The 57,671-nt window shown below is 54.4% G+C and carries 36 protein-coding genes, 7 tRNA genes, 6 rRNA genes and 1 riboswitch (2 of these 50 cut by a window edge); of the genes, 9 read left to right on the plus strand and 40 right to left on the minus strand.

The window, feature by feature from the left end; genetic code table 11:
* Positions 1-3,490: the 5' portion of a methionine synthase gene (metH, locus tag PU624_RS21320; protein WP_502921585.1), read on the minus strand. It extends 146 nt beyond the left edge of the window; 3,490 of the gene's 3,636 nt are visible here — the first part of the coding sequence; the start codon lies at positions 3,488-3,490; the stop codon falls past the left edge of the window.
* A gap of 242 nt (positions 3,491-3,732) precedes the next feature.
* Here metH and iclR point away from each other — a divergent pair, with 242 nt between their 5' ends.
* A complete protein-coding gene (iclR, locus tag PU624_RS21325; RefSeq protein WP_090963637.1) occupies positions 3,733-4,560 on the plus strand; it encodes a glyoxylate bypass operon transcriptional repressor IclR in 828 nt (275 codons plus the stop codon).
* Here iclR and aceK read toward each other — a convergent pair.
* The 8 genes from aceK to PU624_RS21365 form a co-directional block, all read right to left on the minus strand.
* Positions 4,535-6,283 carry a bifunctional isocitrate dehydrogenase kinase/phosphatase gene (gene aceK / locus PU624_RS21330; protein WP_283546540.1) on the minus strand — a complete coding sequence of 583 codons (1,749 nt, stop codon included), beginning with the start codon at positions 6,281-6,283 and terminating at the stop codon, positions 4,535-4,537. The two genes, iclR and aceK, sit on opposite strands and share 26 nt — an antisense overlap.
* A 62-nt stretch (positions 6,284-6,345) precedes the next feature.
* Positions 6,346-7,647, minus strand: coding sequence for an isocitrate lyase (aceA, locus tag PU624_RS21335; protein WP_283546541.1), 1,302 nt, complete (start codon positions 7,645-7,647; stop codon positions 6,346-6,348).
* A gap of 17 nt (positions 7,648-7,664) precedes the next feature.
* Positions 7,665-9,263 (minus strand): malate synthase A, encoded by a 1,599-nt coding sequence (gene aceB, locus PU624_RS21340; RefSeq protein WP_283546542.1) that lies wholly within the window; start codon positions 9,261-9,263, stop codon positions 7,665-7,667.
* A gap of 262 nt (positions 9,264-9,525) precedes the next feature.
* Positions 9,526-10,455: a homoserine O-acetyltransferase MetA gene (metA, locus tag PU624_RS21345; protein WP_283546543.1), complete on the minus strand. Its 930-nt coding sequence runs from the start codon at positions 10,453-10,455 to the stop codon at positions 9,526-9,528.
* A gap of 179 nt (positions 10,456-10,634) precedes the next feature.
* Positions 10,635-10,750 (minus strand): 5S ribosomal RNA (gene rrf, locus PU624_RS21350).
* Positions 10,751-10,960: 210 nt separating this feature from the next.
* A 23S ribosomal RNA gene (locus tag PU624_RS21355) occupies positions 10,961-13,871 on the minus strand.
* A 212-nt stretch (positions 13,872-14,083) separates the two neighbouring features.
* Positions 14,084-14,159, minus strand: a tRNA-Glu gene (locus tag PU624_RS21360).
* Between the two features lie 86 nt (positions 14,160-14,245).
* Positions 14,246-15,786, minus strand: a 16S ribosomal RNA gene (locus PU624_RS21365).
* Together the 16S, 23S and 5S rRNA genes with 1 tRNA gene alongside form the textbook arrangement of a ribosomal RNA operon.
* A gap of 632 nt (positions 15,787-16,418) precedes the next feature.
* Between PU624_RS21365 and purH the strand changes: the two genes are divergently transcribed.
* Entirely contained in the window at positions 16,419-18,008 is a 1,590-nt protein-coding gene (purH, locus tag PU624_RS21370) for a bifunctional phosphoribosylaminoimidazolecarboxamide formyltransferase/IMP cyclohydrolase (RefSeq protein ID WP_283546544.1), read from the plus strand.
* 19 nt (positions 18,009-18,027) lie between these two features.
* A complete protein-coding gene (gene purD / locus PU624_RS21375; RefSeq protein WP_283546545.1) occupies positions 18,028-19,308 on the plus strand; it encodes a phosphoribosylamine--glycine ligase in 1,281 nt (426 codons plus the stop codon).
* Between the two features lie 32 nt (positions 19,309-19,340).
* On the opposite strand, the gene PU624_RS21380 is transcribed toward purD, so the two are convergent.
* From PU624_RS21380 to nudC, 6 genes are all read right to left on the minus strand, one after another.
* A complete protein-coding gene (locus PU624_RS21380) occupies positions 19,341-20,003 on the minus strand; it encodes a DUF1481 domain-containing protein (RefSeq protein WP_283546546.1) in 663 nt (220 codons plus the stop codon).
* Positions 20,004-20,072: 69 nt separating this feature from the next.
* Positions 20,073-20,345 (minus strand): nucleoid-associated protein HU-alpha, encoded by a 273-nt coding sequence (gene hupA / locus PU624_RS21385; RefSeq protein ID WP_003850136.1) that lies wholly within the window; start codon positions 20,343-20,345, stop codon positions 20,073-20,075.
* Between the two features lie 188 nt (positions 20,346-20,533).
* Complete coding sequence (locus PU624_RS21390; RefSeq protein WP_090967274.1) at positions 20,534-21,124, minus strand: YjaG family protein; 591 nt, start codon at positions 21,122-21,124, stop codon at positions 20,534-20,536.
* A 63-nt stretch (positions 21,125-21,187) separates the two neighbouring features.
* The gene (gene nfi, locus PU624_RS21395; protein WP_283546547.1) at positions 21,188-21,856 is read right to left on the minus strand and encodes a deoxyribonuclease V; all 669 of its coding nucleotides are present in this window, start codon (positions 21,854-21,856) and stop codon (positions 21,188-21,190) included.
* A gap of 2 nt (positions 21,857-21,858) precedes the next feature.
* On the minus strand, positions 21,859-22,926 hold the full coding sequence (gene hemE, locus PU624_RS21400) for a uroporphyrinogen decarboxylase (protein ID WP_283546548.1): 1,068 nt from the start codon (positions 22,924-22,926) through the stop codon (positions 21,859-21,861).
* Positions 22,927-22,966: 40 nt separating this feature from the next.
* A complete protein-coding gene (gene nudC, locus PU624_RS21405; RefSeq protein WP_283546549.1) occupies positions 22,967-23,737 on the minus strand; it encodes an NAD(+) diphosphatase in 771 nt (256 codons plus the stop codon).
* An 89-nt stretch (positions 23,738-23,826) separates the two neighbouring features.
* Here nudC and rsd point away from each other — a divergent pair, with 89 nt between their 5' ends.
* From rsd to thiE, 3 genes are all read left to right on the plus strand, one after another.
* Positions 23,827-24,333 (plus strand): sigma D regulator, encoded by a 507-nt coding sequence (rsd, locus tag PU624_RS21410; protein ID WP_283546550.1) that lies wholly within the window; start codon positions 23,827-23,829, stop codon positions 24,331-24,333.
* Positions 24,334-24,485: 152 nt separating this feature from the next.
* Positions 24,486-24,586: riboswitch (TPP riboswitch) on the plus strand.
* Positions 24,587-24,673: 87 nt separating this feature from the next.
* Entirely contained in the window at positions 24,674-26,596 is a 1,923-nt protein-coding gene (thiC, locus tag PU624_RS21415) for a phosphomethylpyrimidine synthase ThiC (protein WP_283546551.1), read from the plus strand.
* A gap of 2 nt (positions 26,597-26,598) precedes the next feature.
* On the plus strand, positions 26,599-27,225 hold the full coding sequence (gene thiE / locus PU624_RS21420; protein WP_283546552.1) for a thiamine phosphate synthase: 627 nt from the start codon (positions 26,599-26,601) through the stop codon (positions 27,223-27,225).
* Between the two features lie 194 nt (positions 27,226-27,419).
* On the opposite strand, the gene PU624_RS21425 is transcribed toward thiE, so the two are convergent.
* Entirely contained in the window at positions 27,420-28,874 is a 1,455-nt protein-coding gene (locus tag PU624_RS21425; RefSeq protein WP_283546553.1) for an aminotransferase-like domain-containing protein, read from the minus strand.
* Positions 28,875-29,048: 174 nt separating this feature from the next.
* Between PU624_RS21425 and PU624_RS21430 the strand changes: the two genes are divergently transcribed.
* Positions 29,049-29,231 (plus strand): DUF1127 domain-containing protein, encoded by a 183-nt coding sequence (locus PU624_RS21430; RefSeq protein WP_283546554.1) that lies wholly within the window; start codon positions 29,049-29,051, stop codon positions 29,229-29,231.
* A 55-nt stretch (positions 29,232-29,286) separates the two neighbouring features.
* Here PU624_RS21430 and rpoC read toward each other — a convergent pair whose 3' ends face one another.
* From rpoC to PU624_RS21495, 13 genes are all read right to left on the minus strand, one after another.
* Complete coding sequence (gene rpoC / locus PU624_RS21435; protein ID WP_283546555.1) at positions 29,287-33,510, minus strand: DNA-directed RNA polymerase subunit beta'; 4,224 nt, start codon at positions 33,508-33,510, stop codon at positions 29,287-29,289.
* Positions 33,511-33,638: 128 nt separating this feature from the next.
* Positions 33,639-37,667 (minus strand): DNA-directed RNA polymerase subunit beta, encoded by a 4,029-nt coding sequence (gene rpoB, locus PU624_RS21440; protein ID WP_008927143.1) that lies wholly within the window; start codon positions 37,665-37,667, stop codon positions 33,639-33,641.
* Positions 37,668-37,996: 329 nt separating this feature from the next.
* On the minus strand, positions 37,997-38,359 hold the full coding sequence (rplL, locus tag PU624_RS21445; protein WP_008927142.1) for a 50S ribosomal protein L7/L12: 363 nt from the start codon (positions 38,357-38,359) through the stop codon (positions 37,997-37,999).
* A 65-nt stretch (positions 38,360-38,424) separates the two neighbouring features.
* A complete protein-coding gene (gene rplJ / locus PU624_RS21450) occupies positions 38,425-38,922 on the minus strand; it encodes a 50S ribosomal protein L10 (protein ID WP_003848098.1) in 498 nt (165 codons plus the stop codon).
* Positions 38,923-39,287: 365 nt separating this feature from the next.
* Positions 39,288-39,992: a 50S ribosomal protein L1 gene (gene rplA, locus PU624_RS21455; protein ID WP_010261038.1), complete on the minus strand. Its 705-nt coding sequence runs from the start codon at positions 39,990-39,992 to the stop codon at positions 39,288-39,290.
* Between the two features lie 3 nt (positions 39,993-39,995).
* A complete protein-coding gene (gene rplK / locus PU624_RS21460) occupies positions 39,996-40,424 on the minus strand; it encodes a 50S ribosomal protein L11 (RefSeq protein ID WP_006121495.1) in 429 nt (142 codons plus the stop codon).
* A gap of 147 nt (positions 40,425-40,571) precedes the next feature.
* Positions 40,572-41,117, minus strand: coding sequence for a transcription termination/antitermination protein NusG (gene nusG / locus PU624_RS21465; RefSeq protein WP_013359732.1), 546 nt, complete (start codon positions 41,115-41,117; stop codon positions 40,572-40,574).
* A gap of 1 nt (position 41,118) precedes the next feature.
* Positions 41,119-41,502, minus strand: coding sequence for a preprotein translocase subunit SecE (gene secE / locus PU624_RS21470; RefSeq protein ID WP_008927141.1), 384 nt, complete (start codon positions 41,500-41,502; stop codon positions 41,119-41,121).
* A gap of 231 nt (positions 41,503-41,733) precedes the next feature.
* Positions 41,734-42,918 carry an elongation factor Tu gene (tuf, locus tag PU624_RS21475; RefSeq protein ID WP_283546556.1) on the minus strand — a complete coding sequence of 395 codons (1,185 nt, stop codon included), beginning with the start codon at positions 42,916-42,918 and terminating at the stop codon, positions 41,734-41,736.
* Between the two features lie 108 nt (positions 42,919-43,026).
* A tRNA-Thr gene (locus PU624_RS21480) sits at positions 43,027-43,102 on the minus strand.
* Positions 43,103-43,107: 5 nt separating this feature from the next.
* Positions 43,108-43,182 (minus strand) — tRNA-Gly (locus tag PU624_RS21485).
* 190 nt (positions 43,183-43,372) lie between these two features.
* Positions 43,373-43,457: transfer RNA gene (locus PU624_RS21490), tRNA-Tyr, on the minus strand.
* Between the two features lie 7 nt (positions 43,458-43,464).
* Positions 43,465-43,540, minus strand: a tRNA-Thr gene (locus tag PU624_RS21495).
* Positions 43,541-44,318: 778 nt separating this feature from the next.
* On the opposite strand from PU624_RS21495, the gene coaA reads away from it, so the two are divergent.
* Positions 44,319-45,266: a type I pantothenate kinase gene (coaA, locus tag PU624_RS21500; RefSeq protein WP_283546557.1), complete on the plus strand. Its 948-nt coding sequence runs from the start codon at positions 44,319-44,321 to the stop codon at positions 45,264-45,266.
* Positions 45,267-45,308: 42 nt separating this feature from the next.
* Here the strand turns inward: coaA and birA are convergent, their stop codons facing one another.
* The 11 genes from birA to pepQ form a co-directional block, all read right to left on the minus strand.
* Entirely contained in the window at positions 45,309-46,268 is a 960-nt protein-coding gene (gene birA, locus PU624_RS21505; protein ID WP_283546558.1) for a bifunctional biotin--[acetyl-CoA-carboxylase] ligase/biotin operon repressor BirA, read from the minus strand.
* On the minus strand, positions 46,265-47,302 hold the full coding sequence (murB, locus tag PU624_RS21510) for a UDP-N-acetylmuramate dehydrogenase (protein WP_283546559.1): 1,038 nt from the start codon (positions 47,300-47,302) through the stop codon (positions 46,265-46,267). Before murB ends, birA begins: the two co-directional genes overlap by 4 nt.
* 150 nt (positions 47,303-47,452) lie before the next feature.
* Positions 47,453-47,568: ribosomal RNA gene (gene rrf / locus PU624_RS21515) — 5S ribosomal RNA — on the minus strand.
* 211 nt (positions 47,569-47,779) lie between these two features.
* Positions 47,780-50,690: ribosomal RNA gene (locus PU624_RS21520) — 23S ribosomal RNA — on the minus strand.
* Positions 50,691-50,897: 207 nt separating this feature from the next.
* A tRNA-Ala gene (locus PU624_RS21525) sits at positions 50,898-50,973 on the minus strand.
* A 142-nt stretch (positions 50,974-51,115) separates the two neighbouring features.
* Positions 51,116-51,192, minus strand: a tRNA-Ile gene (locus tag PU624_RS21530).
* A gap of 73 nt (positions 51,193-51,265) precedes the next feature.
* Positions 51,266-52,806, minus strand: a 16S ribosomal RNA gene (locus PU624_RS21535).
* Between the two features lie 411 nt (positions 52,807-53,217).
* Positions 53,218-53,751, minus strand: coding sequence for a menaquinone-dependent protoporphyrinogen IX dehydrogenase (hemG, locus tag PU624_RS21540; RefSeq protein ID WP_283546560.1), 534 nt, complete (start codon positions 53,749-53,751; stop codon positions 53,218-53,220).
* Between the two features lie 17 nt (positions 53,752-53,768).
* Positions 53,769-55,220: a Trk system potassium transporter TrkH gene (gene trkH, locus PU624_RS21545; RefSeq protein WP_004571219.1), complete on the minus strand. Its 1,452-nt coding sequence runs from the start codon at positions 55,218-55,220 to the stop codon at positions 53,769-53,771.
* Positions 55,221-55,252: 32 nt separating this feature from the next.
* Positions 55,253-55,870, minus strand: a complete 618-nt coding sequence (locus tag PU624_RS21550) for an IMPACT family protein (protein WP_283546561.1) — start codon at positions 55,868-55,870, stop codon at positions 55,253-55,255.
* Complete coding sequence (gene pepQ / locus PU624_RS21555) at positions 55,870-57,201, minus strand: Xaa-Pro dipeptidase (protein WP_283546562.1); 1,332 nt, start codon at positions 57,199-57,201, stop codon at positions 55,870-55,872. Before pepQ ends, PU624_RS21550 begins: the two co-directional genes overlap by 1 nt.
* A gap of 187 nt (positions 57,202-57,388) precedes the next feature.
* Here pepQ and fadB point away from each other — a divergent pair, with 187 nt between their 5' ends.
* Positions 57,389-57,671, plus strand: partial view of a fatty acid oxidation complex subunit alpha FadB gene (gene fadB / locus PU624_RS21560; protein ID WP_283546563.1) — the 5' end (the start) only. 1,901 nt of this gene lie beyond the right edge of the window; 283 of the gene's 2,184 nt are visible here — the first part of the coding sequence; it begins with the start codon at positions 57,389-57,391; its stop codon lies beyond the right edge, outside the window.

The following is a 57,671-nucleotide window of genomic DNA, read 5'->3' on the forward strand; positions in this document are numbered from 1 at the left end:
AGCCAGACACCGCCGCACCTGGCCACATCGCAAAGGACTCGGTGAGTTTCATGCCGGTCTGCTCTTCCACTGCCAGCAGACGCCAGATAGCGGCTTTTTCAGTATGCTCCGGGCAGGCCGGATAGCCTGGCGCCGGACGTATTCCCTGATAATTTTCCCGAATCAGCTCTTCATTGCTCAGATTTTCGTTGGGCGCAAAGCCCCAGATCACCTTACGCACCCGCTCGTGCAGGTATTCGGCAAAGGCTTCTGCCAGACGGTCAGCCAGCGCTTTCACCATGATCTTGTTGTAGTCATCGTGCTGACGATCGTACGCCTCCGCCAGCGCATCCTCCTCCAGTCCGCCTGTCACCGCGAACGCGCCGAGATAATCCGCTTTTCCGGAGGTTTTTGGTGCGACAAAATCCGCCAGACAGTAGTTAGCGAAGTCGGTCTTTTCTGTCTGCTGACGTAAGTGATGACTCACACACAAAACCTCATCGCGCCGCTCATCACTGTAGATATGGATATCATCACCGACCCGGTTAGCCGGGAAAATACCGACCACCCCACGCGGCTTCAGCAGCGACGCCTCACTTAATCTGTCGAGCATCACATTGGCATCGGCAAACAGACGCTGTGCCTCTTCACCGACCACTTCATCTTCCAGAATGCGGGGATATTTACCCGCCAGCGACCAGGTCATAAAGAACGGCGTCCAGTCGATGTAGTGGCGCAGCGTCGCAATGCTGGCCTCCACCTGACTGACACCAGGGCGATGCGGCACAGGCGGCGTGTAGCTCTCCCAGTCAATTGAGGTGGCGTTATCGCGCGCCACCTGGAGCGGGACCGGCGGCGTGCGCGGCTTTTTACGCGCATGCTGGATGCGCACGGTTTCGTACTCTTTGCGCGTCCGGGCGACGAAATCCTCTTTTAACGTGGCGGAGAGCAGCGACGACACCACACCGACGGTGCGTGAGGCGTTCTGCACGTAGATCGTCGGGCCGCTGTAGTGCTGCTCAATTTTGACGGCGGTATGCGCTTTCGAGGTGGTCGCGCCGCCAATCAGCAGCGGTAAGGTAAAGCCCTGCCGCTCCATCTCTTTCGCCATATTGACCATCTCATCCAGCGACGGCGTAATCAGGCCTGACAGGCCGATGATGTCCGCCTTCACTTCGCGCGCCGTTTTGAGGATTTTCTCGCCCGGCACCATCACGCCGAGATCGATAATTTCGTAGTTATTACACTGCAGCACCACGCCGACGATATTCTTGCCGATGTCATGCACGTCGCCTTTGACCGTGGCCAGCACGATTTTACCGTTGCTGCGCCCCGCCTCTTTGCTCGCTTCGATAAAGGGCTCCAGATATGCCACCGCCTGCTTCATCACGCGCGCCGATTTCACCACCTGCGGCAGGAACATTTTGCCCTCGCCGAACAGGTCGCCTACCACGTTCATGCCGGACATCAGCGGGCCTTCAATCACCTCTATCGGACGTGGCACCTGCTGGCGCGCCTCTTCGGTATCCTGCTCGATAAACTCTGTGATGCCTTTGACCAGCGAATACTCCAGCCGCTTCACCACGTCCCAGCTGCGCCATTCGGCGAGCTGCTTTTCCTGCGCGCCATCGCTTTTGCCGCCACGGTATTTCTCCGCCAGCGCCAGCAGCCGCTCGGTGCCATCATCCCGGCGGTTAAGAATCACATCCTCTACCGCGTCGCGCAGTTCTGCCGGCAGATCGTCATAGATGGCCAGCTGGCCTGCGTTGACGATGCCCATATCCATGCCGTTTCGGATGGCGTAGTAGAGGAACACCGCGTGTATCGCTTCCCGCACCGGGTCGTTGCCACGGAAGGAAAACGAGACGTTGGAGACGCCGCCGGAGATCATCGCATGGGGCAGTTCACGTTTGATGTCTTCACAGGCACCGATGAAATCCATGGCGTAGTTGTTGTGCTCGTCAATGCCGGTGGCGACCGCAAAGATGTTGGGGTCGAAGATGATATCTTCCGGCGGGAAACCGACCTGTTCGGTCAGAATCTGGTAAGCGCGGCGGCAGATCTCAATTTTACGGGCGCGCGTATCCGCCTGACCTGCTTCATCAAACGCCATGACCACCATTGCCGCGCCGTAACGCCGGACCTGGCGCGCATGGTGGATAAAGGCCGCTTCACCCTCTTTCATCGAAATTGAGTTCACGATCCCTTTGCCCTGAATGCACTGTAACCCTTTCTCAATCACCTCCCATTTCGAGGAGTCGATCATGATCGGTACGCGGGCGATATCGGGTTCGCCCGCAATCAGATTCAGAAAGCGCACCATCGCCGCTTCGGCGTCGAGCATCCCTTCATCCATGTTGATGTCGATGATCTGCGCGCCGCTCTGCACCTGCTGCAGCGCCACTTCCAGCGCTTCGTTGTACTTCTCTTCTTTAATCAGCCGCTTAAATTTTGCTGAGCCGGTCACGTTGGTGCGCTCACCGACGTTAACAAACAGTGACTCTGCGGTGATGTTCAGCGGCTCCAGGCCGGAGAGGCGACAGGCCACCGGAATTACCGGCAAGGGACGCGGTGCGATGCCTTCAACCGCCGCGACCATGGCCGCAATATGTTGCGGCGTGGTGCCACAGCAGCCGCCAATAATGTTCAGGAAGCCCGAGGTAGCCCATTCACCAATCTGCTCCGCCATCAGCTCTGCATCGAGATCGTATTCACCAAAGGCATTGGGCAGACCGGCATTAGGATGGGCAGTCACGTAGCCTTCGGCGATGCGCGACAGCTCCGCCACATACTGACGCAGCTCATCCGGTCCCAGCGCGCAGTTCAGGCCAAAAGAGAGCGGTTCGGCGTGACGCAGGGAGTTGTAAAAGGCTTCGGTGGTCTGGCCGGAGAGCGTCCGGCCGGAGGCGTCGGTGATGGTGCCGGAGATCATCAGCGGCAGTTTCACACCCAGCGCTTCCATCTCGGTCTGCACCGCGTAGATGGCCGCTTTGGCATTCAGCGTATCGAACACCGTTTCGATCATGATGAGGTCGGACCCGCCCTCCATCAGCGCGCGGGTCGATTCACGGTAGGCTTCCACCAGCTGATTAAAGGTGACGTTTCGGTAGGCGGGATCGTTGACGTCGGGTGAGATCGAGCAGGTGCGGTTGGTCGGGCCGAGCACACCCGCGACGTAACGCGGACGATCCGGCGTTTTCGCCGTCCACGCATCGGCGCAGGCACGCGCCAGTCGGGCCGCTTCGAAATTGATCTCCGCCGATAAACGTTCCATCTGGTAATCCGCCATCGCAATCGACGTGGCGTTGAAGGTGTTGGTTTCCAGGATATCCGCACCGGCGGCCAGATAGGCATCGTGGATCTCGCGGATCACCTCAGGTTTACTCAGCACCAGAAGATCGTTGTTGCCTTTGAGATCGCAGGGCCAGTCAGCAAAACGGCTGCCGCGATAATCCTCTTCCTCCAGCCGGTAGCTCTGGATCATGGTGCCCATGCCACCATCCAACACCATAATGCGTCGTGCGAGCTGCTGATGTAGCGCGTCGATTTTATTGCTCACTGTTGCCCCATTCACGTCAGTCTGCTGGCGGAAAAGCCTGTTTTTCATTCTGGCACAAGCTTGTCAGGCGACAAAGTGACCTCGTCGGAGAGATTTTCAGGTCACTGCCTCACAGGTCTGACCAGAAAACCAGCGTTTGCAAACTGCGCGATTAAAACGAAAATGATTTCCACAATGTAAAAGGAGAAAAAACGATGGCAACGCCCGTTCCCGTTAAGCGCGGCAAGAAACCCCGCGGTACCCCTGTTGCCGCGCCTGCGGGTGGTCAGGTCCAGTCACTGACGCGCGGCCTGACGCTGCTGGAGCTGATTGCTGATTCACATGGCAGCGTGGCGCTGACCGAGCTGGCGCAGCAGGCGGGATTGCCTAACTCCACCACGCATCGTCTGCTCAGCACCATGCAGCAGCAGGGTTTTGTCCGCCAGGTCGGCGATCTCGGGCTGTGGACAATCGGCGCACACGCCTTTGTAGTGGGCAGCAGTTTCCTGCAAAGCCGTAATCTGCTGGCGCTGGTTCACCCGGTGTTGCGCAGCCTGATGGAGCAGTCCGGTGAGACGGTGAATCTGGCGGTGCTGGATCTCAGTGATTACCAGGCGGTGATCATTGATCAGGTGCAATGTACCCAGCTGATGCGGATGTCCGCGCCGATTGGCGGCAAGCTGCCGATGCATGCGTCAGGCGCAGGCAAAGCGTTTCTGGCGCATCTGGGTGATGAACAGGTCACCGCCCTGCTGCATCAGAAAGGATTGCACTACTACACGCCGAAAACCCTGATGTCGCCGCAAAGCCTGAAAGAGAATCTGGCGCAGGTGCGCAAAGCGGGCTTTTCGCTGGATGATGAAGAGCATGCCCTCGGACTGCGCTGTGTCGCCGCACCCATCTATGATGAACATGGCGAAGCGTTTGCCGCGCTCTCCATCTCCGGCCCCATCGCCCGCATGACGGACGATCGCATTACAGAGTTAGGTGCGCTGGTCATCCGGGAAGCGCGTCAGGTTACGCTGGCGTACAGCGGTCGTTAACGGTATCTGCCGCGTAGCAGACGCTGAAACGCTGCGTCTGCCGCCAGGCGATTACCTCTTCCACATGCCCCTGGGCGATGCGCTGCTGCTGCGCGCGCCACCAGCGGGCGTCGAATATCTCCGGATGCAGTTGCAGCAGCAAGGCGCCGGTCGCGGCTTCACTGCATAACGCATAGCGGAAGGTTTCCGGGAAGACATCGTCCGGCCCGACGCTGTACCACGGTTCGGCGCTGAGTTCATCTTCCTCATAGCGCGCCGCGGGCACCTCCCGGAAGTTCAGCTCCTGCATCGGGCGAATCTCATCGTAATCGTAAAAAATCACCCGGCCATGGCGGGTTATCCCGAAGTTTTTAAACAGCATATCGCCCGGAAAGATATTGGCGGCCGCCAGCTGCCGGATGGCGTTACCATACTCCTCAATCGCATGACGTCGCTCTGCCGCACTGGCCTGCGCCAGGTAGATATTAAGCGGCTGCATCCGGCGCTCCAGCCACAGATGACGAATGATCAGGCGATCGCCATCGATACAGAGCTTCTCTGCCACGCAGGCGTGAAGTTCCGTCAGCAGGGCCGGTGAGATGCGCGACAGCGGCAGCGCAAACTGCTCGAACTCCTGCGTATCCGCCATCCGTCCCACGCGATCGTGTTCTTTGACCTGCTGATAACAGGCGCGGACCTGCGCTTCCGTTACCTCTTTTTGCGGCGCGAAGCGATCTTTGATGACCTTGAACACCCAGTCAAAGCCCGGCAGCGTAAACACCAGCATCACCATGCCGCGCACGCCGGGCGCGATCTCAAAAGCGGTATCACTCTCTGCTAGCGCATGAAGATATTCGCGATAGCTTTCGGTTTTACCGTGCTTCTGGCAGCCAATCGCCATGTAGCGTTCCGCCAGGGTTTTGCCGGGCAGAATCGGTTGCAGCCAGGCAACCAGCGCCGCAGGCACCGGGGCATAAACCATGAAATAGGCGCGGGCAAAACCAAACACAATGCTGGCGTCATTCACATCGGTCAGGCAGGTGTCGATCCACAGTTCGCCGGCTTCCGTGCGCTGAATCGGCAGCAGACAGGGAAAAATGCCCTCCGGCAGATGCAGGCGCGCCACCAGCCAGGCGGTTTTGTTGCGATAGAAGAGTTCACTATTGACCTCAAGCCAGCCCTGGTCCAGCCCGGGGAAATGCGATGCCAGGTGGCGGACAATCCAGCCGACATCGCGCGCGCGGTGCTGCCACGGCAGCGTCAGAGGCAAATCCCCCAGCACCTGATCCACCAATGCCCGCCAGCCCCGCTCCGGCTGATAACGACGTGATAAGGGCCGCAAAGGTGTGACCGGTGCGGTCAGGGACTGAGAGCTGAAGATGAACAGCCGGTCCGGCTGCAGGTCGGCATGTCCATGTAACCGGCAGTAGACGGAGTTAAAGAAGCTTTCGGCAATCTCATGCCGTGGATAGCCGGGCAGCAGGCTTTGGTAGTGATCCTTGACCCGCAACCAGAAAATCTCATCCCAGCTGGCCGCGCCGTTCAGCACCCGCAGCTGATCGGCGACCAGGCTGACGTGATGATCATAGAGATGGATACGGGCCTTCATGGCGTGCTGCACCGCCTGCCATTCGGCCTGCTCAAACCGCTGTTGCGCCCCGGCAGTAATATCCAGAAAGCGGCCATACTGAGCATCAAAGCCCTGCAGAATAGTGTGGGCGATCAGGGATTCACGTGGCGGCATAGTCAGCTCCGGTCAATGCCCGCCCGCGTGGTGCGGGCGGGGAATCCGTCAGAGGAGAAGCGTCAGAACTGATGCTCTTCGGTCGAACCGGTGAGCGCAGTAACCGAAGACTTACCGCCCTGAATGATGTTGGTCACCTGATCGAAATAGCCGGTGCCGACTTCCTGCTGATGTGACGAGAAGCTGTAACCACGATCGCGGGCAGCGAACTCAGGCTGCTGAACCTTTTCCACGTAGTGACGCATGCCTTCGCCCTGAGCATAAGCATGGGCCAGATCGAACATGTTGAACCACATGCTGTGGATGCCGGCCAGCGTGATGAACTGGAAGCGATAGCCCATGTCGCTGAGCGACTGCTGAAACTTCGCGATAGTGCGATCGTCGAGGTTCTTCTTCCAGTTGAAGGAGGGCGAACAGTTGTAGGCCAGCAGCTTGCCGGGGAAGCGTGCATGAATGGCGTCGGCAAAGCGCTGCGCCATCGCCAGATCCGGCGTCGAGGTTTCACACCACAGGATGTCAGCATAAGGGGCATAGGCCAGCCCGCGACTGATTGCCTGTTCAATACCGGCATGGGTGCGGAAGAAGCCTTCTGCTGTCCGGTCGCCACGGATAAAGGGACGATCGTATTCATCGCAGTCTGAGGTAATCAGGTCAGCGGCGTCGGCATCGGTTCGGGCCAGCAGCACCGTTGGCACACCCATGACATCCGCAGCCAGCCGCGCCGCGACCAGTTTCTGAATCGCTTCCTGAGTCGGCACCAGCACTTTTCCGCCCATGTGACCGCATTTTTTTACCGCCGCCAGCTGATCTTCGAAGTGGACCGCAGCCGCGCCCGCCTGAATCATCGCCTTCATCAGCTCATACGCATTGAGCACGCCGCCAAAACCCGCTTCCGCATCGGCAACAATCGGCAGGAAAAAATCGGTGTACCGGCTATCGCCCGCTTCAATGCCGCTGGACCACTGAATCTGGTCGGCCCGCTGGAAGGTCTGATTAATGCGGGTCACCACTTCCGGCACCGAGTTCACCGGGTAGAGCGACTGATCGGGATACATCTGCCCTGCCACGTTGGCATCCGCCGCGACCTGCCAGCCAGAAAGGTAGATCGCTTCGATGCCCGCCTTAGCCTGCTGCAGGGCCTGCCCGCCGCTGAGTGCACCCAGACTGTTGATGTACCCTTTCTTCGCCTCGCCGTTCAGCAGCGCCCATAATTTTTCCGCACCACGCTCTGCCAGCGTACAGGCGGGCAGGACCGAGCCGCGCAGATTGACGACCTCTGCTGCGCTGTAAGGACGGGTAATGCCCTCCCAGCGTGCGGTCTGCCAGAATTGTTCCAGTTGATCTGTCTGTTGAGTACGTGTCATGGCAATAGCTCCTCTGTTCAGGGGATCAGGCGGTAGCCTGGCAGGGTAAGAAAGGAAACCAGCTCGCGTTCGGTGGTGATCTGCGCCATCAGCTGTGCCGCGTCGTCATAGCGACCGGCGCTGAATTGGGCTTCGCCCAGCGCGTTTTGCAGCAGATGCAGCTCTTCGTTCAGCCAGCGCAGAAACAGTTCGGCCGTGACCTGCTGGCCGCTGTTCAGCACCTGATGATGACGAATCCATTGCCAGATTGAGGTGCGTGCAATCTCTGCGGTGGCGGCATCCTCCATCAGCCCGTCAATCGGCACACAGCCGTTACCGCTGATCCAGGCCTCAAGGTATTGCAGCGCGACGCGGATGTTGGCGCGCATTCCCGCTTCGGTCCGCTCACCCTGACAGGGTGCGAGTAACTGCTCCGCCGTGATTGGGGCATCCTCTTCCCGCATGACATGCAGCTGATTGGGTCGGTTACCCAGCGCGGCATTGAAGACCGCCATTGCGGTGTCCGCCAGGCCCGGATGCGCAATCCAGGTGCCGTCATGCCCGTTGCCCGCCTCCCGCTGCTTATCTTCCGTCACGCGCTGCAGTACCCAGGCATTGCGCGTCGGATCTTTAGCCGGGATCAGGGCTGACATTCCGCCCATCGCGAATGCTCCCCGGCGATGACAGGTTTTAATCAGCAGGCGCGAGTAAGCCTCCAGGAACGGCTGAGACATGGTGACAGACTGGCGATCCGGCAGAACGCGATCCGGATGCTGTTTCAGGGTTTTGATGTAGCTGAAGATGTAATCCCAGCGGCCGCAGTTGAGACCGACAATGTGATCGCGCAGATTCCACAGGATCTCATCCATCTGAAACACGGCGGGTAACGTTTCAATCAGGACGGTGGCCTTGATCGTACCGCGTGGCAGATCGAATTGATCCTCGCTGAAACTGAAGATCTCACGCCACCAGGCGATCTCCTGCCAGCTCTCTGTTTTCGGCAGATAGAAGTAAGGCCCGCTGCCTTTGGCCAGTAAGGGCCGGACGTTGTGGAAGAAATAGAGCGCGAAATCAAACAGTCCGCCCGGAATCGCCTCACCCTGGCAGCTGACATGTTTTTCTGACAGATGCAGGCCGCGAACCCGGCACATCAGCACCGCGGGGTTCGCGCCGAGCTGATAAATTTTCCCCTTGTCGCTGGTGTAACTGAGGGTGCCCTGCACCGCCTCACGCAGTGTCAACTGCCCTTCCATCAGCTTTGACCACTCCGGTGACAGCGAATCCTCAAAGTCGGCCATAAAGACTTTTACGTTTGCGTTCAGGGCATTAATAACCATTTTTCGATCGGGCGGGCCGGTGATCTCGACCCGACGATCTTCTAAGTCTGCCGGAATGGATTGAATACGCCATTCGCTGGCTCTTATGGAAGCCGTTTCCATATCGAAGTCTGGCAGATAGCCCTGGTCATATTGCTGCTGACGCTGCTGGCGAGCGGATAACAGCACTTCACGTTGCGGTGCAAAGCGCGCAACCAGAGCTTCTAAAAAAGAAACCGCCTCGGGCGTTAACAGCTGCTGTTCGGCATGGCTAAAGGGCTGGCTGAAATTCAGAGTAGGGCTGATCACTGAGTCTGTCATGCTGGCGTTCTCCTGTATTCAAAGGATCGAATGCAGCGGATCCACACGGTGTTTGTTTTGTGAGCTACAGGATCAGAGCATAAGCATTTATTTTTCTAAATCAAAAACTATTTCCATTTTTATAATTTAGTGAAACTATCCCGTTGTTTTATTTATATTTAAAGTTTTATTTATTAAAGGAACGGATTTCATTCCTGTTTTTCAGGCGAAAAAAAACCGTGTTGCCATCGGCTAACACGGTTCAGTTGATCGTCGGGTGGGACTATTCCAGCGTCGGATTCATACGGCGCAGATCGAACGGCGTGATCTGGTAAACGTAGTAGTTGAGCCAGTTCGAGAACAGCAGATTGCCGTGACTACGCCAGGTCGCGCGAGGTGGCAGGACCGGATTGTCCTGTGGGAAATAGTTATACGGGACTTCAGGATTCACCCCGGCTTCATAGTCACGATGATACTCACCAGACAACGTCAGCGCGTCATACTCCGGGTGGCCGGTAACGAACACCAGCCGTTTGTCTTTACTCGCCATCAGATAGGCGCCGGTTTGTTCCGATTCAGCAAACAGCTCAAGATCGGTGTAATCCGTGATCAACTGAGTAGGAAAATCAGCATAGCGTGAGTGTGGCGCAAGGAAATTATCATCAAAACCCCGGGTCAGTAGCGCATGAGGATGCAATATCTGATGCTCATAGACGCCAGACAGTTTGTTATGTCGGGTTTGTTTGGGAATGCCATACAGAATATTAAGCGCAGCCTGCACGGCCCAGCAGACAAACAGGGTTGAGGTGACGTGCTCATTTGCCCAGTGCAGCACGCGCTGAATCTGGGGCCAGTAGGCAACATCATTAAAATCGACCAGCCCAAGTGGCGCACCTGTCACGATTAAGCCATCGTAGTTGTCATGCTGGATATCTTCAAAATTGCAGTAGAAGTTGTTGAGATGCTCAGTGGGTGTATTGCGTGACTCACGACTGTCGATGCGCAGCAGCTGAATATCGATCTGTAATGGTGAGTTGGAAAGCAGACGCAGAAACTGATTCTCCGTTTCGATCTTTTTCGGCATCAGATTCAGTATGAGCACTTTAAGCGGTCGGATCTCCTGAACACTGGCGCGCGACGATGTCATGACAAAGACATTTTCGTCTCGCAAAAAATTCACTGCCGGTAATTCGTCGGGGACCCTGATTGGCATAACCTGCTCACCTCTCGCAACCATATAAACGTTTAGACATCTGGATGCCCAACATTAGCCTGATCGTTGTGAGATGTCGAGGTTTCATGCAGAAAATGAAAATGTTTCAGCTTAAAGTGGCATTTTACAGACGTAAAAAAGCCCCGCACTCTCGTGCGGGGCTTCTTCACTTATATAATGCCTGGCAGTTCCCTACTCTCGCATGGGGAGACCCCACACTACCATCGGCGCTACGGCGTTTCACTTCTGAGTTCGGCATGGGGTCAGGTGGGACCACCGCGCTACAGCCGCCAGGCAAATTCTTTGTGCTCTGTCCTGTGTCTTTTGTGCTTATGCTGCGTTGGCTTCCCTCGCGCTACTCAGTCACATACTTCAGTATGCTCCTTCATATCGGTCGGTTGCCGCCTTGCCTAAGCGCAAAATCCTTCGGACCTTGGTCCGCAGGACACAACTGTATCCGGTAACAAGCTGAAAATCTGTCTCTCAAAAACGCCTCTGGCGTTGTAAGGTTAAGCCTCACGGGTCATTAGTACCGGTTAGCTCAACGCATCGCTGCGCTTACACACCCGGCCTATCAACGTCGTAGTCTTCAACGTCCCTTCAGGACTCTCAAAGGAGTCAGGGAGAACTCATCTCGGGGCAAGTTTCGTGCTTAGATGCTTTCAGCACTTATCTTTTCCGCACTTAGCTACCGGGCAATGCCATTGGCATGACAACCCGAACACCAGTGGTGCGTTCACTCCGGTCCTCTCGTACTAGGAGCAACCCCCCTCAATTCTCCAGCGCCCACGGCAGATAGGGACCGAACTGTCTCACGACGTTCTAAACCCAGCTCGCGTACCACTTTAAACGGCGAACAGCCGTACCCTTGGGACCTACTTCAGCCCCAGGATGTGATGAGCCGACATCGAGGTGCCAAACACCGCCGTCGATATGAACTCTTGGGCGGTATCAGCCTGTTATCCCCGGAGTACCTTTTATCCGTTGAGCGATGGCCCTTCCATTCAGAACCACCGGATCACTATGACCTGCTTTCGCACCTGCTCGAGCCGTCACTCTCGCAGTCAAGCCAGCTTATGCCATTGCACTAACCTCACGATGTCCGACCGTGATTAGCTGACCTTCGTGCTCCTCCGTTACTCTTTAGGAGGAGACCGCCCCAGTCAAACTACCCACCAGACACTGTCCGCAGCCCGGATTACGGGCCTACGTTAGAACATCAAACATTAAAGGGTGGTATTTCAAGGTTGGCTCCACGCGAACTGGCGTCCGCGCTTCAAAGCCTCCCACCTATCCTACACATCAAGGCTCAATGTTCAGTGTCAAGCTGTAGTAAAGGTTCACGGGGTCTTTCCGTCTTGCCGCGGGTACACTGCATCTTCACAGCGAGTTCAATTTCACTGAGTCTCGGGTGGAGACAGCCTGGCCATCATTACGCCATTCGTGCAGGTCGGAACTTACCCGACAAGGAATTTCGCTACCTTAGGACCGTTATAGTTACGGCCGCCGTTTACCGGGGCTTCGATCAAGAGCTTCTCCTTGCGGATAACCCCATCAATTAACCTTCCGGCACCGGGCAGGCGTCACACCGTATACGTCCACTTTCGTGTTTGCACAGTGCTGTGTTTTTAATAAACAGTTGCAGCCAGCTGGTATCTTCGACTGGCTTCAGCTCGGGGAGCAAGTCCCTCCACCTACGCGCCAGCGTGCCTTCTCCCGAAGTTACGGCACCATTTTGCCTAGTTCCTTCACCCGAGTTCTCTCAAGCGCCTTGGTATTCTCTACCTGACCACCTGTGTCGGTTTGGGGTACGATTCTGTGTTACCTGATGCTTAGAGGCTTTTCCTGGAAGCTGGGCATTTATCACTTCAGCACCGTAGTGCCTCGTCGTCACGCCTCAGCGTTAACAAGAGTCCGGATTTACCTAAACTCTCCGCCTACACGCTTAAACCGGGACAACCGTCGCCCGGCTGATATAGCCTTCTCCGTCCCCCCTTCGCAGTAACACCGAGTACAGGAATATTAACCTGTTTCCCATCGACTACGCCTTTCGGCCTCGCCTTAGGGGTCGACTCACCCTGCTCCGATTAACGTTGAACAGGAACCCTTGGTCTTCCGGCGAGCGGGCTTTTCACCCGCTTTATCGTTACTTATGTCAGCATTCGCACTTCTGATACCTCCAGCAGCCCTCACAGGCCACCTTCGACGGCTTACAGAACGCTCCCCTACCCAACAACGCCTAAGCGTCGCTGCCGCAGCTTCGGTGCATGGTTTAGCCCCGTTACATCTTCCGCGCAGGCCGACTCGACCAGTGAGCTATTACGCTTTCTTTAAATGATGGCTGCTTCTAAGCCAACATCCTGGCTGTCTGTGCCTTCCCACATCGTTTCCCACTTAACCATGACTTTGGGACCTTAGCTGGCGGTCTGGGTTGTTTCCCTCTTCACGACGGACGTTAGCACCCGCCGTGTGTCTCCCGTGATAACATTCTTCGGTATTCGCAGTTTGCATCGGGTTGGTAAGCCGGGATGGCCCCCTAGCCGAAACAGTGCTCTACCCCCGAAGATGAGTTCACGAGGCGCTACCTAAATAGCTTTCGGGGAGAACCAGCTATCTCCCGGTTTGATTGGCCTTTCACCCCCAGCCACAGGTCATCCGCTAATTTTTCAACATTAGTCGGTTCGGTCCTCCAGTTAGTGTTACCCAACCTTCAACCTGCCCATGGCTAGATCACCGGGTTTCGGGTCTATACCCTGCAACTTAACGCCCAGTTAAGACTCGGTTTCCCTGCGGCTCCCCTATACGGTTAACCTTGCTACAGAATATAAGTCGCTGACCCATTATACAAAAGGTACGCAGTCACCCTGATAAATCAAGGCTCCCACTGCTTGTACGTACACGGTTTCAGGTTCTGTTTCACTCCCCTCGCCGGGGTTCTTTTCGCCTTTCCCTCACGGTACTGGTTCACTATCGGTCAGTCAGGAGTATTTAGCCTTGGAGGATGGTCCCCCCATATTCAGACAGGATACCACGTGTCCCGCCTTACTCATCGAGCTCACAGCATGTGTGTTTTTGTGTACGGGAGTATCACCCTGTACCCTGCGACTTTCCAGACGCTTCCACTAACACACAAGCTGATTCAGGCTCTGGGCTGCTCCCCGTTCGCTCGCCGCTACTGGGGGAATCTCGGTTGATTTCTTTTCCTCGGGGTACTTAGATGTTTCAGTTCCCCCGGTTCGCCTTGCAGCACTATGTATTCATGCTGCAATGATGCACAGAGTGCACCGGGTTTCCCCATTCGGACATCGACGGCTGTAGCGGTTCATATCACCTTACCGTCGCTTTACGCAGATTAGCACGTCCTTCATCGCCTCTGACTGCCTGGGCATCCACCGTGTACGCTTAGTCGCTTAACCTCACAACCCACAGGCGTTTTACAACGCTGCGTGTTGCAAGCATTTGAGAGACTCGAACGCATCGCTTTGCCATTCCTTATTACGGAGGAATGACGCGGTGCGTCGTTTCAATTTTCAGCTTGTTCCGGATTGTTAAAGAGCAATATCTTAAACATGACTCGTAAGTCATCTTTAAGATATGTGGGTAACATCTTTCACCTGTCACCAAGCTTTGGCGTCCCCTAGGGGATTCGAACCCCTGTTACCGCCGTGAAAGGGCGATGTCCTGGGCCTCTAGACGAAGGGGACAATTAAGTCTGTCTTCGAAAGACACTTTGCTCGTTATTTTCTATCAGACAATCTGTGTGGACACTGCGCGGGAAGGTATCTTCAGGTAAGGAGGTGATCCAACCGCAGGTTCCCCTACGGTTACCTTGTTACGACTTCACCCCAGTCATGAATCACAAAGTGGTAAGCGCCCTCCCGAAGGTTAAGCTACCTACTTCTTTTGCAACCCACTCCCATGGTGTGACGGGCGGTGTGTACAAGGCCCGGGAACGTATTCACCGTGGCATTCTGATCCACGATTACTAGCGATTCCGACTTCACGGAGTCGAGTTGCAGACTCCGATCCGGACTACGACGCACTTTGTGAGGTCCGCTTGCTCTCGCGAGGTCGCTTCTCTTTGTATGCGCCATTGTAGCACGTGTGTAGCCCTACTCGTAAGGGCCATGATGACTTGACGTCATCCCCACCTTCCTCCGGTTTATCACCGGCAGTCTCCTTTGAGTTCCCACCATTACGTGCTGGCAACAAAGGATAAGGGTTGCGCTCGTTGCGGGACTTAACCCAACATTTCACAACACGAGCTGACGACAGCCATGCAGCACCTGTCTCAGCGTTCCCGAAGGCACTAAGGCATCTCTGCCGAATTCGCTGGATGTCAAGAGTAGGTAAGGTTCTTCGCGTTGCATCGAATTAAACCACATGCTCCACCGCTTGTGCGGGCCCCCGTCAATTCATTTGAGTTTTAACCTTGCGGCCGTACTCCCCAGGCGGTCGACTTAACGCGTTAGCTCCGGAAGCCACTCCTCAAGGGAACAACCTCCAAGTCGACATCGTTTACGGCGTGGACTACCAGGGTATCTAATCCTGTTTGCTCCCCACGCTTTCGCACCTGAGCGTCAGTCTTTGTCCAGGGGGCCGCCTTCGCCACCGGTATTCCTCCAGATCTCTACGCATTTCACCGCTACACCTGGAATTCTACCCCCCTCTACAAGACTCAAGCCTGCCAGTTTCAAATGCAGTTCCCAGGTTAAGCCCGGGGATTTCACATCTGACTTAACAGACCGCCTGCGTGCGCTTTACGCCCAGTAATTCCGATTAACGCTTGCACCCTCCGTATTACCGCGGCTGCTGGCACGGAGTTAGCCGGTGCTTCTTCTGCGGGTAACGTCAATCGACAGGGTTATTAACCCCGTCGCCTTCCTCCCCGCTGAAAGTACTTTACAACCCGAAGGCCTTCTTCATACACGCGGCATGGCTGCATCAGGCTTGCGCCCATTGTGCAATATTCCCCACTGCTGCCTCCCGTAGGAGTCTGGACCGTGTCTCAGTTCCAGTGTGGCTGGTCATCCTCTCAGACCAGCTAGGGATCGTCGCCTAGGTGGGCCATTACCCCGCCTACTAGCTAATCCCATCTGGGTTCATCCGATAGTGAGAGGCCCGAAGGTCCCCCTCTTTGGTCTTGCGACGTTATGCGGTATTAGCCACCGTTTCCAGTGGTTATCCCCCTCTATCGGGCAGATCCCCAGACATTACTCACCCGTCCGCCACTCGTCACCCAAGAGCAAGCTCTCTGTGCTACCGTCCGACTTGCATGTGTTAGGCCTGCCGCCAGCGTTCAATCTGAGCCATGATCAAACTCTTCAATTTAAGTTTGATTTGCTTAAACAAGTTAAGCGGTGCTCATCTGTAAAACGTCATAATGAATTTCATTATGTGTTCACTCGTGAGGCTTGATATTTTTTTTACGTCCGGAGACGCTGATATCAATCCTGCGAGTGCCCACACAGATTGTCTGATAAATTGTTAAAGAGCAGTGCGAACAGTGCGTTAGCGTCCTGTCGCGAGGTGGCGTATATTACGCTTTCCTCCTGCAGAGTCAACCTCTATTTCAGAAGTTTTTCTCCGGCGGCGCAGTCTCCTGCGCCTCTCAACCCGTTTTCCCGTTGCCGGTGTTCCGTGTTGATGGATGCGCATTATAGGGAGTTGTCGGAGAGTCGCAACCCATAAATTGCATAAAAAAGAGCGTTCGCTGCATTCCACAGCAAAAGCCGCTGTTATACGCAGTTACGCACAATGTTATCCACACAGAGCGGGCTGAATGAATTTAGGCGAGCATCACGCAAACGTTTTCGCTACAATGCCGGGCAATATTCCGGACACCCCTTTTCGGGGCGTTACCTGAGGTTTTGATCTTTTCTTCTTATATAGAAGAGAAAACCGCTGTAAAGCCTGACGTAACGCTCTTATATACGCGAAACAAAGCCAAGGGATAAACCACCATGCAACAACCTCGTCCTGTACGCCGCGCATTGCTCAGTGTCTCTGACAAAGCCGGTATCCTCGAATTTGCTCAGGCGCTCTCAAGTCGCGGTGTCGAACTGCTCTCCACAGGTGGAACCGCTCGCCTTCTGGCGGATGCGGGTCTGGCTGTCACTGAAGTCTCTGACTACACCGGTTTCCCGGAAATGATGGATGGACGCGTCAAAACTCTGCATCCGAAAGTGCATGGCGGCATTTTAGGTCGTCGCGGCCAGGATGATGCCATCATGGCGCAGCACGACATCAGCCCAATCGACATGGTGGTCGTTAACCTCTATCCCTTTGCACAGACTGTCGCCCGTGAAGGATGTTCACTGGAAGATGCGGTGGAAAACATCGACATCGGTGGCCCGACCATGGTGCGCTCTGCTGCCAAGAACCATAAAGATGTCGCCATTGTGGTCAGCAGCGGCGACTACGATGCCATCATTGCTGAAATGGACGCTCATGAGAACGCGCTGACGCTTGAGACCCGTTTCGATCTGGCCATCAAAGCCTTCGAACACACCGCCGCCTATGACAGCATGATCGCTAACTACTTCGGTACCCTGGTGCCTGCCTATCACGGTGAACGCAATCAGCCCGCTGGCCGTTTCCCGCGTACCCTGAATCTGAACTTCATTAAGAAGCAGGATATGCGTTACGGCGAAAACAGCCATCAGGATGCTGCCTTCTATATAGAAGAGAACATCACTGAAGCGTCAGTGGCAACCGCGCAGCAGGTTCAGGGCAAAGCGCTCTCCTATAACAATATTGCTGACACGGATGCGGCACTGGAGTGCGTTAAAGAGTTCAGTGAACCCGCGTGCGTCATCGTCAAACATGCTAACCCCTGTGGCGTAGCGACCGGTGACTCTCTGCTGTCAGCCTATGAGCGGGCTTACCAGACCGATCCGACCTCCGCGTTTGGCGGCATCATTGCCTTTAACCGCGAGCTGGATGAAGCGACTGCGCAGGCGATTATCAGCCGCCAGTTTGTAGAGGTGATCATCGCTCCCGCTGTTTCCGAAGCCGCGCTGAAAATTACTGCTGCTAAACAAAATGTCCGTGTGCTGATCTGCGGTCAGTGGCAAAACCGTACTGCCGCGCTGGATTTCAAACGCGTCAACGGTGGCCTGCTGGTTCAGGATCGCGATCTCGGCATGGTTGATGCCAGCCAGCTACGCGTGGTCAGCAAGCGCCAGCCAACCGAGCAGGAGCTGCGTGATGCGCTGTTCTGCTGGAAAGTCGCGAAGTTCGTTAAGTCCAACGCCATTGTTTATTCACGCGATAGCATGACAATTGGTATTGGTGCCGGTCAGATGAGCCGCGTCTACTCCGCTAAAATTGCAGGGATCAAAGCGGGCGATGAAGGTCTGGAAGTGAAAGGCTCAGCCATGGCGTCGGATGCATTCTTCCCGTTCCGTGATGGTATAGATGCTGCGGCTGCGGTCGGCGTGAGCTGCGTTATCCAGCCTGGCGGCTCCATCCGCGATGAAGAAGTGATTGCAGCTGCGGATGAGCATGGCATTGCCATGATCTTCACCGACATGCGCCACTTCCGCCATTAATCGTTCCGGAGAATAACAGATGAAAATTTTAGTAATCGGCAATGGCGGACGTGAGCATGCTCTGGCCTGGAAAGCCGTTCAGTCGCCACTGGCAGAAACCGTATTTGTCGCGCCGGGTAACGCGGGTACCGCATTAGAGCCTGCGCTGCAGAACGTCGCGATCAGTGCGACTGATGTCCCTGCCCTGCTTGAATTTGCACAGCGCGAAAAGATTGATCTGACAATTGTCGGACCTGAAGCACCGCTGGTGATGGGTGTCGTGGATGCCTTCCGTGAAGCGGGTCTGGCTATCTTTGGTCCGACGCAGGCCGCTGCACAGCTGGAAGGCTCTAAAGCCTTCACCAAAGATTTTCTGGCACGTCACCAGATCCCCAGCGCGGCGTATCAGAACTTTACTGAAGTTGAGCCTGCTCTCGCGTATCTGCGTGAGAAAGGCGCGCCAATCGTCATCAAAGCCGACGGTCTGGCCGCAGGTAAAGGCGTGATTGTCGCGATGACGCTGCAGGAAGCTGAGGATGCGGTTCAGGATATGCTGGCCGGTAATGCCTTTGGCGATGCCGGACACCGCATTGTGATTGAAGAGTTTCTGGATGGCGAAGAAGCCAGCTTCATCGTGATGGTAGATGGCGAGCATGTACTACCTATGGCCACCAGCCAGGATCACAAACGTGTCGGCGATGGCGACACCGGTCCGAACACTGGCGGAATGGGCGCCTACTCACCGGCTCCGGTCGTCACTGATGAGATCCACCAACGCGTGATGGATCAGGTTATCTGGCCAACCGTGCGTGGCATGGCCGCTGAAGGCAACGTCTACACCGGTTTTCTCTATGCCGGCCTGATGATCGATCATACCGGGCAGCCGAAAGTGATCGAATTTAACTGCCGCTTCGGCGATCCGGAAACTCAGCCGATCATGCTGCGCCTGCAGTCGGATCTGGTCGATCTTTGCCTGGCCGCCTGTGACGGCAAGCTGGATCAGAAAACGTCACAATGGGATCCACGCCCTGCGCTGGGTGTAGTACTGGCGGCGGGCGGTTATCCGGGTGATTACGCTCAGGGCGATCAGATTCATGGCCTGCCCCTGGAGGAAGTGGCTGACGGCAAGGTATTCCACGCCGGAACGCGTCTGGAAGAAGACCGGGTGCTGACGAACGGTGGACGCGTGCTGTGCGTCACCGCGCTGGGTGACGATGTGGCTGCGGCGCAAAAGCGCGCTTACGAGCTGACAAAGCCGATCTCATGGCAGGGCAGCTTCTGTCGCCGCGATATCGGCTACCGCGCCATTAACCGCAAATAAGCAAAGGGGGCACAGCGTGCCCCCTTTTCACTTCACATATCTTCTTCTGTCGGCTGCTGCGCGCAGTCATCCTTCTGACTGACCCGCAACAACTGTATCCCTTCAGGCGCTTCAAGCCATGACACCATCAGCGGTGTCGATGCGCTACTCTGCTGCTGTGTCAGCATCTGCAGATCGTCAGCATCAAAAGCGGGTCTGACCTTCTGGCCTTCACAACTCTCCAGCACATTGTTTCCCAGCCAGTGTCCCTGTTTCAGGAACACCTGACCGCTTAACAGCGCATCGCTGAGGTTACGCATCCGCTGAGCGTCAAACTTATAGAGCTCAACCGCATCCGGGCTGACTGCTTCACGCCGCCCTGCAAGCTGACGCTGCATGAAGTTAAGACCACCCGACTGGTCAAAGCGCAGGGTCACATCGTCAGGTTGTTTGCCCTTCACCTGACGCTGAATACTGATTAATGACTCTTCCAGCCAGACATAGTCAGTCACCTCACCTTCCCCGCCACTGAACGGCGTATAGAGGGTGCGGATATGGACCGACTGATGGTCGCTGTTTTTGCGCCAGATACGCACAACGCCACGATCGGCAAGATAGCCACTGGCAGAAAAGGGAGGAATATCCGGAGTTGAGCTACAGCCGAAAAGAAACAGGGAGAGAATCAGAACAGATAAACGCTGGAACAGCGGGGTCATGATGGCTGGCCTCTTAAACAAAAGGGGCGAAACGCCCCCTGTTTTAAAGCTTAACCGCAGTGCGACGTCTTACTTAACGGCGTCTTTCAGCGCTTTACCAGACACGAATGCCGGTACATTTGCTGCAGCGATTTTGATCTCTTTGCCAGTCTGCGGGTTACGACCGGTACGCTCAGCGCGGTGGTTCACTTTAAAAGTACCAAAACCAACCAGTTGTACAGCATCACCATCTTTCAGAGACTCAGTGATCGCAGCCAGAGTAGATTCCAGCGCTGCCTTTGCCTGGGTTTTAGACAGGTCAGCTTTTTCTGCGATCACATCAATCAGTTGAGTCTTGTTCATAAGTTATCCTTAAAGTGTATTTATCGCTTGCTAAGCAACGAGTGCGAGGGAAAAGCCATATTCTGGCACTCTTCTGCCTGCACGCACCGATAGCCACAATTTTCAGCCCCCCAAATGTAGACCAGACAGGGGGCCAATGTGAAGCCTCCAGGCGCGCTAATTCGGGCCTGAAGTCACGTTTTATCGCCTTACTGCTGGAAATTTATACCGATGTTGCTAATTCCAGCTTCACGCAGGTCAGATCGCAGACCTTTAATCAATTCAAGGTCGCGCTCTTCACACTCCGACAGCAGTCGGAAAATCTCCCACTGAAGGTCCCACTCATCGATGATAGCCGGGTTTTCACGCAGCTCTTCATCGGTCATTTCGCGGCCAGCCTGGGTCATCTCCAGCATGGCGACAGTGGTAATTGAGGTCTCGCTGACTTCAATAGCATGCTCAAGAGTTTCACCGCTCAGCTGCGCATGCACGACTTCGCTCAATGCCACACAGGCATCGATAGCCGGATAAACGCCGTAAACCTCAAACGCATCACCATCAGGAATGGCGGCTTCGAGCTTTTCCAGCTGGCTGTCGAAGTTTATCTTCGCATCTTTGACCGTCAGGTTTTCCCAGATCAGATCAAGAATACGGCGATAGAGTGCCGGATCGGCAAATTCAGTCTGCTCACAGAACGCGCGATAGTTGGGATACATGCGCTCGCACAGACAGGCCATAAAAGTAAGGTGCTGCCAGCTTTCCAGCTTCGCCAGACGCAGATGAACGGGATTTTGTAACATAAAGGTGGCTCTTATTCGTTTCGCTGGCCGCAGTGTAACTGCAAAACCGCAGCACAAACAGTGTTAAAGCGCGTTTTGCCAGCGCTGGAAAGCGGTTCGGTTAGAAGCAACCGCATCGGCCCAGCGGGTCGGTTCCGGCAACCGGTAACTGCGCGTACAGTTTTCGACCCACTGCAGCGCAGTATCCAGGCTGACGCGATGGCCGGTCGCGACAAACAGCGGATTACAGCGCACTTTGCTGCGCCATACCCAGCCTATCTGCTCACCTTTGTCGATCAGCGGCTGACGGCTGCCAGGCTGCGCATCCAGATCGTCAAAACGCCCGCACAGGCGACTTTTGGCAACGCCAATCGTCGGTACATCGACCAGCAGGCCAAAATGCGACGCGACGCCCAGTCGTCTTGGATGCGAAATACCGTGCCCATCCACAAACAGCAGGTCCGGCTTTTGCTCCAGCATCTGCCAGGCGGCCATCAGTGCCGGATATTCACGGAAAGAGAGAAAGCCCGGAATATACGGCATGGTGGTTTCAACGCGCGCGATGCGATGCTCCACCAGCTTTAACGAGGGATACTCCAGTATCACCATCGCTGCCCGCGTAACGGTGCCTTCCTGCTCAAATCCAACGTCCGCTCCGCCGATAAAGCGGGGCGGCAATACGTCAAAGTCATCTTCACGCACCACGTCAGCGGCGCGTTGTAACTGCTCAGCGCGAAGTGCGGCAATGTCCATGATTACTCCTGATGCCAGGGACGTGATAAACGATGCACCGCCTCAACAAAGACGCCTGCATTTTCGGGTGGAACATCCTGATGAATACCGTGCCCCAGATTGAAGACGTGTCCGGTGCCGGAGCCAAAACGCTCCAGAATCCCAGCGACTTCCTGCTCGATACGCTCAGGTGCAGCATAGAGCATAGAAGGATCCATGTTGCCCTGCAGCGCAACTTTGTCGCCCACACGACGGCGTGCGTCATCAATATTAGTAGTCCAGTCGAGACCCAGCGCATCACAACCAGTGGCTGCCATCGCTTCCAGCCACTGTCCGCCGCCTTTAGTGAAGAGCGTTACCGGCACGCGGCGACCGTCGTTTTCACGCAGCAGGCCATCAACAATTTTGTGCATGTAGTGAAGTGAGAACTCAAGGTAATCACGACCGGTCAGCACGCCGCCCCAGGTATCAAATATCATCACGGACTGCGCACCGGCACGGATCTGAGCGTTGAGATAGAGGATGACACTGTCGGCCACCTTATCCAGCATCGCGTGCAGCGTAGCGGGATCGGCATACATCATCTTCTTGATTTTGGTAAACGCCTTACTGCTGCCGCCTTCCACCATGTAGGTGGCCAGCGTCCACGGACTGCCAGAGAAGCCAATCAGCGGCAGGTCGCCGTTCAGGTTTTTACGGATGGTGCGGACCGCGTTCATCACATAGCCCAGCTCCATTTCTGGATCGGGCACCGGTAAACGCTCGACGTCTGCGCGGCAGGTTACAGGGTTAGAGAAACGCGGGCCTTCGCCGGTTTCAAAGTAGAGACCCAGTCCCATCGCATCCGGAATGGTCAGGATGTCACTGAAGAGGATGGCGGCATCCAGCGGATAACGGCGCAGCGGCTGCAGGGTGACTTCACAGGCCAGCTCGGCGTTTTTACACAGCGACATAAAGTCACCCGCCTGGGCGCGTGTCGCTTTGTACTCCGGCAAATAACGCCCGGCTTGTCGCATCATCCATACCGGCGTGACATCAACCGGCTGGCGTAACAGGGCACGCAAATAACGATCGTTCTTCAGTTCACTCATCTCAACACTCTCTCAATAACAGGCGTGTAGTGTAGCACTTCTACACTTCGGCACGGCACAGGGCAACGGTATCTTCAATCAGACGGCGCGCCACGGTGCCTGGCGGTGGCAACAGCGGCAGGTCATCAAAGCGGAACCAGGCCGCATCCAGCAGCTCTTTGCCGTCGTGTTGCAGATCGCCGCTGTCATACTCCGCCATAAACGCTGTCATCAGCGATTGCGGGAAGGGCCAGGGCTGGGAGGTCACGTAACGGACGTTTTTAACGCGGATATTGCTCTCTTCCATCACTTCCCGGGCCACGGCCTGCTCCAGCGTCTCGCCCACTTCGACAAAACCTGCCAGCACGGTGTAGACCTTGTTGCGATGACGGGCATGATTCGCCAGCAGGATTTCATCGCCGCGACGGATAGCCACAATGATGCACGGTGCAATCTGCGGATAGTAACGCTCACGGCAATGGCTGCAGAGACAGGCAAATTCATGTTTACTGTGGTGCATTTCATGGCCGCAATAGCCGCACCAGCGATGAGAACGGTAGAATTCCGCCAGCTGCACACCGCGACCCACCAGCTGAAACAGCTCGACATCCTGATCGATGAGCTGCCGGACTGAAAACATATCGGAGGTGCGAGGCTCACAAATCAGCCAGACTTTCTCCCCCTGCCATTCTCCAATGGTCCGGGCCTTACTGCCGGTCAAACCAAATTTTTCGGCGTTTCCGTGGGGTAAATCACCTTGTGGCAACCAAAGTTTCTGTTCATGGCTGACAATCCACCATCCAGCGTCTACGCTTGAGATTTCGCATTGCATTTATTTCGTCATCCTTAGCGTCAATTCGCACGCTGAAGCCCTGATGTTAAGTGTGTAGATAAACAACTATAACTCACATGGAGTTAGATATGCTTAACCAGTTAGACGTCCTGGCTGAACGCGTAGGTGGCAGTAATGAACTGGTCGATTCGTGGCTTGAAGCCCGTCGTCAGCTGCTGGTGACCTATTATCACCTGGTCGGTCTTAAACCCAATAAAGAGGCGCTGACGCGTCTGGATGAGCAGGCGCTGGACAACTTCTGCCACGGCCTGGTCGATTATCTTTCTGCGGGTCACTTCAGTATCTACGAGCGCGTCATCAGTGAAATGAGTGGCGACAGTCCGATGATTGCTGCCGCGCAGATCTATCCTCCGCTGGAAGCCAACACCGAGCGTCTGATGCAACTGTATGACGGTCACCTGCAGCAGGCCATTGACGACGAAAACTGCATGACTTTCCAGCAGGCGCTGTCTGAAGTGGGTGAAGTGCTGGAAGCACGCTTCACGCTGGAAGATAAGCTGATTCAGCTGGCATGGGATAACAAACTTGTCCCCCCGCCGGTAGCGAATGACAGCCATATCGCCCGTCCGGCGTAATGACTATCACAGGCAAAGGGGTTGAGATTATCCCGTAGCCCTTTTATGCTGAACAGGTTCTGAGGAGTGCTCTCCAAAGAACCTTTTTTATTTTCGCTTTGAAATGTAAGGTTTTTACGCCCGAGTCTCTTATCAGACACCCGCGTGAAAACGGCTTCTTGTCGGAGTGCCCAGTTGGGCTGAGACCGTTAATTCGGGATCCGCGGAACCTGATCAGGTTAGAACCTGCGAAGGGAACAAGAGTAAAACTTCTCTGTATGTCAGCACGCTTGTGCTGCTTATACGGTTACTCCTTCCGAACTCCGGACAAGCATCGTTCCCCCTTAACTGGAAGATTGCTATGTCTGAACCAAAAATGACCCGTCGTGAACAGCGTGCCCAGGCGCAGGAATTTATCGATTCTCTGCAAAGCGGCAGTGCCTTTCCCCAGTCCCGTCGCATCTGGATTAACGGCAGCCGGGAAGATATTCGCGTTCCCATGCGTGAAATCACCCTCAGCCCGACCCACATCGGCGGCAGCAAAGAACAGCCTCTCTATGAGCAGAATGAAGCGGTGCCGGTCTATGACACGGCGGGTGCCTATGGCGATCCTGCGGCACAGATCGATGTGCATCGTGGCCTGGAAAAACTGCGTGCCCGCTGGATTGCTGAACGCGACGACAGCGAGCTTCTCGAACAGAACAGCTCGGGCTATACCCAGCAGCGGCTGGCTGACGAGGGGCTGGATCATCTGCGCTTCGATCATCTTCCGACTCCGCGCCGCGCCCGCGCAGGCCGCCGCGTCACGCAACTGCACTATGCCCGCCAGGGGATGATTACCCCGGAGATGGAGTTTATCGCCCTGCGGGAAAACATGGGCCGTGAGCGAATCCGCAGCGAGGTGCTGCTGCAACAGCATCCAGGCCACAGTTTTGGCGCGCATCTGCCAGCCAGCATCACACCCGAGTTTGTGCGTCAGGAGGTCGCTGCCGGACGCGCCATCATCCCTGCCAATATCAATCACCCGGAATCGGAGCCGATGATCATTGGCCGCAACTTCCTGGTTAAGGTCAACGCCAACATCGGTAACTCGGCGGTGACCTCTTCCATTGAGGAGGAGGTGGAAAAGCTGGTCTGGTCGACTCGCTGGGGTGCCGACACGGTGATGGATCTCTCAACCGGCCGTTATATTCATGAAACGCGCGAATGGATTTTGCGAAACAGCCCGGTGCCTATCGGGACCGTGCCGATCTATCAGGCGCTGGAAAAAGTGAATGGCGTGGCCGAAGCGCTGAACTGGGAAATTTTCCGGGACACGCTGCTCGAACAGGCGGAACAGGGTGTCGATTACTTCACTATTCACGCGGGCGTGCTGCTGCGTTATGTCCCGATGACGGCGAAGCGTCTGACCGGGATTGTTTCGCGGGGTGGATCGATCATGGCGAAATGGTGCCTGTCGCATCATCAGGAGAGCTTCCTGTATGAGCACTTCCGTGAGATCTGTGAAATCTGTGCCGCTTACGATGTCTCCCTGTCCCTGGGCGACGGCCTGCGTCCGGGTTCGATTCAGGATGCCAACGACGAGGCGCAGTTTGCCGAACTGCGAACCCTGGGCGAACTGACCCGCATTGCCTGGCAATATGATGTTCAGGTGATGATTGAAGGTCCGGGCCATGTGCCGATGCATATGATCCGCCGCAATATGACTGAACAGCTCGACCTGTGCGATGAAGCCCCCTTCTACACGCTTGGCCCGCTGACCACCGATATCGCCCCCGGCTATGACCATTTCACCTCAGGTATTGGTGCCGCCATGATTGGCTGGTTTGGTTGCGCCATGTTGTGTTACGTCACCCCCAAAGAGCATCTGGGTCTGCCTAACAAAGAGGATGTGAAGCAGGGATTGATCACCTACAAAATCGCGGCGCATGCCGCCGATCTGGCCAAAGGCCATCCGGGTGCGCAGATCCGTGATAACGCCATGTCCAAGGCACGCTTTGAATTCCGCTGGGAGGATCAGTTTAATCTGGCGCTGGATCCGCATACGGCGAGGGCGATGCATGACGAAACCCTGCCGCAGGAGTCGGGCAAGGTGGCCCATTTCTGCTCGATGTGCGGCCCCAAATTCTGCTCGATGAAGATTTCTCAGGAGGTGCGCGAGTTTGCTGCACGTCAGGATGCCCGCGCAGAGCCGGTCGAAGTGGGCATGGCGCAGATGTCAGACCGTTTTCGCAGCCACGGCGGCGAACTGTATCACCCTGCCGATGCCATTAAGGAGGAGTAACGATGCCCGCATTCCCTGCTACCGCCCCACGCCTGGGGCTTTATCCGGTGGTTGATAGCCCCGAGTGGATTGAACGCCTGCTGGAGATGGGCGTTCGCACGCTGCAGCTGCGCATTAAGGATCAGCCCGATGAGATCGCCGAGCCTGCCATTGCCCAGGCAATTGCGCTGGGTAAACGCTATGACGCGCGCCTGTTTATCAATGACTACTGGCAGCTGGCAATAAAACATCAGGCTTATGGCGTACATCTGGGTCAGGAGGATCTGGATGTGGCCGATCTTGCCCGGATTCATCAGGCCGGATTGCGTCTGGGACTCTCCACCCATGACGATGCTGAACTGGATCGCGCGCTGGCAATCCAGCCCTCTTACATCGCACTTGGGCATATTTTCCCGACGCAGACCAAAGAGATGCCTTCTGCGCCGCAGGGCATTGAACAGCTGAAGCGGCACCTGACACGCCTGACGCATATTCCCACCGTGGCGATTGGCGGTATCTCGATTGTACGGGCACCTGAGGTGCTGGCAACGGGCGTGGGCAGTATTGCGGTGGTGAGTGCGATTACCCAGGCGGATGACTGGCGTGAAGCAACCCGGACTCTGCTGGCGCTGGCAGAACCCGCCAGCTAGGGATTTGTGGAACCTGTCGCGCATTAGCGGCTGCAAAACAGGTAATGCCAGCGTTCTCGCGGGAAAGCGGCGCGCAAACGTATGTTTTGCCGCTGGCGCTCTGTGATCCAACACCTTAACGTGGCATCCGTCAGGTTAAGGTTATCTGACCAGGGCCGGATCCCTCCTCTTGCCGGCCCTGCTTCTTCTTGCCGCTATGCGGGAGAAGAGGCGGAAGTCTGTGTCTCATGTTCGCACGAGATCATCGCGCGTTCGACAGCCGCACCCACCAGCGCCAGCGCCTGTTCAGTCTGCTCGTTGATGGGCAGCCCGTAGTTTAAGCGCAGGCAGTTACGGTATTTACCCGAGGCCGAAAACAGTGAGCCTACGGCAATCTGAATTTTTGACTCGCGCAGTTCGCGGTTAAGCCGGACCGCGTCAAATGCTTCTGGGAGTTCTATCCACATCAGAAAGCCGCCCTGAGGACGGGAAACGCAGATGCCGCAGGGAAAATAGTGGCGTACCCAGCAGCTAAAGGTTTCATAGTTGCGATGATAAATTTGCCGCATCCGGCGCAGATGGGGCTGATAATGGCCCTGGCGGATAAACTCGGATACCGCATGCTGAGGCTGCGTCGCGGTGGAGCCTGTGACGATATATTTCATATGCAGCACGCGGTCGCGATAGCGTCCTGGTGCAACCCAGCCGACGCGCAGACCCGGCGCCAGCGTTTTGGAAAAGGAGCTGCACAGCAGAACCCGGTCATCAAGATCCAGCGCTTTAATGGTGGATGGACGCGGATATTCCCAGGCAAGCTCACCATAAACATCATCTTCAATCACGGCCGCATCAAACCTTTGCGCCAGCGCCAGCAGTGCCCGCTTACGCTGCTCAGGCATGATGAACCCCAGCGGATTATTACAATTCGGCACGACAACGACGGCTTTGATCGGCCATTGATCAAAGGCCAGCTCCAGCGCTTCCAGACTGATGCCCGTTACTGCATCCGTCGGGATCTCAATGGCCCGAATGCCAAAGCCGCGCAGGGTTTGCATGATGCCGTGAAATGACGGTGACTCAACGGCAATGATATCGCCCGGCTCACAGACTGCCCGAACGGCGACCGATAACGCTTCATGGCAGCCGGTGGTGATCACAATGTCATCAGCGGTGAGCTGGCAGCCGCTGTCTATCGCCAGCCGTGCAATCTGTTGCCGCAGCGCGAGAACACCATAGAGATTGTCATAATTCAGCAGCGCCATGTCCTGCTTCTGCGCCTGCCGGCTGAAGGCTTTCCACAACGGCTTGAGCGTCGGCTGCGTCAGGTCGGGCATGCCGCTGCCCAGCTGCAGCACATCATCTTCCAGACGACTGTTAATCAGTTCCAGCACCGCATCCCACTGCGTCACCTCAACCGGCCGCTGTGCGGGACGGGTCAGCGCAGGCATCGGGGGCGTTGCTTTGCGTGAGGCGACAAAATAGCCGGAACGCGACTGTGGCGTGATCATCTGCTTCTCTTCCAGCAGATGATAAGCCTGCTGCACGGTGCTGATACTGACGCCATGTTCGGCACTCAGACTGCGGACCGAAGGCAGGCGCTCACCACTGCGATATAACCCCTGTTCAATGCGCTGAGCCAGCAGCGTGGCAAGATGTTCATAGCGGGTCATTGTATTTCCTCTGACTCAGATAGTGAGCAGTAACCAGTACAGTTATGCTTCTTTTCTACCATTCAGATCCCCGTTACCGCAATCTGTATGTTAAAAAAAGGTGATTTTTGCGTCTGTATCATACAGAGTGATCCCCTGAAAATAGTCCTCAGACACTTCACTGAGGGTACTATCATGGGATACGACGAGAATCGCGCAGCTAAACCGTTTACAGGCACGCCTTACAAGCTGGTTCGTTACTTATGGCGCAGTTATAAACGCTGGCAGCTGCGGCGGGAGACGCGCGTCATCCTGTCGAAACTGAGTGACAGTCAGCTGAAAGACATTGGTCTTGGCCGCAATGACTGGAATGCCTGAATCAGAGACAAAAAAAAACCCTGCCGAGGCAGGGTTTTTATCAGGTAAAGGACGATTAATCGTCTTTGTTGCCGCCGAGACCGGCGTTCAACAGTTCAGCCAGACTGGCTGAGGCTTCATCCGCAGTAACCTGCGGTGCAACCGGAACTTCACCTGCCGCTTTGCGGCGCATACGATCCTGATGGTACGCATAACCGGTACCGGCTGGGATCAGACGACCCACGATGACGTTCTCTTTCAGGCCGCGCAGTTCATCGCGCTTACCTGCTACTGCTGCTTCGGTCAGGACACGTGTGGTCTCCTGGAACGATGCTGCAGAGATGAACGATTCGGTAGCCAGTGACGCTTTGGTAATACCCAGCAGGTCACGCATGAAGGTTGCGCCAACTTTTCCGTTCGCTTCCAGATCACGGTTAGAGATCTTGATGCGAGAGAATTCAGCCTGCTCACCTTCCAGGAAGTCTGCACTTCCTGCGCTCACGATGGTTGCTTTACGCAGCATCTGACGAACGATGACTTCGATGTGCTTATCGTTAATCTTAACGCCTTGCAGACGGTAAACTTCCTGCACTTCGTTAGTGATGTAACGGGTCACCGCATGCACGCCACGCAAGCGCAGGATGTCATGTGGAGACTCTGGGCCATCGGAAACCACATCACCGCGCTCAACACGTTCACCTTCGAACACGTTCAGCTGACGCCATTTCGGAATCATCTCTTCGTATGGCTCGCTACCATCCAGCGGAGTGATAACCAGACGACGCTTACCTTTGGTCTCTTTACCGAAGGAGATGATGCCGCTGATCTCCGCCAGAATAGCTGGCTCTTTCGGACGACGCGCTTCGAACAGGTCAGCAACGCGTGGCAGACCACCGGTAATATCCTTGGTACCGCCAGATTCCTGCGGAACACGCGCTAACGTGTCACCAGCGCTGATCTTAACGCCATCTTCCAGCTGTACAATCGCTTTACCTGGCAGGAAGTACTGAGCCGGCATGTCGGTGCCCGGGATCAGAACGTCGTTGCCGTTGGCATCAACAATTTTCAGCGCAGGACGCAGATCTTTACCGCCCGCAGTACGTTCAGCACTGTCCAGAACCACCAGCGAAGACAGACCGGTTAAGTCATCTGTCTGACGGGTAATGGTCTGGCCATCAACCATGTCCGTGAAGCGAATGAAACCGCCCACTTCGGTGATGACTGGCATGGTATGCGGATCCCAGTTTGCGACGGTTTCGCCCGCTGCAACCTGCTCGCCATCACCTTTCGCCATGGTAGAACCATAAGGAACTTTATAGCTCTCTTTGGTACGACCAAATTCGTCGATCATTTTCAGTTCGACGTTACGCGAGGTGATCACCAGCTTACCTGCCGAGTTCGTTACGGACTTGGCGTTGGTCAGCTTGATGGTACCTTTGTTCTTCACCTGAATGCTGGATTCAGCAGCCGCACGTGATGCCGCACCACCGATGTGGAACGTACGCATCGTCAGCTGTGTACCAGGCTCACCGATGGACTGTGCCGCGATAACACCGATCGCTTCACCTTTGTTGATGATGTGACCACGTGCCAGGTCGCGACCGTAGCAATGCGCACACACACCAAAGTCGGTTTCACAACCTACTACTGAGCGGACTTTCAGGCTGTCGACTGAGTTCAGTTCCAGCACGTCACACCAGTGCTCATCGAGCAGCGTGTTGCGTGGGACCAGAATATCAGCAGTGCCCGGCTTCAGAACGTCTTCAGCAGTCACACGACCCAGTACACGTTCACGCAGTGGCTCTTTAACGTCGCCACCTTCGATGACAGGCGTCATCATGATGCCTTCGTGTGTACCACAGTCGTCTTCGGTAACGACCAGATCCTGTGCAACGTCAACCAGACGACGCGTCAGATAACCGGAGTTCGCTGTTTTCAGTGCGGTATCCGCAAGACCTTTACGAGCACCGTGGGTTGAGATGAAGTACTGAAGTACGTTCAACCCTTCACGGAAGTTCGCCGTGATTGGTGTTTCGATGATGGAGCCATCTGGCTTCGCCATCAGACCACGCATACCGGCCAGCTGACGAATCTGTGCTGCAGAACCACGCGCACCGGAGTCGGCCATCATAAAGATGCTGTTAAAGGAAACCTGGCGCTCTTCTTCACCGTCGCGGTTAATCACGAGTTCGGTAGAGAGGTTTTCCATCATCGCCTTGGCAACACGTTCGTTGGCTGCTGCCCAGATATCGATGACTTTGTTGTAACGTTCGCCAGCGGTTACCAGACCAGACTGGAACTGCTCCTGAATCTCAGCCACTTCCGCTTCCGCTTCGGTGATGATTTCCACTTTCTTCTCTGGAATAACCATGTCGTCGATGCCGACTGACGCGCCTGAACGGGCAGCGTAAGCGAAACCGGTGTACATGGTCTGGTCAGCAAAGATAACGGTCGGCTTCAGGCCCAGAATGCGGTAACAGGTGTTCAGCATTTTGGAGATAGCTTTTTTGCCCAGCGCCTGGTTAACGATGGAGAAAGGCAGACCTTTCGGCACGATCATCCACAGGATGGCACGGCCAATCGTTGTATCAATAATGCTGGTTTTAGCAACCCACTCATCCTGCTCATTTTTCTCGTGTTCGGTGATACGCACCTTAACGCGAGCATGCAGCGATGCGAGGCCAGCGCGATAAATACGCTCAGCTTCTTTCGGGCCAGTCAGCACCATGCCTTCGCCTTTGGCGTTAACACAGTCACGGGTCATGTAATAGAGACCCAGTACAACGTCCTGAGAAGGAACGATGATTGGCTCGCCGTTCGCAGGTGACAGGATGTTGTTGGTTGACATCATCAGCGCACGCGCTTCCAGCTGGGCTTCCAGCGTCAGCGGTACGTGAACAGCCATCTGGTCACCATCGAAGTCGGCGTTGTATGCCGCACAAACCAGCGGGTGCAGCTGGATCGCTTTACCTTCGATCAGAACCGGTTCAAAGGCCTGAATACCCAGACGGTGCAGCGTAGGCGCACGGTTCAGCAGAACCGGGTGCTCACGGATCACTTCGTCGAGGATATCCCAGACAACCGCTTCTTCGCGCTCAACCATTTTCTTCGCGGCTTTGATGGTGGTGGCCAGGCCACGCAGTTCCAGCTTGCCGTAAATGAACGGTTTGAACAGTTCGAGTGCCATTTTCTTCGGCAGACCGCACTGATGCAGACGCAGGTATGGACCAACGGTGATAACCGAACGACCTGAATAGTCGACACGTTTACCCAGCAGGTTCTGACGGAAACGACCCTGCTTACCTTTGATCATGTCAGCCAGCGATTTCAGCGGACGCTTGTTAGAGCCGGTGATCGCACGACCGCGACGACCGTTGTCCAGCAGTGCATCGACCGCTTCCTGCAACATACGCTTTTCGTTGCGCACGATGATATCTGGCGCAGCCAGATCCAGCAGGCGCTTCAGACGGTTGTTACGGTTGATCACGCGACGATAAAGATCGTTCAGATCCGACGTTGCGAAACGGCCACCATCCAGCGGTACCAGCGGACGCAGATCCGGTGGCAGAACAGGCAGCACGGTCAGGATCATCCACTCTGGCTTATTGCCAGACTGCACGAACGCTTCCAGCAGCTTGATGCGCTTGGTCAGTTTTTTACGTTTGGTTTCGGAGTTAGTTTCGTTCAGCTCTTCACGCAGCTGCTCGCACTCCTGCTCCAGATCCATGTTTTTCAACAGGGCCTGGATCGCTTCGGCGCCCATTTTGGCGTCGAACTCGTCACCGAACTCTTCCAGAGCGTCAAGGTACTGCTCTTCAGTCAGAATCTGACGCTTCTCGAGGTTGGTCATGCCACCTTCGATTACCACGTAAGATTCAAAGTAGAGCACGCGCTCGATGTCACGCAGTGGCATATCCAGCAGTAAGCCGATACGCGATGGCAGTGACTTCAGGAACCAGATGTGCGCAGTCGGCGACGCCAGTTCGATGTGGCCCATACGCTCACGGCGTACTTTAGTCTGGGTCACTTCAACGCCGCACTTCTCACAAATCACACCACGGTGTTTCAGGCGCTTATACTTGCCGCACAGGCACTCATAGTCCTTTACCGGCCCGAAGATACGGGCACAGAACAGACCATCGCGCTCTGGCTTAAAAGTACGGTAGTTAATGGTTTCTGGCTTTTTCACTTCACCAAAAGACCAGGAACGGATCATGTCTGGCGAAGCCAGCGCAATTTTGATCGCATCAAACTCTTCGGTCTTAGTTTGCGCTTTCAGAAACTTAAGTAAGTCTTTCACGGATTAGCTCCCGTCGGAGTGAGACTCAGAGGGCGTCCAACCGAAATTGAACGCCCCGTAACCAGTACAATTGCGAGCGCTTTAAACCCTGCGCTATCAGGCGGCGGCGAACCGCAGCCTGAAAGGGGTTACTCGTCTTCCAGCTCGATGTTGATACCCAGCGAGCGAATCTCTTTCAACAGTACGTTGAAGGATTCCGGCATGCCCGGTTCCATCTGATGGTTACCGTCAACGATGTTTTTATACATCTTGGTACGGCCGTTGACGTCATCAGACTTAACGGTAAGCATTTCCTGCAGGGTATACGCGGCACCGTATGCTTCCAGTGCCCATACTTCCATCTCACCAAAGCGCTGACCACCGAACTGTGCCTTACCACCCAGCGGCTGCTGAGTAACCAGGCTGTAGGAACCGGTAGAACGTGCATGCATCTTGTCATCAACCAGGTGGTTGAGTTTCAGCATGTACATGTAGCCAACGGTTACCTGACGTTCGAACTGCTCACCGGTACGGCCGTCAAACAGGGTAATCTGACCGGAAGAAGGCAAGCCGCCGAGCTGCAGCAGCTCTTTGATTTCACTCTCTTTCGCGCCATCAAACACCGGAGTGGCGATTGGCATACCTTTCTTCAGGTTCTCAGCCAGACGAAGCACTTCGTCATCGGAGAAGGTGTTCAGGTCAACTTTCTGACGCAGATCGCTACCCAGGTCATAGGCGCGCTGGATGAATTCGCGCAGTTTCGCGACTTCTTCCTGCTTCTTCAGCATGGCGTTGATCTTCTCGCCGATGCCTTTCGCTGCCATACCCAGGTGGGTTTCCAGAATCTGACCGATGTTCATACGCGATGGTACGCCCAGCGGGTTCAGAACGATGTCAACCGGCGTACCGTTTTCATCGTAAGGCATATCTTCGATCGGGTTGATCTTGGAGATAACACCTTTGTTACCGTGACGGCCTGCCATTTTGTCACCCGGCTGAATCTGACGCTTAACAGCCAGATAAACCTTAACGATTTTCAGCACGCCCGGTGCCAGATCATCGCCCTGGGTGATTTTACGACGCTTGCCTTCGAGTTTTTTCTCAAACTCGTGCTTCAGTTCGTCGTACTGCTCTGCCAGCTGCTCCAGCTGGTTTTGCTTGGCTTCGTCAGTCAGACCCAGTTCCAGCCAGCGCTCGCGCGGCAGCTTGTCCAGTTTGTCTGCTTCAACGCCACCAGAAATCAGTACGTTCTGGATACGGCTGAACAGGCCCGCTTCCAGAATCTGCAGTTCTTCAGACAGGTCTTTCTTCGCCTGCTTCAGCTGCATCTCTTCGATTTCCAGCGCACGTTTGTCTTTTTCCACGCCATCGCGGGTAAAGACCTGAACGTCGATCACGGTGCCTGACACGCCATTCGGTACGCGCAGTGACGAATCTTTCACGTCAGAGGCTTTTTCACCGAAGATAGCGCGCAGCAGTTTCTCTTCTGGCGTCAGCTGGGTCTCACCTTTCGGCGTTACCTTACCAACCAGAATGTCGCCACCGGTCACTTCAGCACCGATGTAGACGATGCCAGACTCATCCAGTTTAGAGAGTGCAGCTTCACCCACGTTCGGGATATCAGCAGTGATCTCTTCCGGCCCCAGTTTGGTGTCACGCGACACGCAAGCCAGTTCCTGAATGTGGATAGTCGTAAAGCGATCTTCCTGAACCACACGCTCGGAGACCAGGATGGAGTCTTCGAAGTTGTAACCGTTCCACGGCATGAACGCTACGCGCATGTTCTGGCCCAGTGCCAGTTCACCCAGATCGGTGGACGGGCCATCTGCCAGCACGTCGCCGCGCTCAACCGGCTCACCCAGAGAAACACATGGCATCTGGTTGATGCAGGTGTTCTGGTTAGAACGGGTATATTTGGTCAGGTTATAAATGTCGATACCGGCTTCGCCAGCATGCATTTCGTCTTCGTTAACTTTGATAACGATACGTGATGCGTCGACGTACTGTACGGTACCGCCACGTTTCGCAACGGCGGTAACACCGGAGTCAACGGCAACAGCACGTTCCATACCGGTACCAACCAGCGGCTTGTCAGCACGCAGAGTCGGAACGGCCTGACGTTGCATGTTCGCACCCATCAGGGCGCGGTTGGCGTCATCGTGTTCCAGGAACGGGATCAGGGACGCACCGACAGAAACGATCTGTTGGGTCGAAACGTCCATGTAGTCAACCTGATCACGGCTGAACAGACTTGATTCGCCTTTGCTACGGCAGGTGACCAGGTCATCAACAAACGCGCCGTTATCATCAAGAGGGGCGTTCGCCTGAGCGATAACGTAGTTACCCTCTTCGATAGCAGAGAGGTAATGAATCTCGTCAGAAACCAGACCGTCGATAACACGGCGATAAGGCGTCTCAAGGAAACCGTACTCATTCGTCTGTGCATAAACAGACAAGGAGTTGATCAGACCGATGTTCGGACCTTCAGGGGTTTCGATTGGGCAGACACGACCGTAGTGCGTTGGGTGTACGTCACGCACTTCGAAGCCGGCACGCTCACGCGTCAAACCACCCGGGCCGAGAGCAGAGATACGACGTTTGTGCGTAATCTCTGACAGCGGGTTGTTCTGATCCATAAACTGAGAAAGCTGGCTTGAACCAAAGAACTCTTTCACCGCAGCCGAAATCGGCTTCGCGTTGATCATGTCCTGAGGCATCAGGGTATCAAGGTCGCCCAGTGACAGACGCTCTTTAACCGCACGCTCAACACGGACCAGACCGACACGGAACTGGTTCTCAGCCATTTCACCGACTGAACGAATACGACGGTTACCGAGGTGGTCGATATCGTCCACTTCGCCTTTACCGTTACGGATGTCAATCAGCTTCTTCATCACTTCAATGATGTCGTCTTTGCTCAGGATGCCTGAACCTTCGATTTCATCGCGCAGTAATGAGCGGTTGAACTTCATACGGCCGACAGCAGACAGATCGTAACGATCTTCAGAGAAGAACAGGTTCTCAAACAGGTTCTCTGCTGCTTCGCGTGTTGGCGGCTCACCAGGACGCATCATGCGGTAGATCTCAACCAGTGCGCTCAGACGATCGCTGGTTGGGTCGACACGCAGGGTCTCGGAGATATATGGACCGTGGTCCAGATCGTTGGTGAACAGCGTTTCGATGCGTTTGTGACCGGACTGGCTCAGTTTGGCCAGCAGATCCAGTGACAGCTCCATGTTCGCTGCAATAATCAGCTCACCGGTGCTCTCATCGATGTAGTCTTTAGCGACCACTTTGCCCGCGATATATTCAACCGGAACTTCGATGTGCTGAATGCCATCTTTTTCCAGCTGACGGATATGGCGCGCAGTAATACGGCGTGCTTTTTCGACGTAGACGGTGCCGTTCGCTTCGATATCGAAGGTAGCGGTTTCACCGCGCAGGCGCTCAGGCACCAGCTCCATCTGCAGCTTGTTGTCACGGATTTCAAACACCACTTTCTCGAAGAAGATATCGAGGATCTGAGGTGTAGTGAACTGTAACGCGCGCAGGATGATAGTGGCCGGCAGCTTACGACGACGGTCAATACGGACAAACAGGTTATCTTTCGGGTCAAACTCAAAGTCGAGCCATGATCCGCGGTAAGGGATGATACGTGCGTTGTACAGCACTTTACCCGATGAGTGGGTTTTACCCTTATCGCTATCAAAGAACACGCCAGGACTACGGTGCAGCTGAGAAACGATAACGCGTTCGGTACCATTGATAACAAAGGTACCGTTGTCGGTCATGAGCGGAATTTCGCCCATGTAGACTTCTTGTTCTTTAATGTCTTTTACGGTGCCTTCTGGCGCTTCGCGCTCATAGACCACCAGACGCAGTTTCACGCGCAGCGGTGCCGAATAGGTCACGCCACGGATCTGACACTCTTTCACGTCAAAGACAGGTTCACCCAGGCGATAGCTGACATACTGCAACTCAGAGTTGCCGCTGTAGCTCGCAATAGGGAATACAGAACGGAATGCAGCTTCCAGTCCGTACTGACCTTCTGGATCTTGCTCGATAAACTTCTGGAACGAGTCGAGCTGGATGGAAAGGAGATAAGGTATGTCCAGTACTTGCGGACGTTTACCAAAATCCTTACGAATACGTTTTTTCTCGGTATAGGAGTAAACCATAGGGTTCCTCAGCTAGCTGACAAGTCGACCCACGCTGTCCGTCCTGACAGGACAGTTCATGCAACACGATTTTGTTTGATTCACTGGCTGCGCGGCAGCAGTGCAATACCTCTTTCTATCACGCTTAAATCATTTCATCGCTTTTGAGAAGGCAGGGAACCCGCACAGGAAAGCGGTATATTAAGTCGTCGATAGAGAAAGATATTGAAGAGTAACAATGGACAAACAGTGTGAAACCCCATTGAGACCCTGTAGCGCAAAAAGGCTGGTGACCAAAAAGTCACCAGCCATCAGTCTGAAACTACTCAGACTGCAACCCGAAGGTTGTCTTACTTAACTTCAACTTCAGCGCCAGCTTCTTTCAGAGCAGCTTCAAGTGCAGCTGCGTCGTCTTTGCTGATTGCTTCTTTGATCACGCCAGTTGCTTCAACCAGATCTTTGGCTTCTTTCAGGCCCAGACCAGTTGCAGTACGTACGGCTTTGATTACTGCAACCTTGTTCGGGCCAACAGCTTTCAGGACTACGTCGAATTCAGTTTTTTCTTCAACAGCTTCAGCCGGGCCAGCAGCAACAGCTACAGCAGCAGCAGCAGAAACGCCGAATTTTTCTTCCATTGCAGAAACCAGCTCAACAACTTCCATTACGGACATCGCTGCAACAGCTTCCAGAATTTGGTCTTTAGTAATAGACATGACAATTGTTCCTAAGAATCAGAAAAAGTTTATACGTAAGCAAGTACGAAGAAAAGAATATGGCCTTAAGCCGCTTCTTTTGCATCGCGTACAGCAGCCAGAGTGCGGACCAGTTTGCCGGCAGCGGCTTCTTTCATGGTCGACATCAGACGTGCCAGTGCTTCTTCGTAGGTCGGCAGCGTTGCCAGACGGTCAATATTGGCCGCCGTGATCAGCTCACCTTCAAAGGCTGCAGCTTTGACCTCAAATTTTGCATTCGCTTTCGCGAAATCTTTGAACAGACGAGCAGCAGCGCCCGGGTGTTCCATAGAATATGCAATCAGGGTCGGACCAACAAACGTGTCTTTCAGGCACTCAAACTGAGTACCTTCAACGACGCGGCGCAGCAGGGTGTTACGAACAACACGCATGTAAACGCCAGCTTCACGGCCTGCTTTACGCAGTTCGGTCATTTTATCAACGGTAACGCCACGGGAATCCGCAACAACCGCTGAAAGCGCACCTTTGGCTACTTCGCTGACTTCAGCAACAATCGCTTGTTTGTCTTGAAGATTTAATGCCATTAGCTTTTGCTCCTGGATTTGACCGGGAAAGGATTTCCCCGGAACTCACTTCACTTACTCACCCCAAGGGGTAATAAGCGCTCGAACACGGTGAGCAGAATCCAGCTAAGAAAAAATTCTTTTGGTTCTGTCACCGTCTACGCAGGGTATTAAGCGGAATATCCGGAGATAAACAGCTCCTGCGGTCTTGGACGGAGGCCAGGATAAGGCCTGGCTCCAACCTAAATTCTGTGTGACGCAGCAGAGTCAGAGTGAAAGGCGATAAACGCAACAGTCGGTTCTGGCTCTCTGGTGTCCTGTTCTGTTAATAACAGAACAACGGGCGTAAGATTCTAGGTGAATTTTTCGCCCGTTTCAAGCAGCAATTAGTTTGCTGTTGCGTTCAGACCAGCCTGGTCAACGGCAACGCCGGCGCCCATGGTGGTTGAAAGGCTGACTTTCTTGATGTACACGCCTTTCGCCTGAGATGGTTTTGCTTTTTTCAGCGCAACCAGCAGAGACTCCAGGTTTTCTTTCAGTTTGTCAGCGTCAAAGTCCACTTTACCGATGGTAGTGTGGATGATGCCGTTTTTGTCGTTACGATAACGAACCTGACCTGCTTTAGCGTTCTTAACAGCTTCAGCAACGTTAGGGGTTACAGTACCCACTTTCGGGTTTGGCATCAGGCCGCGTGGGCCCAGAATCTGGCCTAACTGGCCAACAACGCGCATTGCATCCGGAGAAGCAATAACAACGTCAAAATTCATTTCGCCTTTCTTGATCTGATCAGCCAGGTCTTCCATGCCTACCAGCTCAGCGCCTGCTGCTTTAGCAGCTTCAGCGTTTGCGCCCTGGGCGAAGACAGCAACACGTACTGAACGACCAGTACCGTGTGGCAGAACGGTCGCGCCGCGAACGTTCTGATCAGATTTACGTGCATCAATGCCGAGGTTGACAGCAACGTCAACGCTTTCAACGAACTTGGCAGTAGCCAGTTCTTTCAGCAGAGCAACAGCTTCAGCAATGTCATACTGCTTGGTCGCGTCAACTTTGTCGCGGATTACGGTCATGCGCTTGGTCAGCTTAGCCATTTCTTAGTCCTCTACTACCAGGCCCATGGAACGAGCAGTACCTTCGATTGAGCGAGTCATCGCTTCAACGTCAGAACCAGTCATGTCCGCAGCTTTGGTTTCTGCGATTTCACGTACCTGAGCACGAGTCACTTTACCGACTTTATCTTTGTTCGGCTTACCAGAACCAGACTTGATGCCCGCTGCTTTTTTCAGCAGTACGGCAGCCGGAGGCGTTTTGGTAATGAAGGTAAAAGAACGGTCGCTGTATACGGTGATAACAACTGGAGTCGGCAGACCTTTTTCCAGAGATTCGGTCTTAGCGTTGAACGCCTTACAGAATTCCATGATGTTAACACCCTGCTGACCCAGAGCTGGACCAACCGGTGGACTTGGGTTCGCCATACCAGCTGCAACCTGCAGCTTGACGTAGGCTTGGACTTTCTTAGCCATGATATTTCCTCAATTGGGTTATAGCGCCTGTAAAGGCTCCCCGTGATAACGATTTATACGCTGTTGCCAGCGCATAAAAACAAAAGGCGCGAAATTGTAGTTAAATTTCGCGCCTGCTGCAACAGCTAATTTGTGAGCGGAAAGAGGTTAACCTTTCTCCACCTGACCGAAGTCGAGCTCAACCGGTGTTGCACGACCAAAGATGGAAACGGAAACCGTCAGGCGGCTCTTCTCGTAATCCACATCTTCAACCACACCGTTAAAGTCAGCAAATGGACCGTCATTGACCCGCACCATTTCACCTGGCTCAAACAGCGTCTTCGGACGAGGCTTGTCGCCGACCTGCTGCAGACGGTTCATGATCGCATCAACTTCTTTGTCGCTGATAGGTGCCGGACGGTCAGATGTCCCGCCGATGAAACCCATCACGCGTGGGACGCTGCGCACTAAATGCCAGCTGGCGTCATTCATCACCATCTGAACCAGTACGTATCCCGGGAAAAACTTGCGCTCGCTCTTACGACGCTGGCCACCACGGATTTCAACGACTTCTTCAGTCGGAACCATGACTTCGCCAAACAGCTCTTCCATGTTGTGCAATTTGATATGCTCGCGCAGCGATTGGGCTACGCGGCCTTCAAAACCGGAAAACGCCTGTACGACGTACCAGCGTTTCTTTGGAGCTTCAGACATCTCAGAACCTCAGGCCAGTGATAAACGATACCAGACGGACCAGAATACCATCCAGCCCCCACAAAATCAGTGACATCACGGCAGTAACCGCGGCAACGATTAAGGTGGTGTGCAGCGTTTCCTGGCGGGTTGGCCAGATAACCTTACGCATTTCTGTTCTTGCTTCACGAGCAAAAGCCACAGTCGCTTTGCCTTTGGTCGTTAAAAGCGCAATGCCGCCAGCCGCTGCAATCAGTACAACTACGGCTAATGCACGCAGTGGCAATGACACATCACGATAGAGGTAGTTACCTACAATCGCTGCAAGCAGCAGTAACACAACTACTACCCACTTTACCGCTTCCAGGCCACGCCCGCTCCCTTGAGCTTCGGTATTCGCACTCATAAACCAACCTGCCACAATAATTCAGAAACAATTCTGCCCCGCAGTGCGAGGCGTCCAAACCGAATGAGCTTTTGGGGCGTAACTCGGTATCCAACGCCGCATTACAGAGCCTGTCTCAGCAATGATTATGATTCAAAAAATCACTGATGAGCCAGGTTCTATGAAACAGCGTGCAAAAAGGGCATCAAATGATGCCCTTTCCGTGTGCATTGCGTCAAACGTTATCGGTAATTATAAGATAACTTTAGCAACAACACCCGCGCCAACGGTACGGCCACCTTCGCGGATTGCGAAGCGCAGACCTTCGTCCATTGCGATTGGGTGGATCAGGGTAACAACCATTTTGATGTTGTCGCCTGGCATGACCATTTCAACGCCTTCTGGCAGCTCTACTGAGCCGGTTACGTCAGTTGTACGGAAGTAGAACTGTGGACGATAGCCTTTGAAGAACGGAGTATGGCGACCACCTTCGTCTTTAGACAGAACATAAACTTCTGACTCGAACTGGGTGTGCGGCTTGATTGAGCCTGGCTTAGCCAGAACCTGGCCACGCTGGATGTCTTCACGCTTGATACCGCGCAGCAGAACACCACAGTTTTCGCCTGCCTGACCCTGGTCCAGCAGCTTGCGGAACATCTCAACACCGGTACAGGTTGATTTCACGGTATCTTTGATACCAACGATTTCAACTTCGTCGCCGACTTTAACGATGCCGCGCTCAACACGACCGGTAACAACGGTACCACGGCCAGAGATTGAGAATACGTCTTCGATTGGCAGCAGGAACGGCTTATCGATTGCACGGATTGGATCCGGGATATAAGTATCCAGGTGTTCAGCCAGTTCGATGATTTTCGCTTCCCACTCAGGAACGCCTTCCAGCGCTTTCAGAGCAGAACCACGAACGATTGGGGTGTCGTCGCCTGGGAAGTCGTACTGTGACAGCAGGTCACGTACTTCCATCTCAACCAGCTCCAGCAGCTCTTCATCATCAACCATGTCGCACTTGTTCAGGAACACGATGATGTAAGGAACGCCAACCTGACGACCCAGCAGGATGTGCTCACGGGTCTGTGGCATAGGGCCATCAGTCGCAGCAACAACCAGGATCGCGCCGTCCATCTGCGCAGCACCGGTGATCATGTTTTTCACATAGTCGGCGTGGCCTGGGCAGTCAACGTGAGCGTAGTGACGTGCAGCAGTCTCATACTCAACGTGAGCGGTGTTGATGGTGATACCGCGGGCTTTTTCTTCAGGCGTGCTGTCGATCTGATCGAATGCACGAGCCTGGCCGCCGTTGGTTTTAGCCAGTACGGTAGTGATAGCTGCAGTCAGGGTGGTTTTACCGTGGTCAACGTGACCGATGGTGCCCACGTTTACGTGCAGTTTGTTACGTTGAAATTGCTCTTTAGCCATCGCTAGTCCCTCTAAGACACGGATATATCAATGATATCATCACATTAACCAGGCAATGCCTGACTGCAAGGAAGTTACAGAGAAAATCAGGAGGGAGATTAAAGGAAGTGGTGCTGATACCCAGAGTCGAACTGGGGACCTCACCCTTACCAAGGGTGCGCTCTACCAACTGAGCCATATCAGCACATCTGGAGCGGGCAGCGGGAATCGAACCCGCATCATCAGCTTGGAAGGCTGAGGTAATAGCCATTATACGATGCCCGCATCCTGGAACTCGGCTACCTGTTCTTTCTGTAGCTTGCAGATAACAAAGAATGTTTCTCTGCTACCTACTGCCTGTCAGCGGAGCTGACCGACTTTGACTTCGCTAACGCTCAGTCTGAATTCAGGGTGATAAATGACTCACCTGACAGATAAACAGGTTGTTTATCTGTACTCAACCGCGAGGTTGAGATGGTGGTGGGAGAAGGATTCGAACCTTCGAAGTCTGTGACGGCAGATTTACAGTCTGCTCCCTTTGGCCGCTCGGGAATCCCACCTACTTGATGGTGCCGGCTACCGGAATCGAACTGGTGACCTACTGATTACAAGTCAGTTGCTCTACCAACTGAGCTAAGCCGGCATCAAGTGGAGCGCATTCTAGGAAGGTCGGGCTCTGGATGCAACTAAAAAATCGCTTATTTTTTTCTATCGCTTACTATTTGTGCAAATCATCGCATTTTGGCGTTTTTGTGCAGAATATTTGTGCAATCTGGCCCTGTTTTCACAGGATTCAGCAAACCGCGCTGCTGCCCTCCGCGTCTCTGCACACCTCATTTCAGAGAATAAATGATCCGCCAGCCGCATTTTTATTTTGTGTTTCTGTACTAAGTGATGATTTTTCGACCCGTGCTGCGTCATTTTTATCGTGCGCCGAAGATTTTCTATCGAAAGCTGAGCCGGTTTTATCAGGCACAGGCTGCAGATGGAACAGCGAACACCCGCATTGAGAGCGCTAAAATGCGTTTATACCGAGGGTTCTTTTTCGATATTACTCAGGTTATGCATGAATGATGTACCGTATCAGCCTCGCTATACGCCTTTATAGCAGCGCCTGAACATTCAGACGTTGTACCAATGTTAAGAGCAGACTAAACCTGCACATTGACTGTGGTGAGCTTTAAATCATAAACAACGATAAAGCTGCCATAATTAAAGGCATTGTGACGTTTTGTGGGTATGCCGACGAAAGCGTGATCACGTTTATCTTTTTACTTCTGTTAAAAGCCATACTGGTGATACCCTCCAGCCCATTGTTCTCACTGATAAACCAGCGATTCGTGATTCATTTCATCAGTGCTGTCCTGCTTATCGGATAACACGCGGTTGATAGCAATGAATTTGCGGTCAGATGCATGCTTATGGATAAAACGACCCCCCTGACAACGCCTTACTTAGAATTCACTCGTGAGCAGTGGGCTGCATTACGTGATTCTGTTCCTATGACGCTTTCAGAGGAAGAGATCGCGCAGCTGGAGGGCATCAACGAGGATCTCTCGCTGGAGGAGGTAGCAGAAATTTATCTGCCACTTTCGCGTCTGCTTAACTTCTATATAAGTTCTAACGTCCGCCGGCAGGCTGTACTCGAACAGTTCCTTGGCACCAATGGCCAGAAAATCCCCTATATCATCAGCATTGCGGGGAGCGTAGCTGTCGGTAAAAGCACAACTGCACGTGTACTGCAGGCATTGCTCAGCCGCTGGCCTGAACATCGTAAAGTGGAATTGATCACGACGGATGGCTTCCTTCATCCGAATGCCGTGCTTAAAGAGCGCGGTCTGATGAAGAAGAAAGGCTTCCCGCAATCCTATGACATGCACCGGCTGGTCAATTTCGTCTCCGATTTGAAATCCGGAGCCAGTCAGGTGACAGCGCCGGTTTATTCGCATCTGATTTATGATGTGATTCCTGATGGCGATAAAGTGATACAGCAGCCCGATATTCTTATTCTGGAAGGCCTGAACGTATTACAGAGCGGCATGGACTATCCCCACGACCCGCATCATGTCTTTGTTTCCGACTTCGTCGATTTTTCTATCTATGTCGATGCAGAGGAAGATCTGCTGCAAAGCTGGTATATCAATCGATTCCTGAAATTCCGCCAGGGTGCGTTTACTGATCCGGACTCCTATTTCCATCATTACGCCCAGCTTTCAGAGGCAGAGGCGGTTGAGATAGCAGGCAACTTATGGAAAGAGATTAACTGGCTTAACCTGCAGGAAAATATCCTGCCGACACGCGAAAGGGCCAGCCTGATTATGACCAAAAGTGGCGATCATGCGGTCGATAAGGTTCGCCTGCGTAAATAACTGCTGTAATAAAAAAGCCTGCATCAGTGCAGGCTTTTTTGATCAAACAGGACGCAGTGAAATTTCCCCGCCCACCCAGGCCTTTATTTCACCCTCCTGCTCCAGTAATAAGCCCCCCTGACTGTCAACGCCGCGCGCAATACCATGCACTTCACGTTCACCGATCAGCAGCTTAACAGGCCGGTTAATGAAATTATCCAGTGCCGCCCAGCGCGCGATGAAGGGGGTTAATCCCTCCTGTTCAAACAGCGGCAGGGCTTCGCGCAGACTGTTGATCAGACGGGCAGCAAGCTCATTGCGGTTCACGCTCACCCCGGCCTCCTGCAGGTTAATCCAGCCCTGATTAATCTGTGAGGCATCGGCGGTTCGCATCGCCAGGTTAATCCCGGCACCAATCACGATCTGCGCTGCATCACCGGTTTTTCCTGTCAGTTCGACCAGGATACCCGCCAGTTTGCGATCGTTGAGGTAAATATCATTTGGCCATTTGACGCGGACATCATCCGCCCCCAGGGCACGTAATGTCTCAGCCATGATAATACCAATGACCAGGCTAAGGCCCATCGCCGCAGCGGGTCCCTGCTCAAGACGCCAGTACATAGACATGTAGAGGTTAGCGCCAAAGGGAGAGAACCATTGACGTCCCCGGCGACCACGACCTGCCTGCTGATATTCAGCGATACAGGCGGCACCCGACTGCAGGTCATGCATGCGTTCCAGCAGATACTGGTTTGTGGAGTCAATGACCGGGATAACCGAGACATTGCCCTGCGTAACCTGAGAGAGGATTGCCTGCTCATCCAGCAGCTGCATTGGCGCAGACAGGCTGTAGCCCTTCCCTGTCACGGTATAGACATCAAGGCCCCAGCTTTTTAACGTCTGAATGTGCTTGTTTATGGCTGCCCGACTCATGCCCAGCGTTTCACCTAGCTGCTCGCCAGAATGAAACTCACCATCAGATAAAATATCGACCAGCTTTAGCGGGACATTGTGGTCTTTCATGCGATCACCCCGACAGCATTGCACTCGCCCTGCGCCTGAATAAAGCGGACTTCAGGCTCCAGCCAGACATCGAATTTCTCACCCACCTTCGCGCGCACGGTTTTTGCCAGCGCAACGATATCGTCAGGCGTGGCATGGTCAGCGTTAATCAGCACCAGGGCCTGTTGCTGGTGAACAGCGGCACCGCCGATGCGATACCCCTTCAGCTGGCACTGATCGATAAGCCAGCCTGCTGCCAGCTTGGTTTCACCATTCGGCATCAGATAGTGTGGCATACCAGGGAAATGAGCCAGCAGGGAGTTGCACTGTGCCCCGGTAACGACAGGATTTTTGAAGAAGCTGCCTACGTTACCGGTGACTTTTGGATCCGGTAATTTGCTCTGCCGCATCTGGCATACCGCGTGGTAGACGTCCCAGGCATTGGCGGTCACGGGGTTGAGCGTTTTCAGGTCGCCGTAGGTTAATACGGGCTGCCATTGCTTAGGTAATATTATCCCGACCGCGACGATGACATAGCCTGACTGATAGCGATGTTTAAATATGCTGTCACGATAGCCAAATTCACAGGCTTCACGATCGAGGCGTTCTGTCTCACCACTGTGCAGGTTAAGTACATCCACATATTCGCAGACATCTTTTAATTCCACACCATAGGCGCCAATGTTCTGAATCGGTGCCGAGCCGGTCATCCCGGGGATCAACGCAAGGTTTTCGAGGCCGGTGATCCCTTTTTCCAGCGTGCTTTTAACCAGTTGATGCCAGTTCTCACCTGCACCGACATGCAACTTCCAGCACTCAAATTCATCCTGAATTCTGATGCCTTTGATGCGGTTGAGCACCACGGTGCCGGCGAAATCTTCCAGAAAAAGGACATTGCTGCCTTCACCAAGCACGATGAAAGGCATTTGATCATGCTGGCTGGCCTGCCATGCGGCCAGAATGGCGGCTGGCGTCTCAGCGACGATGCGTTTCTGTGTGTGTACTTCAAGCCCAAGCGTATTGTCGGCTTTTAAGGAGGGATGCTGGCTGGACATTTGACGGCCTTTACTGAGTTATCTGGCCGTAGTTTACCGTATCAGAGAGGGGTTCTCAGGCTGTTTTCGGGAATTATGATGAGGTTTTTCACGATCTGCAGACGTAAAAAAGCCCCGCACTGCTGTGCGGGGCTTCTTCACTTATATAATGCCTGGCAGTTCCCTACTCTCGCATGGGGAGACCCCACACTACCATCGGCGCTACGGCGTTTCACTTCTGAGTTCGGCATGGGGTCAGGTGGGACCACCGCGCTAAAGCCGCCAGGCAAATTCTTTGTGCTCTGTCCTGTGTCTTTTGTGCTTATGCTGCGTTGGCTTCCCTCGCGCTACTCAGTCACATACTTCAGTATGCTCCTTCATATCGGTCGGTTGCCGCCTTGCCTAAGCGCAAAATCCTTCGGACCTTGGTCCGCAGGACACAACTGTATCCGGTAACAAGCTGAAAATCGTGTCTCTCAAAAACGCCTCTGGCGTTGTAAGGTTAAGCCTCACGGGTCATTAGTACCGGTTAGCTCAACGCATCGCTGCGCTTACACACCCGGCCTATCAACGTCGTAGTCTTCAACGTCCCTTCAGGACTCTCAAAGGAGTCAGGGAGAACTCATCTCGGGGCAAGTTTCGTGCTTAGATGCTTTCAGCACTTATCTTTTCCGCACTTAGCTACCGGGCAATGCCATTGGCATGACAACCCGAACACCAGTGGTGCGTTCACTCCGGTCCTCTCGTACTAGGAGCAACCCCCCTCAATTCTCCAGCGCCCACGGCAGATAGGGACCGAACTGTCTCACGACGTTCTAAACCCAGCTCGCGTACCACTTTAAACGGCGAACAGCCGTACCCTTGGGACCTACTTCAGCCCCAGGATGTGATGAGCCGACATCGAGGTGCCAAACACCGCCGTCGATATGAACTCTTGGGCGGTATCAGCCTGTTATCCCCGGAGTACCTTTTATCCGTTGAGCGATGGCCCTTCCATTCAGAACCACCGGATCACTATGACCTGCTTTCGCACCTGCTCGAGCCGTCACTCTCGCAGTCAAGCCAGCTTATGCCATTGCACTAACCTCACGATGTCCGACCGTGATTAGCTGACCTTCGTGCTCCTCCGTTACTCTTTAGGAGGAGACCGCCCCAGTCAAACTACCCACCAGACACTGTCCGCAGCCCGGATTACGGGCCTACGTTAGAACATCAAACATTAAAGGGTGGTATTTCAAGGTTGGCTCCACGCGAACTGGCGTCCGCGCTTCAAAGCCTCCCACCTATCCTACACATCAAGGCTCAATGTTCAGTGTCAAGCTGTAGTAAAGGTTCACGGGGTCTTTCCGTCTTGCCGCGGGTACACTGCATCTTCACAGCGAGTTCAATTTCACTGAGTCTCGGGTGGAGACAGCCTGGCCATCATTACGCCATTCGTGCAGGTCGGAACTTACCCGACAAGGAATTTCGCTACCTTAGGACCGTTATAGTTACGGCCGCCGTTTACCGGGGCTTCGATCAAGAGCTTCTCCTTGCGGATAACCCCATCAATTAACCTTCCGGCACCGGGCAGGCGTCACACCGTATACGTCCACTTTCGTGTTTGCACAGTGCTGTGTTTTTAATAAACAGTTGCAGCCAGCTGGTATCTTCGACTGGCTTCAGCTCGGGGAGCAAGTCCCTCCACCTACGCGCCAGCGTGCCTTCTCCCGAAGTTACGGCACCATTTTGCCTAGTTCCTTCACCCGAGTTCTCTCAAGCGCCTTGGTATTCTCTACCTGACCACCTGTGTCGGTTTGGGGTACGATTCTGTGTTACCTGATGCTTAGAGGCTTTTCCTGGAAGCTGGGCATTTATCACTTCAGCACCGTAGTGCCTCGTCGTCACGCCTCAGCGTTAACAAGAGTCCGGATTTACCTAAACTCTCCGCCTACACGCTTAAACCGGGACAACCGTCGCCCGGCTGATATAGCCTTCTCCGTCCCCCCTTCGCAGTAACACCGAGTACAGGAATATTAACCTGTTTCCCATCGACTACGCCTTTCGGCCTCGCCTTAGGGGTCGACTCACCCTGCTCCGATTAACGTTGAACAGGAACCCTTGGTCTTCCGGCGAGCGGGCTTTTCACCCGCTTTATCGTTACTTATGTCAGCATTCGCACTTCTGATACCTCCAGCAGCCCTCACAGGCCACCTTCGACGGCTTACAGAACGCTCCCCTACCCAACAACGCCTAAGCGTCGCTGCCGCAGCTTCGGTGCATGGTTTAGCCCCGTTACATCTTCCGCGCAGGCCGACTCGACCAGTGAGCTATTACGCTTTCTTTAAATGATGGCTGCTTCTAAGCCAACATCCTGGCTGTCTGTGCCTTCCCACATCGTTTCCCACTTAACCATGACTTTGGGACCTTAGCTGGCGGTCTGGGTTGTTTCCCTCTTCACGACGGACGTTAGCACCCGCCGTGTGTCTCCCGTGATAACATTCTTCGGTATTCGCAGTTTGCATCGGGTTGGTAAGCCGGGATGGCCCCCTAGCCGAAACAGTGCTCTACCCCCGAAGATGAGTTCACGAGGCGCTACCTAAATAGCTTTCGGGGAGAACCAGCTATCTCCCGGTTTGATTGGCCTTTCACCCCCAGCCACAGGTCATCCGCTAATTTTTCAACATTAGTCGGTTCGGTCCTCCAGTTAGTGTTACCCAACCTTCAACCTGCCCATGGCTAGATCACCGGGTTTCGGGTCTATACCCTGCAACTTAACGCCCAGTTAAGACTCGGTTTCCCTGCGGCTCCCCTATACGGTTAACCTTGCTACAGAATATAAGTCGCTGACCCATTATACAAAAGGTACGCAGTCACCCTGATAAATCAAGGCTCCCACTGCTTGTACGTACACGGTTTCAGGTTCTGTTTCACTCCCCTCGCCGGGGTTCTTTTCGCCTTTCCCTCACGGTACTGGTTCACTATCGGTCAGTCAGGAGTATTTAGCCTTGGAGGATGGTCCCCCCATATTCAGACAGGATACCACGTGTCCCGCCTTACTCATCGAGCTCACAGCATGTGTGTTTTTGTGTACGGGAGTATCACCCTGTACCCTGCGACTTTCCAGACGCTTCCACTAACACACAAGCTGATTCAGGCTCTGGGCTGCTCCCCGTTCGCTCGCCGCTACTGGGGGAATCTCGGTTGATTTCTTTTCCTCGGGGTACTTAGATGTTTCAGTTCCCCCGGTTCGCCTTGCAGCACTATGTATTCATGCTGCAATGATGCACAGAGTGCACCGGGTTTCCCCATTCGGACATCGACGGCTGTAGCGGTTCATATCACCTTACCGTCGCTTTACGCAGATTAGCACGTCCTTCATCGCCTCTGACTGCCTGGGCATCCACCGTGTACGCTTAGTCGCTTAACCTCACAACCCACAGGCGTTTTACAACGCTGCGTGCTGCAAGCATTTGAGAGACTCGAACGCATCGCTTTGTCATTCCTTATTACGGAGGAATGACGCGGTGCGTCGTTTCAATTTTCAGCTTGTTCCGGATTGTTAAAGAGCATAATACTTCGCAGCACACCGTTGCCGGTACGCTCTGAAGTATTCAGAAAAAACAGATAAACGGTATGGTGGAGCTAAGCGGGATCGAACCGCTGACCTCCTGCGTGCAAGGCAGGCGCTCTCCCAGCTGAGCTATAGCCCCATACAGTTACTGCAGAGACCACTACTACCACTCAACCGAGTACACTTCGTGAGAAATGTAATTCGTGCTCAGGCAAGGCATGTTTCCGCGAAGCATAGTGAACTATGCAAGCCGGGAACATAACGCAGCGTGAGTGCGAATTTGGTAGGCCTGAGTGGACTTGAACCACCGACCTCACCCTTATCAGGGGTGCGCTCTAACCACCTGAGCTACAAGCCTGTAGAGGTTTTTTCTGCTCGTTACTTTTTATCAGACAATCTGTGTGGACACTGCGCGGGAAGGTATCTTCAGGTAAGGAGGTGATCCAACCGCAGGTTCCCCTACGGTTACCTTGTTACGACTTCACCCCAGTCATGAATCACAAAGTGGTAAGCGCCCTCCCGAAGGTTAAGCTACCTACTTCTTTTGCAACCCACTCCCATGGTGTGACGGGCGGTGTGTACAAGGCCCGGGAACGTATTCACCGTGGCATTCTGATCCACGATTACTAGCGATTCCGACTTCACGGAGTCGAGTTGCAGACTCCGATCCGGACTACGACGCACTTTGTGAGGTCCGCTTGCTCTCGCGAGGTCGCTTCTCTTTGTATGCGCCATTGTAGCACGTGTGTAGCCCTACTCGTAAGGGCCATGATGACTTGACGTCATCCCCACCTTCCTCCGGTTTATCACCGGCAGTCTCCTTTGAGTTCCCGACATGACTCGCTGGCAACAAAGGATAAGGGTTGCGCTCGTTGCGGGACTTAACCCAACATTTCACAACACGAGCTGACGACAGCCATGCAGCACCTGTCTCACGGTTCCCGAAGGCACTAAGGCATCTCTGCCGAATTCCGTGGATGTCAAGAGTAGGTAAGGTTCTTCGCGTTGCATCGAATTAAACCACATGCTCCACCGCTTGTGCGGGCCCCCGTCAATTCATTTGAGTTTTAACCTTGCGGCCGTACTCCCCAGGCGGTCGACTTAACGCGTTAGCTCCGGAAGCCACTCCTCAAGGGAACAACCTCCAAGTCGACATCGTTTACGGCGTGGACTACCAGGGTATCTAATCCTGTTTGCTCCCCACGCTTTCGCACCTGAGCGTCAGTCTTTGTCCAGGGGGCCGCCTTCGCCACCGGTATTCCTCCAGATCTCTACGCATTTCACCGCTACACCTGGAATTCTACCCCCCTCTACAAGACTCAAGCCTGCCAGTTTCAAATGCAGTTCCCAGGTTAAGCCCGGGGATTTCACATCTGACTTAACAGACCGCCTGCGTGCGCTTTACGCCCAGTAATTCCGATTAACGCTTGCACCCTCCGTATTACCGCGGCTGCTGGCACGGAGTTAGCCGGTGCTTCTTCTGCGGGTAACGTCAATCGACACGGTTATTAACCGCATCGCCTTCCTCCCCGCTGAAAGTACTTTACAACCCGAAGGCCTTCTTCATACACGCGGCATGGCTGCATCAGGCTTGCGCCCATTGTGCAATATTCCCCACTGCTGCCTCCCGTAGGAGTCTGGACCGTGTCTCAGTTCCAGTGTGGCTGGTCATCCTCTCAGACCAGCTAGGGATCGTCGCCTAGGTGGGCCATTACCCCGCCTACTAGCTAATCCCATCTGGGTTCATCCGATAGTGAGAGGCCCGAAGGTCCCCCTCTTTGGTCTTGCGACGTTATGCGGTATTAGCCACCGTTTCCAGTGGTTATCCCCCTCTATCGGGCAGATCCCCAGACATTACTCACCCGTCCGCCACTCGTCACCCAAGAGCAAGCTCTCTGTGCTACCGTCCGACTTGCATGTGTTAGGCCTGCCGCCAGCGTTCAATCTGAGCCATGATCAAACTCTTCAATTTAAGTTTGATTTGCTTAAACAAGTTAAGCGGTGCTCATCTGTAAAACGTCATAATGAATTTCATTATGTGTTCACTCGTGAGACTTGATATTTTTTTTACGTCCTAAGACGCTGATATCAATCCTGCGAGTGCCCACACAGATTGTCTGATAAATTGTTAAAGAGCAGTGCGAACAGTGCGTTAGCGTCCTGTCGCGAGGTGGCGTATATTACGCTTTCCTCCTGCAGAGTCAACCTCTATTTCAGAAGTTTTTCTCCGGCGGCGCAGTCTCCTGTGCCTCCCAACCCGTTTTCCCGTTGCCGGTGTTCCGTGTCGATGGAGGCGCATTATAGGGAGTTCGCGCGGGCTGACAAGTGTTTATTACGAAAAGATTATCGTTCGCAGTAATTTTCATCAAATCGCGCTATTTCGCTACGATTTGCCTGGTAACTGTCCAAAATCATTAGCAAAAGTGCGTACCTGCTGCCAGTCCGTGTACTCCACTTCTTTCGTTGAATCTGTCTCACCGCCGGTCATACGCATAATTAACTGAATCATGACGCGATCGAACCAGCGATAGCGCGGATAATAGAGCGCCCCCGCGAACACAGCACAGCAATCAGGTTGCCACGGCGAGCTGGCCAGAAACTTCTGCGTATAAGCATTGGTTTCAGGCGTTCGCTTCTCTGGTTTGCGCGCCGTCAGGTTCACCGAAAAGAAACCGCTGGTACGCTGCTGCAACGCCTGCAGATGAAGCTTTACGAACTTATCGACCACCGGCTGGAAATGGCCGTAGCGGATAGAGGCGCCAATCAGCACGCGATCATACTGCGACCAGTCAGGCAGAGCGGCATCCTGAATGTCCAGTACATCACATGGCTGCTGCTGACGAATCACCTCAGCAATAGAAGAGGCAATCTTCTTTGTTTGTCCGTCGCGAGTGGAATAGAGAATCAGCGCTTTCATGTCAGCATCCTTATTAATTATTCACGCCAGAAAGTAGGTGTGAACAGCACCAGCAAGGTAAATACCTCGAGACGCCCGAATAACATGGTGGAGATAAGAATCCATTTCGCCACGTCATTCATTGAAGTGAAGTTATCGGCCACAACCCCTAACCCCGGCCCGAGGTTGTTCAGCGTAGCGGCAACAGCAGCAAAAGCCGAGAAGTCGTCGACGCCGGTGGCGATGATCGCCAGCATGCTGACCAGGAACACCAGCGCATAAGCGGAGAAGAATCCCCAGACGGCCTCAAGGATACGTTCCGGCAACGCCCGATTGCCCAGCTTAATGGTGTAGACCGCATTCGGGTGAACCAGACGCTTCAGCTCACGGTTACCCTGCTTGCATAACAGCAGGATGCGGATCACCTTCAGGCCACCGCCGGTGGAACCGGCACAGCCGCCGATAAAGGCGGAGCACAACAGCAGCACCGGCAGGAACAATGGCCAGCGTGCGATGCTGTCGGTCGTGAATCCCGCCGTGGTCGCCATGGAAACGACCTGGAAGAAGGCCTGGTTCAGCGTTTGCCAGCCGCTGTCGTAAACATTGTGGAACCAGAGCACCAGCGTACAGATCAACACCAGCGTCAGCTGAACACCAATAAACATGCGGAATTCCGGGTCGCGCCAGTACACACGCAGATTACGTCCGCTTAACATGGCAAAGTGCAGGCCGTAGTTACAGCCTGAGATCAGCAGAAACACCGCCACGATGGTATTAATGGTGCCACTATGAAAATAGCCGATGCTGGCATCATGGGTTGAGAAGCCGCCAATGGCGATGGTCGAGAAGCTGTGGCCGATCGCATCAAACGCCGGCATTCCCGCCAGCCAGAGTGCCAGCGCACAGGCCACCGTCAGCAGAACATAGATCAGCCAGAGGGTTTTAGCCGTTTCGGCAATGCGCGGCCGCATTTTGTTATCTTTCAGCGGCCCCGGCATTTCAGCGCGATAGAGCTGCATACCCCCGACACCCAGAATCGGCAGTATCGCTACCGCTAACACGATGATCCCCATACCGCCCAGCCACTGCAGCATCTGCCGATAAAAGAGGATCGCCTTGGGCAGCGAGTCCAGCCCCACCAGCGTGGTGGCACCGGTGGTTGTCAGGCCAGAGAAAGATTCAAAGAACGCATCCGTCACGGAAAGATGCGGCTGCTCGGCAAAGATAAAGGGCATGGCCCCTACGCTGCCCAGCACCGTCCAGAACAGCACGACAATCAGAAACCCTTCCCGCGGTTTGAGTTCGGTTTTCTTTTTGCGATTCGGCCACCACAGCAGCGAGCCGATCACCAGCGCCATCATAAAGGTCTGGCTAAACGCCCGCCCCGCGCCATCGCGATAAATTAATGCGACCAGGCCGGGCAAAATCATCGTCACTGAAAAGAGGATCACCAGCAGACCGACTATGCGGGTAATGGCGCGAAAGTGCATTCAGCCGTTCCTTTAAATAATAGAGATGAACATCAGGGTGTGAGCGGGATCAGCGATAATGCGCCCCGACTAAAGTCTGACAGATTTTTTTTGAATCCATCGATTTGTCCGTAAGGTACAGCCAGCGTCAGCGCAATGCGATCCTGAAACTGGCTGTCGGTCACCTTACCGTCAAAACGCTGTACCAGCCGTTCAACATCACTGAGCTGTGGATAGTCGCATTGCAACGTGAACAGCTTCATCGGCACTTTACGCTGCCGTGGCAGCAGCTTAAGCCCCTGCTGAACGCCACCGCCATAGGCTTTCACTAAGCCCCCGGTCCCCAGCATAATGCCGCCGTAATAACGCACCACCACGGCGGTAATCTCGCCAATATCCGCGCCCATAAGCTGCGCCAGCATCGGTTTCCCTGCCGTACCCGAAGGTTCACCATCATCAGAGAAGCCGAGCTGTTGAGAATCATTCGGCGCGCCCGCGACCCATGCCCAGCAGTGATGCCGGGCAGCGGGATGCTCGCTTTTAACCTGCTGAACAAAGGCGCGCGCCGCCTCTGCCCCCTCGGTGTGCGCCAGCAGCGTAATGAAGCGACTCTTTTTGATCGTCTCCTCACTGCTGCTCACGGGCACAGCGGGAATATCAAAGGCTTCCATCAGGCCAGATGCAGATCGCGGGTCATGTTCTCAACGCGATGCGCATGGATCACCACGTTATCTTCGATACGAATTCCGCCATAAGGCCGAAGCGCATCGATGGCCTGCCAGTTAAAGTGCTGACTGAAACGGCCAGCACGCAGCGGTGCCAGTAAAGAGTCAATAATATAGAAGCCCGGCTCGATGGTTAATACCATGCCCGGTTGCAGTACGCGGGTGCAGCGAAGATAAGGATATTGCGCGGGCGCGGCGAGATGCGTGCCCTGATCATCCTGCATAAAACCGGCCACGTCATGCACCTGCAGACCCAGCGGATGCCCCAGGCCATGCGGCATAAACGGACCGGTCAGATCTTCAGCCACCAGCGCTTCTTCGCTGATTCCCTGCACCAGCTCAAACTTCAGCAGCATCTTCGCAATGCGCTGGTGCATCTGAAGATGATAATCGGTGTAGCGTACACCCGCTTTCAGTGTCGCGATCAGCGCCAGCTCTTCCGCGTTCATCGCCTCAACCATTCTGGCGTAGAGCGAACTGCTCTGCGCCGCATAGCTGCGGGTCAGATCGGCGGCATAGCCAAGATATTCAGCGCCCGCATCAATCAAAAAGCTGTGGCGCTTCGCCGGTGGCTGATGATCCAGCCGGGTGTAGTGCAGCACCGCAGCGTGTTCATTCAGCGCAATGATATTGCCGTAAGGCACATCGGTGTCGCGATGACCGGTCGCAGTCAGATAGGCCTGATTGATATCGAACTCACTTAAGCCTGCCGAGAACGCCTCTTTCGCTGCGCGATGACCGGCCACCGCCAGCTTCTGCGCCTGCCGCATACAGGCAAGTTCATAATCTGTTTTGATGCTGCGATGGAAATGCAGGAAGTCGATTACCGCTTTGGGATTGATATTGCCGGAGGCGATACCGAGCTGAGCCGCACGCGCGTTGACCGGGCCAATATAGGCGACGTTATCACGCTGTGCAGGCAGCAGTTGCGCAATCTCATCCGCGTTTTTCAGGCCGATAACCTCGACATCCCCGGTCCAGAAGCTATCCGGCAGCGGTTCAACGTTATGCCAGTAATCCACCGGAGAGTAGAACCACAGTTTCGGTTTGTTCACCCCATCAATCCACAGCCAGCAGTTAGGCACCTGCGTTACCGGCACCCAGGCTTTGAACTGCGGATTCACCTTAAACGGATAGGTGTGGTCATCCAGAAACACCGTCAACAACTCACCGGAATGAATCAACATCGCATCCAGTTTGTTGCGTGCCAGCACCTGCTGCGCCCGTTGCTGCAACGTGGCGATGTGCGCGTGATACAAGGTCTTCAGTGAATCCATTGACGTCTCTCCAGTGTCGCGAAATGGCCGCAAGTTTAGCATACCCCTTGCGCAGATGCCGAAGTCGGCGGAGCTGTGATCTTGTTAGCAAATAAGCAAAGAGCAATTTGCAAATAATTAACATCGCTCCCACACTCACGATCATCTGGTATGACCAGATCACCTTTCGCGGTTTCAGGAGACGCACATGCTCTACCAAGGCGCTAACCTTACTCTTCACTGGCTGGACGATGGCATCGCCGAGCTGGTTTTTGACGCTACCGGCTCGGTCAACAAGCTCGATACGCAAACTGTCGCCAGTCTGGGCGAGGCGATGGCGGTGCTGGAACAGCAGCCAGAACTGCGTGGCCTGCTGCTGAGCTCCGCTAAACCGGCTTTTATTGTCGGTGCCGATATCACCGAGTTCCTTTCCCTGTTTAATGCACCTGCCGAAAAGCTGAGTCAATGGCTGAGCTACGCCAACAGCATCT

The sequence above is a fragment of the Pantoea sp. Lij88 genome (assembly GCF_030062155.1).
GTDB lineage: Bacteria > Pseudomonadota > Gammaproteobacteria > Enterobacterales > Enterobacteriaceae > Pantoea.

Coding starts and splice junctions, on each gene's coding strand:
- hemE (WP_283546548.1), bottom strand. CDS start 22,926: ATGAGTGAACTGAAGAACGATCGTTATTTGCGTGCCCTGTTACGCCAG.
- metA (WP_283546543.1), bottom strand. CDS start 10,455: ATGCCAATCAGGGTCCCCGACGAATTACCGGCAGTGAATTTTTTGCGA.
- nfi (WP_283546547.1), bottom strand. CDS start 21,856: ATGGACATTGCCGCACTTCGCGCTGAGCAGTTACAACGCGCCGCTGAC.
- nudC (WP_283546549.1), bottom strand. CDS start 23,737: ATGCAATGCGAAATCTCAAGCGTAGACGCTGGATGGTGGATTGTCAGC.
- rplJ (WP_003848098.1), bottom strand. CDS start 38,922: ATGGCATTAAATCTTCAAGACAAACAAGCGATTGTTGCTGAAGTCAGC.
- rplA (WP_010261038.1), bottom strand. CDS start 39,992: ATGGCTAAGCTGACCAAGCGCATGACCGTAATCCGCGACAAAGTTGAC.
- PU624_RS21390 (WP_090967274.1), bottom strand. CDS start 21,124: ATGTTACAAAATCCCGTTCATCTGCGTCTGGCGAAGCTGGAAAGCTGG.
- purH (WP_283546544.1), top strand. CDS start 16,419: ATGCAACAACCTCGTCCTGTACGCCGCGCATTGCTCAGTGTCTCTGAC.
- thiE (WP_283546552.1), top strand. CDS start 26,599: ATGCCCGCATTCCCTGCTACCGCCCCACGCCTGGGGCTTTATCCGGTG.
- hemG (WP_283546560.1), bottom strand. CDS start 53,751: ATGAAAGCGCTGATTCTCTATTCCACTCGCGACGGACAAACAAAGAAG.
- rpoB (WP_008927143.1), bottom strand. CDS start 37,667: ATGGTTTACTCCTATACCGAGAAAAAACGTATTCGTAAGGATTTTGGT.
- nusG (WP_013359732.1), bottom strand. CDS start 41,117: ATGTCTGAAGCTCCAAAGAAACGCTGGTACGTCGTACAGGCGTTTTCC.
- rplK (WP_006121495.1), bottom strand. CDS start 40,424: ATGGCTAAGAAAGTCCAAGCCTACGTCAAGCTGCAGGTTGCAGCTGGT.
- PU624_RS21425 (WP_283546553.1), bottom strand. CDS start 28,874: ATGACCCGCTATGAACATCTTGCCACGCTGCTGGCTCAGCGCATTGAA.
- PU624_RS21430 (WP_283546554.1), top strand. CDS start 29,049: ATGGGATACGACGAGAATCGCGCAGCTAAACCGTTTACAGGCACGCCT.
- birA (WP_283546558.1), bottom strand. CDS start 46,268: ATGAAAGACCACAATGTCCCGCTAAAGCTGGTCGATATTTTATCTGAT.
- secE (WP_008927141.1), bottom strand. CDS start 41,502: ATGAGTGCGAATACCGAAGCTCAAGGGAGCGGGCGTGGCCTGGAAGCG.
- aceK (WP_283546540.1), bottom strand. CDS start 6,283: ATGCCGCCACGTGAATCCCTGATCGCCCACACTATTCTGCAGGGCTTT.
- iclR (WP_090963637.1), top strand. CDS start 3,733: ATGGCAACGCCCGTTCCCGTTAAGCGCGGCAAGAAACCCCGCGGTACC.
- rplL (WP_008927142.1), bottom strand. CDS start 38,359: ATGTCTATTACTAAAGACCAAATTCTGGAAGCTGTTGCAGCGATGTCC.
- murB (WP_283546559.1), bottom strand. CDS start 47,302: ATGTCCAGCCAGCATCCCTCCTTAAAAGCCGACAATACGCTTGGGCTT.
- pepQ (WP_283546562.1), bottom strand. CDS start 57,201: ATGGATTCACTGAAGACCTTGTATCACGCGCACATCGCCACGTTGCAG.
- rsd (WP_283546550.1), top strand. CDS start 23,827: ATGCTTAACCAGTTAGACGTCCTGGCTGAACGCGTAGGTGGCAGTAAT.
- trkH (WP_004571219.1), bottom strand. CDS start 55,220: ATGCACTTTCGCGCCATTACCCGCATAGTCGGTCTGCTGGTGATCCTC.
- PU624_RS21550 (WP_283546561.1), bottom strand. CDS start 55,870: ATGGAAGCCTTTGATATTCCCGCTGTGCCCGTGAGCAGCAGTGAGGAG.
- hupA (WP_003850136.1), bottom strand. CDS start 20,345: ATGAACAAGACTCAACTGATTGATGTGATCGCAGAAAAAGCTGACCTG.
- aceA (WP_283546541.1), bottom strand. CDS start 7,647: ATGACACGTACTCAACAGACAGATCAACTGGAACAATTCTGGCAGACC.
- aceB (WP_283546542.1), bottom strand. CDS start 9,263: ATGACAGACTCAGTGATCAGCCCTACTCTGAATTTCAGCCAGCCCTTT.
- coaA (WP_283546557.1), top strand. CDS start 44,319: ATGGATAAAACGACCCCCCTGACAACGCCTTACTTAGAATTCACTCGT.
- thiC (WP_283546551.1), top strand. CDS start 24,674: ATGTCTGAACCAAAAATGACCCGTCGTGAACAGCGTGCCCAGGCGCAG.
- purD (WP_283546545.1), top strand. CDS start 18,028: ATGAAAATTTTAGTAATCGGCAATGGCGGACGTGAGCATGCTCTGGCC.
- PU624_RS21380 (WP_283546546.1), bottom strand. CDS start 20,003: ATGACCCCGCTGTTCCAGCGTTTATCTGTTCTGATTCTCTCCCTGTTT.
- tuf (WP_283546556.1), bottom strand. CDS start 42,918: ATGGCTAAAGAGCAATTTCAACGTAACAAACTGCACGTAAACGTGGGC.